44 protein-coding genes (1 of these 44 only partly in view) are annotated in these 40,848 nt (G+C 75.4%); 17 read left to right on the top strand and 27 right to left on the bottom strand.

The genetic code is table 11. The annotated features are described in order from the left end of the window. Positions 1 to 92 precede the first annotated feature (92 nt). A complete protein-coding gene (locus tag ACIOHG_RS19820) occupies positions 93 to 686 on the bottom strand; it encodes an Lrp/AsnC family transcriptional regulator (protein ID WP_400952190.1) in 594 nt (197 codons plus the stop codon). A 9-nt stretch (positions 687 to 695) separates the two neighbouring features. Between ACIOHG_RS19820 and ACIOHG_RS19815 the strand changes: the two genes are divergently transcribed. The 3 genes from ACIOHG_RS19815 (at position 696) to ACIOHG_RS19805 (ending at position 3,126) form a co-directional block, all read left to right on the top strand. After that, entirely contained in the window at positions 696 to 2,015 is a 1,320-nt protein-coding gene (locus ACIOHG_RS19815; protein ID WP_400952186.1) for an amino acid permease, read from the top strand. Between the two features lie 473 nt (positions 2,016 to 2,488). Beyond that, complete coding sequence (locus ACIOHG_RS19810) at positions 2,489 to 2,743, top strand: hypothetical protein (protein ID WP_400952184.1); 255 nt, start codon at positions 2,489 to 2,491, stop codon at positions 2,741 to 2,743. Continuing rightward, the gene (locus ACIOHG_RS19805) at positions 2,740 to 3,126 is read left to right on the top strand and encodes a hypothetical protein (protein ID WP_400952181.1); all 387 of its coding nucleotides are present in this window, start codon (positions 2,740 to 2,742) and stop codon (positions 3,124 to 3,126) included. Before ACIOHG_RS19810 ends, ACIOHG_RS19805 begins: the two co-directional genes overlap by 4 nt. A gap of 90 nt (positions 3,127 to 3,216) precedes the next feature. On the opposite strand, the gene ACIOHG_RS19800 is transcribed toward ACIOHG_RS19805, so the two are convergent. The 3 genes from ACIOHG_RS19800 to ACIOHG_RS19790 all read right to left on the bottom strand — a co-directional run bounded on the left by ACIOHG_RS19800 (position 3,217) and on the right by ACIOHG_RS19790 (position 8,053). Next, complete coding sequence (locus tag ACIOHG_RS19800; protein ID WP_400952178.1) at positions 3,217 to 4,671, bottom strand: glycoside hydrolase family 6 protein; 1,455 nt, start codon at positions 4,669 to 4,671, stop codon at positions 3,217 to 3,219. 478 nt (positions 4,672 to 5,149) lie between these two features. Next, the gene (locus ACIOHG_RS19795; RefSeq protein ID WP_400952175.1) at positions 5,150 to 6,361 is read right to left on the bottom strand and encodes a hypothetical protein; all 1,212 of its coding nucleotides are present in this window, start codon (positions 6,359 to 6,361) and stop codon (positions 5,150 to 5,152) included. Positions 6,362 to 6,649: 288 nt separating this feature from the next. Beyond that, positions 6,650 to 8,053, bottom strand: coding sequence for a ParB/Srx family N-terminal domain-containing protein (locus tag ACIOHG_RS19790; protein ID WP_400952172.1), 1,404 nt, complete (start codon positions 8,051 to 8,053; stop codon positions 6,650 to 6,652). Between the two features lie 172 nt (positions 8,054 to 8,225). Here ACIOHG_RS19790 and ACIOHG_RS19785 point away from each other — a divergent pair, with 172 nt between their 5' ends. Further along, a complete protein-coding gene (locus ACIOHG_RS19785; RefSeq protein WP_400952169.1) occupies positions 8,226 to 8,954 on the top strand; it encodes a DUF6193 family natural product biosynthesis protein in 729 nt (242 codons plus the stop codon). 172 nt (positions 8,955 to 9,126) lie between these two features. Here ACIOHG_RS19785 and ACIOHG_RS19780 read toward each other — a convergent pair whose 3' ends face one another. Continuing rightward, entirely contained in the window at positions 9,127 to 11,109 is a 1,983-nt protein-coding gene (locus ACIOHG_RS19780) for an SUKH-4 family immunity protein (RefSeq protein ID WP_400952167.1), read from the bottom strand. A gap of 476 nt (positions 11,110 to 11,585) precedes the next feature. After that, positions 11,586 to 11,885, bottom strand: a complete 300-nt coding sequence (locus ACIOHG_RS19775) for a hypothetical protein (RefSeq protein WP_400952165.1) — start codon at positions 11,883 to 11,885, stop codon at positions 11,586 to 11,588. 169 nt (positions 11,886 to 12,054) lie between these two features. Between ACIOHG_RS19775 and ACIOHG_RS19770 the strand changes: the two genes are divergently transcribed. The 3 genes from ACIOHG_RS19770 (at position 12,055) to ACIOHG_RS19760 (ending at position 14,749) form a co-directional block, all read left to right on the top strand. Then, complete coding sequence (locus tag ACIOHG_RS19770) at positions 12,055 to 12,819, top strand: DUF6193 family natural product biosynthesis protein (RefSeq protein ID WP_400952163.1); 765 nt, start codon at positions 12,055 to 12,057, stop codon at positions 12,817 to 12,819. A 192-nt stretch (positions 12,820 to 13,011) separates the two neighbouring features. Next, on the top strand, positions 13,012 to 13,779 hold the full coding sequence (locus ACIOHG_RS19765; protein ID WP_400952161.1) for a methyltransferase domain-containing protein: 768 nt from the start codon (positions 13,012 to 13,014) through the stop codon (positions 13,777 to 13,779). Positions 13,780 to 13,858: 79 nt separating this feature from the next. Then, a complete protein-coding gene (locus tag ACIOHG_RS19760; protein WP_400952158.1) occupies positions 13,859 to 14,749 on the top strand; it encodes a hypothetical protein in 891 nt (296 codons plus the stop codon). Positions 14,750 to 14,852: 103 nt separating this feature from the next. Here the strand turns inward: ACIOHG_RS19760 and ACIOHG_RS19755 are convergent, their stop codons facing one another. Beyond that, the gene (locus ACIOHG_RS19755; RefSeq protein WP_400952155.1) at positions 14,853 to 15,803 is read right to left on the bottom strand and encodes a hypothetical protein; all 951 of its coding nucleotides are present in this window, start codon (positions 15,801 to 15,803) and stop codon (positions 14,853 to 14,855) included. A 41-nt stretch (positions 15,804 to 15,844) separates the two neighbouring features. Next, a complete protein-coding gene (locus ACIOHG_RS19750; protein ID WP_400952217.1) occupies positions 15,845 to 16,582 on the bottom strand; it encodes an ATP-grasp domain-containing protein in 738 nt (245 codons plus the stop codon). Positions 16,583 to 16,937: 355 nt separating this feature from the next. Here ACIOHG_RS19750 and ACIOHG_RS19745 point away from each other — a divergent pair, with 355 nt between their 5' ends. After that, complete coding sequence (locus ACIOHG_RS19745) at positions 16,938 to 18,191, top strand: serine hydrolase domain-containing protein (protein WP_400952152.1); 1,254 nt, start codon at positions 16,938 to 16,940, stop codon at positions 18,189 to 18,191. Between the two features lie 223 nt (positions 18,192 to 18,414). On the opposite strand, the gene ACIOHG_RS19740 is transcribed toward ACIOHG_RS19745, so the two are convergent. From ACIOHG_RS19740 to ACIOHG_RS19725, 4 genes are all read right to left on the bottom strand, one after another. Further along, positions 18,415 to 18,651 (bottom strand): hypothetical protein, encoded by a 237-nt coding sequence (locus ACIOHG_RS19740; protein WP_400952150.1) that lies wholly within the window; start codon positions 18,649 to 18,651, stop codon positions 18,415 to 18,417. A gap of 92 nt (positions 18,652 to 18,743) precedes the next feature. Continuing rightward, complete coding sequence (locus ACIOHG_RS19735; protein WP_400952149.1) at positions 18,744 to 18,995, bottom strand: hypothetical protein; 252 nt, start codon at positions 18,993 to 18,995, stop codon at positions 18,744 to 18,746. Continuing rightward, complete coding sequence (locus ACIOHG_RS19730) at positions 18,992 to 19,234, bottom strand: hypothetical protein (protein ID WP_400952146.1); 243 nt, start codon at positions 19,232 to 19,234, stop codon at positions 18,992 to 18,994. Before ACIOHG_RS19730 ends, ACIOHG_RS19735 begins: the two co-directional genes overlap by 4 nt. Before the next feature lie 230 nt (positions 19,235 to 19,464). After that, entirely contained in the window at positions 19,465 to 20,256 is a 792-nt protein-coding gene (locus tag ACIOHG_RS19725; protein ID WP_400952144.1) for an SDR family NAD(P)-dependent oxidoreductase, read from the bottom strand. 111 nt (positions 20,257 to 20,367) lie between these two features. Between ACIOHG_RS19725 and ACIOHG_RS19720 the strand changes: the two genes are divergently transcribed. Continuing rightward, positions 20,368 to 20,850 (top strand): MarR family winged helix-turn-helix transcriptional regulator, encoded by a 483-nt coding sequence (locus tag ACIOHG_RS19720; RefSeq protein ID WP_400952142.1) that lies wholly within the window; start codon positions 20,368 to 20,370, stop codon positions 20,848 to 20,850. Between the two features lie 11 nt (positions 20,851 to 20,861). Here the strand turns inward: ACIOHG_RS19720 and ACIOHG_RS19715 are convergent, their stop codons facing one another. The 8 genes from ACIOHG_RS19715 to ACIOHG_RS19680 form a co-directional block, all read right to left on the bottom strand. Further along, a complete protein-coding gene (locus ACIOHG_RS19715; protein ID WP_400952140.1) occupies positions 20,862 to 21,353 on the bottom strand; it encodes a YfbM family protein in 492 nt (163 codons plus the stop codon). 77 nt (positions 21,354 to 21,430) lie between these two features. Beyond that, the gene (locus tag ACIOHG_RS19710; RefSeq protein ID WP_400952138.1) at positions 21,431 to 22,690 is read right to left on the bottom strand and encodes a beta-ketoacyl-[acyl-carrier-protein] synthase family protein; all 1,260 of its coding nucleotides are present in this window, start codon (positions 22,688 to 22,690) and stop codon (positions 21,431 to 21,433) included. Then, complete coding sequence (locus tag ACIOHG_RS19705; RefSeq protein ID WP_400952135.1) at positions 22,683 to 22,934, bottom strand: acyl carrier protein; 252 nt, start codon at positions 22,932 to 22,934, stop codon at positions 22,683 to 22,685. Before ACIOHG_RS19705 ends, ACIOHG_RS19710 begins: the two co-directional genes overlap by 8 nt. Positions 22,935 to 22,973: 39 nt before the next feature. Then, positions 22,974 to 24,116 carry a beta-ketoacyl-ACP synthase 3 gene (locus tag ACIOHG_RS19700; protein WP_400952133.1) on the bottom strand — a complete coding sequence of 381 codons (1,143 nt, stop codon included), beginning with the start codon at positions 24,114 to 24,116 and terminating at the stop codon, positions 22,974 to 22,976. 11 nt (positions 24,117 to 24,127) lie between these two features. Next, positions 24,128 to 24,982, bottom strand: coding sequence for an SDR family NAD(P)-dependent oxidoreductase (locus ACIOHG_RS19695; protein WP_400952130.1), 855 nt, complete (start codon positions 24,980 to 24,982; stop codon positions 24,128 to 24,130). Then, on the bottom strand, positions 24,979 to 26,007 hold the full coding sequence (locus ACIOHG_RS19690; RefSeq protein ID WP_400952216.1) for a 3-oxoacyl-ACP synthase III family protein: 1,029 nt from the start codon (positions 26,005 to 26,007) through the stop codon (positions 24,979 to 24,981). Before ACIOHG_RS19690 ends, ACIOHG_RS19695 begins: the two co-directional genes overlap by 4 nt. A 65-nt stretch (positions 26,008 to 26,072) precedes the next feature. Further along, positions 26,073 to 27,881 carry a hypothetical protein gene (locus ACIOHG_RS19685; RefSeq protein ID WP_400952127.1) on the bottom strand — a complete coding sequence of 603 codons (1,809 nt, stop codon included), beginning with the start codon at positions 27,879 to 27,881 and terminating at the stop codon, positions 26,073 to 26,075. Further along, the gene (locus ACIOHG_RS19680) at positions 27,878 to 28,975 is read right to left on the bottom strand and encodes an acyltransferase domain-containing protein (protein ID WP_400952124.1); all 1,098 of its coding nucleotides are present in this window, start codon (positions 28,973 to 28,975) and stop codon (positions 27,878 to 27,880) included. The genes ACIOHG_RS19685 and ACIOHG_RS19680 overlap by 4 nt, the downstream gene beginning before the upstream one ends. A 289-nt stretch (positions 28,976 to 29,264) precedes the next feature. Here ACIOHG_RS19680 and ACIOHG_RS19675 point away from each other — a divergent pair, with 289 nt between their 5' ends. The 4 genes from ACIOHG_RS19675 (at position 29,265) to ACIOHG_RS19660 (ending at position 32,161) form a co-directional block, all read left to right on the top strand. Continuing rightward, positions 29,265 to 29,909, top strand: coding sequence for a hypothetical protein (locus tag ACIOHG_RS19675; RefSeq protein ID WP_400952122.1), 645 nt, complete (start codon positions 29,265 to 29,267; stop codon positions 29,907 to 29,909). 77 nt (positions 29,910 to 29,986) lie between these two features. After that, positions 29,987 to 30,403 carry a hypothetical protein gene (locus tag ACIOHG_RS19670; RefSeq protein WP_400952119.1) on the top strand — a complete coding sequence of 139 codons (417 nt, stop codon included), beginning with the start codon at positions 29,987 to 29,989 and terminating at the stop codon, positions 30,401 to 30,403. A gap of 97 nt (positions 30,404 to 30,500) precedes the next feature. Continuing rightward, a complete protein-coding gene (locus tag ACIOHG_RS19665) occupies positions 30,501 to 31,133 on the top strand; it encodes a hypothetical protein (RefSeq protein ID WP_400952117.1) in 633 nt (210 codons plus the stop codon). A gap of 98 nt (positions 31,134 to 31,231) precedes the next feature. Beyond that, positions 31,232 to 32,161, top strand: coding sequence for a GNAT family N-acetyltransferase (locus ACIOHG_RS19660; RefSeq protein WP_400952115.1), 930 nt, complete (start codon positions 31,232 to 31,234; stop codon positions 32,159 to 32,161). 463 nt (positions 32,162 to 32,624) lie between these two features. Here the strand turns inward: ACIOHG_RS19660 and ACIOHG_RS19655 are convergent, their stop codons facing one another. Together ACIOHG_RS19655 and ACIOHG_RS19650 are read right to left on the bottom strand one after the other, a co-directional pair. Continuing rightward, positions 32,625 to 33,431, bottom strand: a complete 807-nt coding sequence (locus ACIOHG_RS19655; RefSeq protein WP_400952214.1) for a class I SAM-dependent methyltransferase — start codon at positions 33,429 to 33,431, stop codon at positions 32,625 to 32,627. A gap of 189 nt (positions 33,432 to 33,620) precedes the next feature. Beyond that, positions 33,621 to 34,118 carry an FBP domain-containing protein gene (locus ACIOHG_RS19650; protein ID WP_400952112.1) on the bottom strand — a complete coding sequence of 166 codons (498 nt, stop codon included), beginning with the start codon at positions 34,116 to 34,118 and terminating at the stop codon, positions 33,621 to 33,623. Between the two features lie 113 nt (positions 34,119 to 34,231). Here ACIOHG_RS19650 and ACIOHG_RS19645 point away from each other — a divergent pair, with 113 nt between their 5' ends. Next, positions 34,232 to 34,801 (top strand): TetR/AcrR family transcriptional regulator, encoded by a 570-nt coding sequence (locus ACIOHG_RS19645; protein ID WP_400952110.1) that lies wholly within the window; start codon positions 34,232 to 34,234, stop codon positions 34,799 to 34,801. A 161-nt stretch (positions 34,802 to 34,962) separates the two neighbouring features. Here ACIOHG_RS19645 and msrA read toward each other — a convergent pair whose 3' ends face one another. Further along, a complete protein-coding gene (gene msrA, locus ACIOHG_RS19640; RefSeq protein ID WP_400952108.1) occupies positions 34,963 to 35,469 on the bottom strand; it encodes a peptide-methionine (S)-S-oxide reductase MsrA in 507 nt (168 codons plus the stop codon). Between the two features lie 155 nt (positions 35,470 to 35,624). Then, positions 35,625 to 36,188: a YbaK/EbsC family protein gene (locus ACIOHG_RS19635; RefSeq protein WP_400952105.1), complete on the bottom strand. Its 564-nt coding sequence runs from the start codon at positions 36,186 to 36,188 to the stop codon at positions 35,625 to 35,627. Positions 36,189 to 36,340: 152 nt separating this feature from the next. On the opposite strand from ACIOHG_RS19635, the gene ACIOHG_RS19630 reads away from it, so the two are divergent. Further along, entirely contained in the window at positions 36,341 to 37,621 is a 1,281-nt protein-coding gene (locus tag ACIOHG_RS19630; RefSeq protein WP_400952103.1) for a YhgE/Pip domain-containing protein, read from the top strand. 37 nt (positions 37,622 to 37,658) lie between these two features. Here ACIOHG_RS19630 and ACIOHG_RS19625 read toward each other — a convergent pair whose 3' ends face one another. Next, positions 37,659 to 38,099: a hypothetical protein gene (locus ACIOHG_RS19625; RefSeq protein ID WP_400952100.1), complete on the bottom strand. Its 441-nt coding sequence runs from the start codon at positions 38,097 to 38,099 to the stop codon at positions 37,659 to 37,661. Positions 38,100 to 38,160: 61 nt separating this feature from the next. On the opposite strand from ACIOHG_RS19625, the gene ACIOHG_RS19620 reads away from it, so the two are divergent. Further along, on the top strand, positions 38,161 to 38,892 hold the full coding sequence (locus ACIOHG_RS19620; RefSeq protein WP_400952098.1) for a class I SAM-dependent methyltransferase: 732 nt from the start codon (positions 38,161 to 38,163) through the stop codon (positions 38,890 to 38,892). 26 nt (positions 38,893 to 38,918) lie between these two features. On the opposite strand, the gene ACIOHG_RS19615 is transcribed toward ACIOHG_RS19620, so the two are convergent. Further along, a complete protein-coding gene (locus ACIOHG_RS19615; RefSeq protein WP_400952095.1) occupies positions 38,919 to 39,542 on the bottom strand; it encodes a hypothetical protein in 624 nt (207 codons plus the stop codon). 424 nt (positions 39,543 to 39,966) lie between these two features. On the opposite strand from ACIOHG_RS19615, the gene ACIOHG_RS19610 reads away from it, so the two are divergent. Further along, the gene (locus ACIOHG_RS19610) at positions 39,967 to 40,554 is read left to right on the top strand and encodes a suppressor of fused domain protein (protein ID WP_400952093.1); all 588 of its coding nucleotides are present in this window, start codon (positions 39,967 to 39,969) and stop codon (positions 40,552 to 40,554) included. A gap of 85 nt (positions 40,555 to 40,639) precedes the next feature. On the opposite strand, the gene ACIOHG_RS19605 is transcribed toward ACIOHG_RS19610, so the two are convergent. Continuing rightward, positions 40,640 to 40,848 carry the 3' end of an EF-hand domain-containing protein gene (locus tag ACIOHG_RS19605; protein ID WP_400952091.1) on the bottom strand. It continues 361 nt past the right edge of the window, so only the last 209 of its 570 coding nucleotides appear in the window; the start codon falls outside the window, past its right edge — the gene reads right to left on this strand; it ends in the stop codon at positions 40,640 to 40,642.

Genomic DNA, 40,848 nt, shown 5'->3' with positions numbered 1-40,848 from the left:
TCAGTTGCACTCGCGTCACACAACAGGATCTACCGGACGAGGCGCGACCACGAGAGTGAAACCCGCAAATTGATCACAACCGAATACGTGCCCTAACGGCTCCGGCCGGTGACGGGCCAGCGGTCGAGCGGCAGCGGGCCCCGGGAGCGGATGGTGCGGATGGCGAAGGTGGAGCGGGCGTCGCGGACCGGGCCGATGGCGAGGATGTCGTCCAGCAGGACCTGCTCGTAGGCGGCGAGATCGGGCACGGCGACCTCGACCAGGAAGTCGGCCTCGCCGGAGACCACGTGACAGGCGACCACGGCGGGGATCGCGCACAGTTTCTGCTCGATCTGCCGCGAAGTCTCCCGGGAGTGCTGCTCGACCCGCAGCGCGATGAACACCGTCAGGCCCAACCCGACGGCTTCCCGGTCGAGTTCGGCCCGGTAGCCGCTGATCACGCCGTCCGCCTCCAGCGCCTTCGTCCGCCGCAGGCAGGAGGACGGCGAGAGCCGGACGGCCTCGGCGAGGTCGACGTTGGCGGTGCGGCCGTGGCGCTGGAGGTGCTCCAGGATGGCACGATCGATGCGGTCGTACGGAGTGCTCGGCATGCTGTGCACCATAGCGGCCGGATCCTGGTGGAAGATGCCGTTCCGGGCCGCGTTCGGGGCGTAAATCGCCAGCGCGTGCCGCGCGTTCGGGGCCATGATCACCTCATGACCGACACCGCGGCACCGTCCCGCCCCCGTCCCGGCTCCGCCGCCGACCCGTCCGGCGCCCACCTGTCCACCGCCGGGGCCTCCGCCCTCTACATCGGGGCCCTGCTCGGCCCCAGCCTGCTGCTGCTCCCGGGGCTGGCCGCCCGGGCCGCCGGGCCGGCCTCGCTGCTCGCCTGGCTGGCGCTGCTCGGCCTCTCCGGCCTGATCGCCGCGGTGTTCTGCGCGCTCGGTACCCGGCTCGGCTCGACCGGCGGCGTCGCCGGGTACACCGCCGCCGGCCTCGGCACCCGGGCCGGCCGCGCCGCCGGCTGGTGCTTCCTGGCGGGCGTGGTGGCGGGCGCGCCGGTGGTCTGCCTGATCGGCGGCAGCTACGCGGCGGCGGCCCTCGGCGCGGACGAGGCGACGGCGGTGCGGGCCGCGCTGGTGCTGCTGGCCCTGGTGCTGGCGGTCCGGCTGCTGGGGGTGCGCACCGGCGCGGGCCTCCAACTCGCCCTGGTCTCCGCCCTGGTGGCGCTGGTGCTGTTCGCGGTGCTGGGTTCGGCCCCGTCCGCGCGGGCCGCGCACTGGACGCCGTTCCTGCCGCACGGCTGGACGGGCGTCGCGCAGGCGGCCCCGCCGCTGATGTTCGCCTTCGTCGGCTGGGAGGCCGCCGCCTCGCTCACCACCCGGCTGCGCGACCCGCGCCGCCAGCTCCGCCGGGTGGTGCTGATCGCCTTCGCCGTCACCTCGCTGCTCTGCCTGGCGCTGGCCGCCGCCACCGTCGCCGTGCTCGGCCCCGGCGCGGGCGGCTCCGTCCCGCTCGCCGACCTGATGCGGGCCGCGGTCGGCGCGCCCGGGGCACTGCTGGCGGCGGGCGCGGCGCTGGTGCTGACGCTGGCCGCCACCAACACCTACCTGACGGGCGCGGCCGCCCTGCTGGACGCCCTGCTCCCCTCGGGTGCGGCCGCCGGCCGGCGCGGCTCGTTCGCCGTCGTCGGCGCCACCGCGCTGACCGGCGTCCCGCTGGTCGCCCTGGTCGGCACCGGCGTCCTGACCACCTCCCAGCTGGTGTCCGTCCCGACCGCGCTGTTCCTCTCCGTCTACCTCGGCTGCGTCACCTCGGCGGTCCGAGTCCTGGACGGGGCGGCGCGGCTGGCCGCGATCGTCTGCGCCCCCGCCGTCCTGGCCCTGCTGCTGGGCACCGGCTGGCCGGTGCTGGCCGCCGCCGCGGTCGCCCTGCTCGCCGCCCGCACCGGGGGCGCCGGACCCACGACGCCCCCGCCGCCCACCGCGCCCGCGACGCCCACCGCGCCCGCTCGGCCCGACTCGGCGAACTGACGCCCGATCACCGACCGGACGTTCCACCGTGCCCCGAATCGGTTCACCACCCCGTGCGGTTTCGGCGCGGACTGCTCACGAACGACTTCCGACCGCCGCCCGGGCGGTCGGATGATCGGGCAATGGACCATGCCCCCAGCACATTCCCGCCCCCGTTCCCCCGGTGGGCACCGCACCCCCACCCGCACCCACCGCATCACCACCACCCACCGTGGCACTGCCCGGACCCGAGCCCGAGCCCGAGCCCCGCTCCGACACCCTCACCCACCCCGACCACCAGCCCCTCGCCCTCCCCCTCCTCCTCCCCCTCCCCCTCGCCCTCTCCTGCTCCCGCTCCGTCCCCGTCGCCGTCCGCCGTCCCGACTCCGGCCGCCCCACCGCCCCACACCGCCACGCCGCCGTCGAAACCACCCCCGGCCCCGGCCGCCGCCTCGTATCCGACGGTGCGTCAGAGTCCGTCCCCGGCAACGGTCGTGAGCGCACCGCCCCCGCCGCCTTCGCCCGTCCCCACTCCCACGCCGTCCGCCTCGCCAGCGGCGCCGGTCTCGCCGTCCGCCGCCACGGCGGCCGTGGTCGCCGCCCCACCGCCACCGCCGGACGGTCCGGCCGCGCCCGGCACGATCGAGCCGTCGGTCTGGGCCACCGTCATGATCGTCACCGTCCTGCTGCCGGCCGCGCTCGCCGCGCTGGCGGGGCAGCACTTCGCGTTCTCCAGGAGGAGCCGATGAATCCCGTTCCGCTGCTCGGCGCCCTCGCCGCAATGGCCCTGGCCGTCGGCTCGCTCGCGGTGGCGGACCGGCTGCGCCCGGAGGTCCCGGCGGGCGAGCCGTACCCGGAGCCGCATCCGACGCTCGGCGCGATCGGTTCGGGGCTGCTCTCCGGCTTCACCCTGCTGACGGGGTTCCTGATCGCCACGGGGTGGGCGGCCCACAGCACCGGGATCGTCCCGCCGGACGGGCTCTACCTCGCCGACGTGGCCGCCGGCGGCGCCGTCCTGCTCTACCCGGCGCTGGCGGGGCTGCCGTTCACGCCGCGCTACGTCACGGCGGTCTGCCTGTTCGGCCTGCTGGTCGGGTACGTGATGGTGACGGCCGTTCAACTCCGGCCCTGAGAACACCCGTTGACGCCTCGACCGGCCCCGGACCGGAAGGTGCCCCGCCGACCCACGGGTGGGGGTGGCCGACGGGGCGGGGAGGGCGGCTCAGGCGGTGGTGCAGGCGCTGCCGTTGACGGTGAAGGCGGTGGGCGCGGTGTTGTTGGAGCCGTAGGTCGCCTGCAGGCCGAAGTTGGTGGCGGCACCGGGCGCGAGCGCGCCGTTGTAGCCGAGGTCGCTCGCGGTCACGGCGGCCCCGCTCTGCACCACCTTGGCGTTCCAGGCGCTGGTGATCTTCTGGTCGCCGGGGTAGGTCCAGCCGACCGTCCAGCCGGCGAGCGCCGCGCCGCCGGTGTTCTTCACCGTGACGTCGGCGGTGAAGCCCCCGGCCCAGGAGTTCGCCCGGTACGCCACCGAGCAGGCCGCGTTCCCGCCGGGCGGCTGGCTGGTCGGCGGCTGCGAGGTCGGGGGCTGGCTGGTCGGGGGCTGCGACGTGGGCGGCTGGGTCGTGGGCGTCGGGGTGGGCGTCGACGGGGGCGCCGTCGGGTCGGCCGCGTTGACGGCCAACTGGTAGGCGATGTCCGGCACGAAGGTGCCCGCGGCGGCGGCGCAGCCGTCGGCCTCGCCCGGGAGCTTGATCCACAGGTAGGCGTCGATCGCGCTGTCGCCGGTCGCGGCGGTGGGGTAGTTGCCGATCTTCCGGCCGGACGGGTCGCACCAGGTGCTGCCCGCGGGGCCGTTGCCGTTGCGGCTGGTGTCGACGACGGCGTGCAGGTTGCCGGGGTTGCCGAGCGCGTTCAGCACGTTGTGGGCGAAGGAGGTCTCGTTGGCCGTGGTGTTGAAGTTGGAGACGTTGGTGAAGAAGCCGTCCGCGTTGAGCACGCCCGCGCCGCGCAGCCGGTTGGCCTGCTCGGTGGCGGAGTTCCAGGCCGAGTGCCCGCCGTCGAGGTAGACCTTGGCGTTCGGGTTGGCGGCGTGAATGGTGCCGACGGCCCGGGACAGCGAGGCGAAGCGGTCGCTCTGCTGCTGGGCGCTCAGGCAGGTGGTGAGCGCGATCGAGTCCGGCTCCAGGACCACGACGGTCCGCGAACTGCCCAGCCCGGCGGCGAACTTGCCCACCCAGGCGTCGTACGAGGCGAGGTCCGGCGCGCCGCCGGCGGAGGCGCCGCCGCAGTCCCGGTTCGGGATCATGTAGGCCACCACGACCGGCACCCGGCCGGACTGCGCGGCCGCCGAGGTGATCGTCCGGACGTCCGAAGTGACGCTGTCGGGGCGGTAGTTGGCGAACCAGACGGCCTGCGGCTGGCTGGCGATCCGCTTGGAGATCACCGGGGTGCGGGAGTCCCCGGGGTTGGCGGCGACCCACTTGGCGACCTGCGAGGCCGGGTCCTGGTAGAACGGGGTGTCGGCGGGCAAGCTGCCCTGTACCGCCGCTCCGGCGCCGCCCTGGGCGGCCACGACCAGGGCGACGGCGGCGAGCGCGGCGGAGACGGCGAGCGCGGTGGCGCGCCGGCCGGGCCGGGCGGCCCCGGCGGCGGGCCGGTGGGGGTCGGGGGTGTGCACGGTGTCCTCCGTGGGGTTGCTCTCGGGTGGGAGAGACGGACGGCCGCCTGGTGGCAGCGGCCTGACCGGGAACGTTGCGAGAACCAGAGCGTGGGAGCGCTCCCGCAGCGCACCGCGGCCGATGCTAGCGCCCCGACCCACCCCGGCGGCAGCCTCCGCACAGCCCCGACTCCCCGCACCCCCGAGCCTTCCCCCCGCCCGTCCCCCGCCCCACCAGCACCCGCACCCCTCCTCCGCACCCCACCCGCCCCCCGCCCGCACGGTGCCCCGCCCCACCCCCGACCCGCGAAACTTTCACACCCCCGCGACCGGGACGGCCCCCTCAGCCTCACCCCACCGTTCCCGCTTCGACTCCCGCCCGCTCGCGCGCATCGCCCTGCCTGCGCCGCGTCCACCGCAGCCGAATGGCTGCGCCCGCCACGGCGCCCCACCCTCAGCGGAGTTGGGCGCCGCGGCCGGGTCTTCCGGCGCAGCCGGGCTAGGAACGCCAGCGGTACGGCTCGGGCCCCTTGCAGGTGTAGGTCCGTCCGTTGGCCTTGCCGATGCCCGTGGCGCCGGGGGTCGAGCAGAACGCGCCCGGGGTGACGCCCCCGGCGCTGCCACCGCCGCCGGTGTCCGAACCTCCGCCGGTGGTCGACGTCCCTCCGCCGCTGGAGCCACCGCTCGACGAACCGCCAACGGTCGATCCCCCACTGCTGGAGCCCTCACTGCTGGAGCCCCCGCTCGCTGAACCACCGTTCGTCGAACCACCGGTGGCCGAACCGCCACTCGTCGAACCGCCGCTGCTGGAGCTGCCATTGGAGGTGCCGCCGGAGGTGGTGGTGCCGTTCTCCGCGGGCGGGGGCGTCGTGGCCGGGGGTGCGGAGGTCGGGGGTGCGGGCGGCGGGGGGAGTGCGGTGTTCTCGTTCGCCGGGCAGGGCGTGCCGGGGGCGGTGAGGGCGAGGCGGGCGGCCGTGGTCTTCGGGTCCGGGATCGTCCGGCCCTCCTTCGGGTCCTGGAAGCAGACCGTCCAGTCGTCCACGGCGGCGGGGAGGGTGACGTTCGTGTAGGCGCCGGTGGGTTTGACCGATTGGAGGGAGAGCGGGGCGAGTGCCTCGGCGGCCTTGGCGAAGGGTTGACCGACGAGCTGGGGCATCTTCAGCTCGCGGACCGCCTCGTTGTCGGCGGCGGGGCAGGGCGTCCCGTTCCGGACCACCCCGAAGTCGAGCACGGGCTTCGAGCCGGTCTTCTTCGCCGTCAGGCTCTGGAAGCACACCGTCCAGTTGCCGTCGGCCCACTGCCCGGCGTCCTTCTCGGTGGCGTCGTGCGAGACCGAGTCGTAACCGGCCTTCTGCGCACCGGACTTGGCGTCCTTGAGGTTCTGCCCCAGGAAGCTCGGCGGCTGCGCCGTCCCACCTGCGGCGACGGGCACCGGGTCCTTCGGCGGGGTTCCCATGAACGGGGCGAAGAACCACAGCGTGGAGAGGACGGTGGCGATCACCTTCGCGGCCCGGTTCCACCGGCCCAGCCAGGTGAGGGCGATACCGCCGGGCGGGAACAGGACGAGCGCCCCCACGGCGAGCGCCGGGTGCTGCCACCACTTCCGCCCCGCCCCGGGCGGCACCGGCGGGTACGGCGGGGGCTGCGGGGGCGGCCAGCCGCCGTACTGCGGTATCGGCTGCGAAGGGTACTGGGGCGGCGGTTGGGTCACGGGGGTGTCTCCACGGTCGACGAACGGACGGCGCGCCACGCGCACACGGCATCCGCACTTCTACACCATTCCGCCACCCGCCCGCCGAACGTTCCACCGTCGAACCGTCAACTGTGCTCCGAAGCAAGGGAATCCGCCTCTCCAGCGCCACTGACAACAGGAAACCCCGTCGCACTGCTCCGGACCGGGGAAGGCGGCGGCCCCGCCCCCGGACCGGTGCGGTCGGTCAGGGACGGGGCCGGGCTCGGGGCGTGGGCCGACAGGCCGTCAGGGTCTTGTGACAGGGCGTCAGCCGACGGGGTTGCCGACCAGCTGCTGGGGGCCGGTGAAGCGGTCGGGGGTGCAGCCGGGGCCCGTGAGGGTGAGGCGGTCACGGGTGTTGACGATGCTGAGCGGGCCGGTCCAGACCGCACCGCAGATCTGCACGGTGCCCGCGCCGACGGCCTGCAGCGGGCCGTTCACGTCGGAGCCCCTGACCACCAGGTTCGCGCCCGCGCGGACCACGATCGGGCCGTTCTGCCGGGCGTTCAGCAGGCAGGTGGTGCCGGTGGCGACAGTGAGCGGGCCGTTGTGGGCGCCGGTCACGGTGGTGGTGCAGGCCGGGGTGGCGGGGAGCTTGGCGCGGAAGTCCAGCGCGTAGGCGAGCTTGCCGGGCTTGGCCTCGGTGATCGGGGCACTGAGCTTGCCGAACTCGCCGCCGGTGGGCTTCTTCCCGGCGTTCCAGGGGGTGAGCCGGCCGAGCTGGTCGGCGGTCGCGCCGCCGGAGATCACGGTGTCGCCGGGGATGGCGGACATCGCCTGCGAGGCGGTGCGCACCGCGCCGAGGTAAGAGGCGAGGTCCTTGTTGTCGTAGGAGCCGGGCAGCGCGATGCCCTGGGCGCGCAGCCAGTCGCCCCACTGGAACTCGAGGAACTCGGCGGCAGCGTCGGGCACCGTGTAGCCGATGTCGCGGGTGAAGTAGACCAGGCTGCGGTACGGGTCGTCGTGGAAGTTGGCCAGGCCGAGGCGGGTGGGCAACTGGTCGACGGTGATGGGGGCGCTGTTCTCGTTGACCAGGCGCACCCACTTGTGCTCCTGCATGGCCTGCCAGAACTCGGCCTTGGCGAGCTTGCTGTAGTTCGCCTTGACGATCAGCCGGATGTGCAGCTTCGGCCCGCCGTCGGCGGTCTCCAGCAGGGAGGTCAGGGTGTGGTGACCGTCGGTCAGGTAGAGCTCGCCGCCGGGGCCGACCACGGCGGTCTTCATCTCGGCGCGGCTGGCCTCGGTCTCCTGCCCGACCGCGAGGGTGCAGGTGAAGCTGTTCGGGTCGGCGAGGGTGGCGCCGGCGGGGGCGGCGGCGACGGTGCCCTGGCCGTTGGTGGAGCACCAGTCGTCGAAGCGCTTGTTGATGTTGCCGTTCAGCTGGTCCTTGTTCGAGGCGTACCGGCCGAGCTTGTAGTAGACCTCGTCGTAGCCGATCGCGCTCTGGGTCGGGTGCAGCTGATCGAGCGTCACGTCCAGCAGGTCGCCGGGCCGGGCGGCGAGCGCGGCGGCCCGGTCGCCGGCCTGTCCCGCGACGACCGGCGCGGCGGTGGCGGGCGCGGCGACGGCGGTGAGGCCGCCGAGGGCGAGCGCGGACGCGGCGGCGAGCGCGGCCCGGCGGCTCGGGTGGCGGTGGCGCGACGGGGCTGCGGACACGGTGCCGGTCATCATCTGCTCTCCTGCTGGTCGGATCGACGGATTTCCGCCGCACCCATCCAGCCATCCGCACCCGCTCCGCACGCGTCCGCCGGAAGTCCGCAAGGTGACGCCGAAGTGAACCGTCCGGGCGCCGGGACGTACTCCGCCCCTCACCCGGGGAGGTGCCCGAACTACACTCCGCGGCATGAGTGCTCCCAGGTACGAGACCCAGGCCGAACGCGATGCGGCCGCAGCCGAGTTGGGGGCCGAACTGGCCCGCCTCGCCGCCGCGGCCGGCGTCGCCCTGCCCGCGCCGAGCGAGCTGGCCTGGTGCTGGGCGAAGTTCGAGTCGGACGCGACCGAGACGGGCAGCCGGGCGCGCCTCCACTGGCTTCGGGACGACTCCGCCCCGCACCTGACGCTGAGCCGCGGCCGGGCGGTGCTGGCCCAGGGCGGCGCGCCGGACCTGACCGCCGCCGTCCGCGCCGTCTCCACCTGGCTCGCGGGGGCCGACCTGGCGGCGATCCGGCGCACGGCCCCGTTCCTGCACGTCGAGGACTGGGCCTTCGTCCACGAGCGCACACCGCTCGACCGGGTCGAACTGGAGTGGCGCTCACGCCTGCAGCGCTTCGAGCACAGCGTCTTCCCATGGCCGGACTTCATGAAACCGCTGTGGGAGGCGGCCTTCGCCGAGCCCCGGCTGCGCCGCCTGTACCCGGTCACCAGCCACTACACGCTGTGGTTCGCCAGCAACACCGCCTTTCCCTTCGAACGGGTGGGCGCGGCGATCCAGCCCCTCTTCGACGGCACCTTCCTGGTCCGGGGCAGGTCGGCCGAACCGGCCGCCGGGACGACTGTGGCGAGCGTCGCGGAGGCCGTCGCCCTGGCGGTGGCCGCGCTCCCGCCCGAGCAGGACCGACCCGGGCAGCGCTGACCCGGGCCGGGCCGACCCAGGCCGCCGGTCATCCCCAGGGGTCGGAGCCGAGGACGTGCTGCCAGGAGTCGGTGGCGACGGCCTCGGGGTCGATCCCGGGGAGCCGGAGCGCGAGTTCGGCCGCGAGTTCGTCCCGGTCGAGCGCGCCGGAGGTCCGGTCCAGGGCCCGGTACTACTCCTGGAGGGCGACGGCGGTCAGGAAGCGGGGCAGGGTGGTACCGATCAGCGGCTCGTGCGGGACGGAGTCGGCGGGCCAGTGCGCGGGGATCATCCGCAGCACCCGGCCGTCGCCGCCGTCCAGCATCAGGTAGGCGCCGAGCCAGCCGCCGATCAGGTGGAACGGGCCTGCGCCGGGCGGGAGTTCGGCCCCGGGCCGGGGCGCCCAGGGCTGGGCGGGCAGGCCGTCCTCGGGGGTGAGCCAGTAGCCGGCGCCGCTCTCGAAGGACGGCAGGCCGACGGTGGTGAGCAGGTCCCGGGCCACCGGGTCGGTGACGGTGTCCGGCGCCGGGTCGAAGCGGTGCAGCCGGTCCGGACCGAAGACCCGGGCGAGCAGCGCGGGCAGCGGCGGCAGGTCGGCGGGGTCGTGGCGGCGCGGGGCGAGCCGGAGGTGCCGGCCGACCCGGCTGCCGGACGGGCGGGGACGCGGGTCGAGCAGGTCGGGGTCGACCCGGACGGCGCAGGCGCCGCGCTCGTCGGCGAGCACCAGCAACTCGCCCACGGCGCCGGAGGTTTCGGCGTCGGGGTGGTGGAAGGTGCGCGGGGCGCCGGAGCGGTCGGGGAGTTCGGTGGACCGGCCGCGCGGGCGGACCGCCGGGTCGGGCCCGGGGGTGCGCCGCAGGTCGGCGGGGTCCGCGTCGAGCGGTCCGGCCAGCAGGGCGCCGGTGGCGGCGCAGCGGACGAACCGGACGTCGTCCTCGTCCTCGGTGAGGACGGCGGGGGCGCCCCGGTACTCGACGGCGGCGACGGTGTGGATCTCGGCGGTGTGCCAGGGGTCGGCGAGCGGCTCGGAGTCGCCGTTGGGGCGCCAGTGCGCCCAGAGGGTGCGGAACGGCAGCGGCTCGGGACAGGCGGCGGCGAGCGCCTCGGCGCGCGCGAACTGCCCCCGCAGGTGGGCGTCGTGGGCGAGCCGGGCGACCCACTCGCCGTGCGGCGCGTCGTCCAGGGCGAGGCCGGCCAGGTAGGCGAGCGCGGCGGCGTGGGTGCCGTGGGCGGCGGCGCGGTCCGCGTACGCGGTGCGGAGCGCGTCGATCAGGGCGTCCTGCGGGACGTGGGCCAAGGCCCGGGCGTCGTCCAGCAGTTGGTCGAAGCGCCCGGCGGCCAGCGCGTGGCCGGGCAGCGAGCGGGCGGCCCAGCCGGTCACGGGGCCGGGGGCGGCGAGCAGCAGGTCGGTCGTCCGGGCGTGGATCGTGGCGGCGGACGGGCCGGGCCCCTGCCGCAACTCCTCGGCGGGGGCCCGGCCGTGCAGGGCGAAGCCGTCCGGGTGGCGCAGCACCCAGCGGGAGTCGGCGGCGGCCTTCCGGTCGGCGGGGTCGACGCCGGCGGCCCGGCAGAGCGCGTCCCAGCCCTCGGCGGGGAGGCGGCGCAGCCGGGCGTGGGCGAGCGCCCGCAGCGCGGCGACCGCCCCGGCGGGCAGTTCCCACTCCAACTCGCTTACCTGGAAACCACCCTGATGATCCGTCAACTCCAGTACGTCCACCCAGGCGCCGGAGCGGGGCGGGGCGGGCGGCGCGGGGAGGGGTTCCCGTTCGACGACCAGGCGCAGCCGGCGCTGCCGGGAGGCGGCGGCCGCGCCGTCGAGCAGCGCCCGCAGCCGGGCGGGGTCGCGGCCGTCGACGAACGGGCCGGCCGAGTGGGGGTTGGCCACCAGGACGGTGCGGAACCGTCCGGCGCGCGGGGGCTGCCCGGCGCGGCGGTCCGGGCATCCGCCGAACAGGCCGGTGCGTTCGGTGAGTTCGCCCACCACCGAGGCGAGGCTCCGCCCGGCGGCGTCGACCAGGACGGCCTCCGGATCGGCGGCGGCGATCCCGGCCAGGACAGCGCTGCGCCCGCTGCCCGCCGGCCCGCAGACGTACAGCACCCCGCGCCCGGCCTCCCGCAGCCGGGCCGCACCGGCCTCGACCGCCGCCCGCACCGCGTCCCCGTCCGTCGTACCCACTGCCCCGCCCCCGTGCCTCGTTCCTACCCGCACGATACCGCCGGGCGGCGGGGCCCGCGGACGGCGGTCGGGCGCGGTGCTGCGGGCGCGGTGCTGCGGGCGGGGCTCAGGCGCGGGGTTCGCGCGGGTCGGCGCGGTGGCGGCCGCGGCGGGCGGGGGTGCGGGTCGCGGTGACGGCCGCGGCGAGGACGAGGGGGGTGAGCAGCAGAAGCATGGTCAGTTGCATGCGGTGCCTCCGGTGGTCCGGTTCCTGCTGGTGCGCGTTCCCACAAGGGGCCCGGTCATGTGGGCGGACCGCCCGGATCACCCGCCCGGACCGCCGCGCGGCCGGGGTTCCGCCCGATCGGTCGTCCACCATCGGTGGATCTTCCCGGGCTGACGATCCGTCAATCTGCCTCCTCGGGGGCGCGCGAACGACACGGTCGGCGCGCCCCCGCACGGACGCGCCGCCCCCTGCCCGCGCGGCTCCGGCGCGGTCAGAGTTCCCCGGCCAGCACCGCGAGTTCGCGCAGCCGGCTGAAGTAGTCGGCGGCCCCGGGGTCGTCGGCCAGCTCGGGAAGTATCCGGTGGACGGTGGCGATGCCGCTGCGCAGCGCCGCCCGCCGACGCTCGTCGAGCGCACCGGCCAGGGCGGCCGAGACGCACCCCGCCAGGTGGCTGTCGAGCAGGACCAGGTCCTCCCCGGCGGGAGACCTGCGGTAGCAGCTCTGCGGGAACGGCAGGGCGAGGAAGTCCTGCCAGAGATGGGCCAGTCGGCCGTCGTGCGCGTCGCTCATGACGCCGATGATGCCGGACCCCGCCCGACCCCCCGCACCCGCCCCGGACCGCACACACCCCGCCCCCGCCCGCCACAGAGCCCGGAGGCCCGGCGCCCGACCGACTGTGCGGTACGGCGCCGCCGGCCGGTCGCTTCCCCCGGTGGCGCGGCTGCGGGAGGATGGGCGGATGTATGAACGTTGCGGTACGGCGCATCCGGAGCTCTACCCCGATCTGGTGGCGGCGGGAAGTCTGGGCAGTGCCCTGGTCCGGGAGAGTGCCCTGCTCGATCGGCGCCTGGGCACCCTGGAGCCCGTCGACGGGTTCGACGCGGCGGTCACCGCGTGCTGTGCCCGCGGTAAGGCGCGGTTCAAGGTGTTTGCGACCAACCAGGAGGAACGCGAGTTCCGCTTCGAGATATCCACCGACAACGGCTGGCCCTGGGGTGCGTTCGGCAGTACCCCTGACCTCGCCGTGGTGGCGGCGATCCTGCACGCGTGGTGCGGGGGCGCGTCTGTCAGCTCCCTCATGGCGGACTGGCCGTTCCTCGCGAGCCTGCCGCTGGATGCCGCGCCTGCCGGCCGGGTCGTGTCCACCGCGTGGCGGCTGACCTTGGAACGCAACCCCGTGATCCGCCTCGGCGATCCCGAGATCGCCGAGGCCCTGCACTCCCACCCGGAGCTACGCGTCTTCTTCCCGTTCCCCTCACACGGCGAGTTCAGTCTCCTCAGCAGCACAGCGGTCGAGTTCCACGAGGTCGTGCCACGAGTGGCTCCGGCGGGAGCGGGGTCGTGGCGGGTCGTGACACCCTCCTCGTCGGGGGTGGAGCGAGAACTCGGCACCGGGCTCAGCGCGTACGAGGCCGCGGCCCTCGTCGCTGCGAACGTCCCCGAGGACGCGGGTCCCGCCATTGAGGGCGGGTGGCCGCCGCCGACGCAGGGGGCACCGCGCTGAGAGGGCGAACGCACGGGCGACAGCGGCGTGAACAGGCTCCTCCGCATCGGCGCGACTGGAGTCGGCACCTCCAGATCGCCTCGGATCCTGCGGTGTCGGCCGGCTCACCGGCAGTGTCCGGTCCGGCCGCGCCGACCCGCCGGGGCGTCAATTCGTTCGTCCGGACGGCCTCCCGGTGCTTGGATGCCGGTCATGGACCGATCATTCGATTCCCTGGTCGCGGCGGCCGAGGCCGCTTCCGTCGACGGCTGGGACTTCTCGGCGTTGGAGGGGCGGGCCACCGAGCAGCGGCCGTCCTGGGGGTACCAGCGGCTGCTGGGCGAGCGGCTGGCGGGGGCCTCGGCGGCGTTGGACGTGCAGACCGGGGGCGGGGAGGTGCTGGCGGGCGCGGGGGCGGAGAACTTCCCGCGCACCATGGTGGCCACCGAGGGCTGGCCGCCGAACGCCGCGCGGGCGACCCGGCTGCTGCACCCGCTGGGGGCCGCCCTGGTGGCAGTGCCGGAGGACGTGCCGCTGCCGTTCGCGGACGGCGCCTTCGACCTGGTGACGAGCCGTCACCCGGCCCGGGTGGACTTCCCGGAGATCGCCCGGGTGCTCGCCCCGGGCGGCACGTACTTCGCCCAGCACGTGGGCGGCCGGACGAACGTCGAGCTGAGCGCGTTCTTCCTCGGGCCGTTCGAGGTGCCGACCGTCCGCGACCCCGAGGTGGAGGCGGAGCGGGCCCGGGCCGCCGGGCTGGAGGTGGTGCAGTGCCGCAACGAGCGGCTGCGGCTGGAGTTCTTCGACGTCGGCGCGGTGGTCTGGTTCCTGCGCAAGGTGATCTGGACGGTCCCGGACTTCTCCGTCGAGCGCTACCGGGAGCGGCTGCGCGACCTGCACGAGCTGATCGAGCGCGAAGGCGTCTTCGTCTCCACCATGTCCCGCACCCTGTTCGAGGCCCGCCGCCCCACCGCCGCCTGACGGGTCGTCACCCCGCCACCCGGCGCAACCCGTTCACCCGTGACGGCGAACCACCCGCACCCGCCCGCCCCGGGCGGCTATGCATCCCGCACCGGGCAACGAGGAACGGGCGGTCGAAGTGGCGGACGGCGGGGCGGACGGAACCGAACAGGGGCAGGGACAGGGGCAGGGACAGGAGCAGGGGCAGGGACAGGAGCAGGGGCAGCGGGCCGAGCTGGACCGCAAGGGCGGGCCGGGGCACACCGTGCTGCTGGCGCTGGTCGCGGCGGTGCCGCTGGTCAAGGTCGCCTGGACGGTGGGCGGCGGCTCGCACACCCGCGAGGTGGTCACCACCATGGGGGTGCCCAACCTCGGCGAGGTGCTGGTCGGCATGCTGACGACCCGTCCGCTGCTGGGCTGCCTGGTCGCGGTGATCACCTCCCGGGTGGTGTTCGCAGTGTTCGCGGCGCGCGGCGCGGTGCCGCGCGGCCGCTCGGCGGAGGCGGTGGCCCGGACGGTGGCGCTCCTCCTGGTCAACCCGATCGCCATGGGCGTGCTGTGCTGGGTGTTCTACGGGCCCTGGTGGGGGCTGACGGTGGTGCTGGCCTCGCTGGGGCTGCGTCAGGGGATCATCTACGAGTACCGGGCGGGCCGCCGTCGGCACCACCACCGGACGGCCGCGCGGCCGGTCACCCTCAAGCCCTGGCAGGTGCGGTTCGTCGCGGTCGAGCAGGGGGCGGCGCTCGCGCTGACGGTGCTGGTCCTGCCGCTGGTGGCGTTCGGCACCGCGCTGGACGGGCGGGCCTGGGACACCGTGCTGCGCTGCGAGGTGCAGGCGGGGACGCACACCGAGCAGGCCCGGCTGATCGAGCTCGACCGCAAGGGCAACGGCGTGGTCGGCTGGGACCTGCACGCCGAGGAGATCGTCAACGGGCTGGGCTGCGTCAAGGAGGAGTCGCTGCGGGTCCGCCCGGCCTGGTGGAACTCCTGACCCGCCGTCGACCGGACCACCCGGGCCCTCACCGCCCGGGCCCTCACCGCCCGGTCCCTCACCGTCCGGGCCCTCACCGCCCGGTCCGCTACCTCCCGGTCCCTCACCTCCCGGCCCGCCACCGCACGGGGTGCTCGGTGCCGCGGTCGGTCAGCCAGCTGCCGTCGCCGAGCGGTGACAGGTCGTAGCAGTCCTCGGCGTGCGCGTCGAACGGCCCGAGGACCCGGCCGGTGTGCGCGTCGACCCGGTAGGTCCGCAGCCACTCCGCGCCGTCCTCGTCCTCGCCGTACAGGACGACGGCCAGGGTGTCGGCGTCGAGGTGGCCGCCGCTCCACTCGATCACGGCTTCGTGCTCGACGGCCTCGGGGCCGAACTCCTCGACGGTGACGGTGAACCGGGCCCCGCCGCCGGGGTGGTCGTGCACGGTGAGGTCGGCCTGGCCGTGGTCGACCGTCAGGAAGCGCCCGCCGTCCGGGGAGCGGTCGATCAGGCAGCGGTCGTCCCAGGGGTACTCGGTCAGCTCCAGCCCGCCGTCGCGCAGCACACCCCGGTACACCACGGTGCCGTCCTGGCCCTCCCCGACGTTCAGCAGCATGCTGCCGTCGGTCGGGTGCGGCAGCAGCACGGCCCCGTGGCCGACGGTGGCCAGTTCGACGTCGGCCAGCGGCGCGCCGGTCGCCGCGTCCAGCACCGTCCAGCGGTCCGGACCGCGCCCGGCCATCGCGTCGGGGCGGTAGACCCAGAGGGCGGCCCCGTCCGCCGAGAGCGCGCACTCGGGCCGGTGGCCGTGCTGGTGCGTCCACTCGGGTTCGAACGCGGCGCGCCACCGCACCGTGCCGTCCGCCGCGAGGCACGCCACCCCGTCCAGGGTGGTGAACCAGGCCCGGGTGAAGTCCGCCGCCACCGCGCAGGAACTCGCCTCCTCGCCTGCGGGCAGCCCGAACTCCGCGACGGGCACCAGTTCCCCGCCCATCTCCCCCGCCGGGTCGTAGGCCCGGATCGTCCCGTCCTTCGCCCGCGCCACCACCGGCCGCCACCGCACCCGCTCGTCCATGCCCGGACCCTACCCGGCACCTCGGACGACCGGACCCCGGGTCAGCGCCGTTCGAACGCCGCGTCCCGGGGTCGCACGTCCTCACGCGGGCCCGCCGACCGCAGGACCACGTCCAGCACCCGGGCCGGGTCGGCCGCGTAGGCGTGCGAGAACCAGGCCATGTTGGCCTCCACCACGGCCCAGCGGTGGCCGGGGCGGTACGGGTCGAGCAGCTGCCCGACGTCCACGACGACGGCGCTCGGCAGGGTGGGCCCGGCGGCGACGGCCAGCCGGTCGGCGAACTCCGCGAGCTGGGCAGTGGTCTCCCGGTCCGTCCGGTCCGCGCCGAGCGGTCGGGGGTCGAGCCGGCCGAAGACCGCGTAGCGGCTGGCGGTGGCGATCCGGCCGTCCAGCAGGAACAGCCGGTACTCGGCGGCGAAGGTCACCACCTCGGACAGCAGGACGGGGGTCGCCGGGTCGAGGTCGGCGGGCAGCCGGGAGCCGTCGGCGTGCACCTCGGCGGGGAAGGACTTGTCGCGCGGCGGCTTGACGAAGGTCGGCCGGTCGATCGCCCACGCGTCCGCGAGCGTCCCGGCCCGGACCTGACGCCCCGTGAACTCCTCGGGCAGCTCGGCGAGCCAGCCGTCCGTCGGTTCGAGCAGCGCGAACCCGAGCCGCTGCGCCAACCGCGCCCCCGCGACCGGCCCGCCGTACCAGTACGCGGGGCCCACCAGCCCCGGCTCCTCCGCCGCCCGGACCGCCATCCCCCGCCCCGCTGCCTCGGCGGCCAGCAGCTCCATCGTCGACGTCCGCCGCCCGGGCATGACCAGCACCGCGATCCCCTCCCCGTATCCGCAGGACCGCCATGCCAGGGCCTGCCGTCGAACCCCCGCCCGCCCCGGCACGGGCCGGGTACTCGAACGGACAGGCCCCGGCGCCGCGGTGCAGCCCGCCGTACCTGACGGAGGATCATGACGGCCGGGTGGGCGGCAATCCGCCGATGGTCGGGGCGGGGCCGCCGTGGCTTCCTCCCCGGGGACGATCCGTGTCCTATCTTTCTCCTCCCGGCGAGCGATGCCGGGGCGCGGCCGCAGCGGTGAGGCTGGGCGGCGACGAACCCCGGCTGTCCAGCTCTTCCTAGCGATGGAGATTCGTGTGAAGCAGTACCGAACGGGCGCCCTGCGACTGGCCGCCGCGCTACTCGCGGGCGCGTCGGTGTTCGTCCTCGCCCCGACCGCCGGAGCCACCGGGGCCGCCGGACCCGCCGACGCCACCGGAACCGCCGACGCCGACGGGTCCGCCGGGGCCGCCCGGTCCGGGGGCTCCTCCTGGCCGGGGGCGAAGGTGCGGCCGGAGCAGCTCCAGCAGGGGTTGGACGCGCTGACCGGCAAGGCCGGTGCCAGTGGGGCGACCGGCGAACTGCGGCAGGACGGCCGGGTGGTGTGGCGGGGGACCTCCGGCGTCGGCGACCTGTCCACCGGCGCACCCGCGCCGGTGGACGGCACGTTCCGGGCCGGCAGCGTCACCAAGCCGTTCCTGGCGACGGTGGTCCTGCAGCTGGTCGGCGAGGGCCGGGTCGGGCTGGACCAGCCGATCGAGCACTACCTGCCGGGCGTGGTCCCGAACGGTTCGGCGATCACGGTCCGGCAGGTCATGAACCACACCGCCGGGCTCTACGACTTCACCGAGGACCCGCGGTTCGCCTACGACACCGAGGCGGACCAGCGCCGCCTGCTCGACCAGGACCGCTGGCGGACCTGGTCGGCGTCCGAGCTGATCGCCATCGGCGTCTCGCACCCGCCGTACTTCCCGCCCGGCCAGGGCTGGCACTACTCGAACACCGACTACCTGCTGCTCGGCGAGCTGGTGAACAAGGTCACCGGGCACGACTGGCGCAGCGAGGTCCGCCACCGGGTGATCCTGCCGCTCGGCCTGTGGCACACCTCGCTGCCGGGCACCGCCACCGGCGTCCCGGGCCCGCACAGCCACGGCTACCTGCAGCTCTCCGACGGGCCGGCGGACGTCACGGACTTCAACCCCTCGGTGGCGGGCGCGGCCGGCGAGCTGATCTCCAGCAACGACGACCTGGCCCGGTTCGACGCGGCGCTGCTCGGCGGCCGCCTGCTCGCCCCGGCGCAGCTGGCCGAGATGACCAGCACGGTGCCGGGCGACGTGCAGCCGCCGACCAACTACGGGCTGGGCCTGATGGAGCTGAAGCTGTCCTGCGGCAGCGTCTGGGGCCACCCGGGCGGGATCTACGGCTACCTGACCTACATGTTCGGCGACCGGGCGGGCCGCCGGCAGATCTCGGTCTCGGTGAACCCGTACGACCAGTCGAAGGGCGCCGCACTGACGCCCACCGCGGTCGCCCTGGTGGACCTGGCCTTCTGCGGCCCGACCAAGCCCTGAACCACTGGTTCGGCCATGCCCTGCGCCACCGGCCCGGCGGCCTCGGCCTGACGTTCAACCGTTCACGGCGGTTCGTCGGGGTCTGCCGCCCCCCTTGTGGTGGGCGGGCCGGGGCGTCACTGCGGCCTTCGCGTCAAGTCCTGTTTCTCGCAGTCGAGTTCAGGATCGCGCGAAGGCCGCGCCGTCGTCCGGGAAATCCCCGTGCGGGTGCCCCGCCCGCGCGTCAGAACCGCGAGCCGCTGCGGCTGCAGCGAACGCCCCATTGGCCGGTCGGGGAGAAGGTACCGCCGCCGGCTCGTGTCACTGTGAGGATCATCTTCATTCCGTCGAACAGGATCCGGTCGCCCGGCGCGAGGAACAGCGGCCGGTCCGGCTCGCAGTAGTAGCCGTCGTCCTTCCCGAGGTCGTCGACCATCACAAGCCGCGGGACCGGGGTGACTCCGTCAGTGACCAGATGCATGCCCTGGATCGTTCCACGGAGGCGACCGCCACCGCGACCGGTTTCGCAGCAGCGGCCTCGTGGTCGAACGACAAGCCGGGTGCCGCCCCGCCTCAGTGCGTGAGGACGGCGAACACCCAGAGCCGCCGGGCCGGGTGCACGATCGCGTAGTGCGCGACGGCGTCGGCGGTGGTGACGACCCGGACGGTCTCGTCGAGGTCGTAGCGGTCGGCCTGCGGCCAGGCGTACGGGTCCCGGGCGGCGCGCAGCAGGGCGGCCCGCAGTTCGGCGCGGGCGGCGGCGGGGAGTTCGCGGACGGCGTCGGCGACGGGTTTGGCTATCCGGACGTGGTAGGGGTCGGTCACGGGCCGAAGACCTCGTCCAGTTCGAGGCCGTCCTCGGTGGGACGGCCGTCGGCGGCCCACTGCAGGTAGGCGGGCGCGGCGAGCCGGGCGGCCCGCTCGGCGGCGCTGGCCAGCCGGTCGGCCTCGACCAGCGCGGCCAGGTACTGGGCGGTACTCAGCCCGGCCTTGGCCGCGGTGGCCTCCGCCCAGGCCGCGAGGTCGGCTTCCATGAGCACCGGCTCCAGCTGACGCACTGTCATGCGGCGGAGTGTACCCAGCCCCGCCCACCCCCGAACCCACCCCCTGGCGCACACCCCCACCCCGCGCGCCCCGGCCCCGCGCACCCCCAGTGTCCCGGAGCCCGGTGCCTCCGAACAGCCCGACGGCGCTCCGGGCCGGCCCTGGGGCCGTCGGGGCCGTCGGGGTCGACAGAGGGTCGGCGGGAGCCCGGCACAGGTCAGGGCGTCGTCCGGATGCCCGGTGGCCGTTCCTAGACCATTGCCGTCAGCACGCCCCCGTCGGCGCGGACCGCCGCCCCGTTGGTGGCCGACGCGAGCGGGCTGGCCAGGTAGAGCGCGAGTTGGGCGATCTCGCCGGGCTCGATGAACCGCTGCAGCAGCGTGGTCGGGTTGGCGCCGATGATCGCGGCTTTCATCTCGTCCGCCGTCATGGACCGGTCCTGGGCGACCCGGGCGACGGCGTCCGCCACACCGTCGGAGTACGTGGGTCCGCCGAGGATCGTGTTGACGGTGACGCCGGTGCCCCGCGTGAGCTTGGCCAGGCCGTTGCCGAGGGCGAGCATCGCCGCCTTCGTCACCCCGTAGTGCACCATGTCACCGGGGATGTTCACGCCGGACTCGCTCCCGACGAAGATGACGCGGCCCCAGTTCCGGTCGAGCATGCCGCCGAGCACGTGGCGCGAGAGCCGGACGCCGCTCATGACGTTGACGTCGAAGTAGCGCTGCCACTGGTCGTCGGAGACGTCCTCGAAGCGTGCGAGGCCGAAGAGGCCGACGTTGTTCACGAGGATGTCGAGGTCGCCCAGGGCTCCGAGGAGGTCCTGCACCTGCGCGGGATCGTCGAAGTCGGCGACCAGCCCGGAGACCTCCGCGTCCGGGAACTCGGAGCGGAGCCGTCGCAGGGCTTCCTGGACACCGGCGTCGCTCCGCCCGTTGACGGTGACCGCGACGCCCTCGCCGAGCAGGGCGCGCGCGATGGCGAAGCCGATGCCCCGCGTCGAACCGCTGACGAAAGCGGTCTTGCCGTTCAGTCGCAGATCCATGAGTCCTTCTCGTCCCTGTGGTGCGGTTCCGGCAGAATTTCACTTGCCCGGGAAAGTGAAGAGTAGGGATGATCACTTTCTTGGTCAAGCGAAAGACGCTAGTCTGCCGTCATGTCACGACTCAGCGACGACGATCTGGAAACCTGGTCGGCCCTGGCCACGGTCCTGGAGTGGCTCCCGGCCGCCCTCGACGCGCAACTGCAGCGCGACGCCGAGCTGACGCACTTCGAGTACGGCGTGATGTTCGCGCTCGCCCATGCCGACGACCGGACACTGCGGATGAGCACCTTGGCCGGCTACTCGAACAGTTCCCTGTCCCGCCTGTCGCGCGCGGTGGCCCGTCTGGAGAAGAAGGACTGGGTGCGGCGCGCACCGGACCCGGCCGACGGGCGCTACACCCTCGCCACGTTGACCGACGCCGGCGAGCTGAAGGTCGATCGAGCCGCGCCGGGCCACGTGGACACCGTCAACCGGCTGGTCTTCGATTCCCTGACCCGCACCCAGGCCCGGCAGTTGGGCGAGATCAGTCGGCGCATCATGAAGGCGGTCCGGGCCGAGGAAGGCTGGACACCGCCGTCGAGCGCCGATCGCTGACCCGGCCCGCGCTACTGGTCGACGGTGAAGACCACGGCCCGGCCCTCGGCGGCGGCCCGGCGGTAGAACGCGTGCAGGTCGGGCAGGAAGGCCGCGGTGTACTGGAGGTCGCTCTCGCCGTGTTCTCCGTCGTAGTCGGGGAAGTCGAAGCCGAAGTAGCGGCGGCGCAGCCAGGGTTCGTCCACGGCGGCCAGGGCTTCGGCGACCGCCCGGACCTGTTCGGCGGTGACGTGGCAGACCAGCCAGTCCTCGCCCCCGGTCAGCGGGCGGCCGCCGAGGATCACGTGCGAGAGCGGGAACCCGCCGTTGTCGAAGGCGAGTTCGCCGTCGGTCAGGCAGCGGTGCAGGGCGTCCCAGGACTTGTCGAGTTCGCAGACCCGGCCCTCGGCCCAGGCTTCCTCGATCTCCGCGACCAGGGCCGTCACCTCCTCGTCGCCGGCCGCGGCCAGCAGCGCGGCGGACTCCTCGTCCGTCAGCGCGAACAGCACTCCTCGACACGCCATCGGGGCGCCTCCTTCCGGGTCCGCCCCGATCCAAGCGGGTACCACCGACAACGGGGGCCACCGACAACGGGAGCGGCTCAGCGGCGCAGCACCAGGACGGTGTTGTGGCCGCCGAAGCCGAGCGAGTGGCTGAGTGCGAGGCGCGGCGCGTCGGCCCGGGGGTGGCCGGTGACCAGGTCGATTCCGGCGGTGTCGGGGCCGGAACGGTGGTGGTTGGCCGTCGGCGGGACGGTGCCGGTGAGCAGGGTGCGGACGGTGAGGGCGGCCTCGATCGCGCCGGCGGCGCCCATGGTGTGGCCGAGGACGCCCTTGGCGGAGGTGACGCTCGGCGGGGTGCGGGCGAACAGGTCGCGGATCGCGGCGGCCTCGACCCGGTCGTTCAGCGGGGTGCCGGTGCCGTGCGCGTTGACGTGCCCGACCTCGTCGGGGCTCGCGTCGGCGGCGCGCAGCGCGAGGGTGATCGCCGTGCGCAGACCGCGGCCGCCGGGGTCGGGCGCGGCGGGGTGGTGGGCGTCGGAGGTGGTGGCGTGTCCGGCGAGTTCGGCCAGCACGGGGACACCGCGGGCGGCGGCGTGCGAGGCGCGTTCCAGTACCAGCACGCCGGCGCCCTCGGCGAGCACGAAGCCGTCCCGGTCCCGGTCGAACGGCCGTGAGGCGGTGGCGGGTTCGGCGGTCCGCCGGGACAGCGCGCCCATCCGGGCGAAGGCGGCCGAGCAGAGCGCTGTGGCCATCGCGTCGGTGCCGCCGGCCACCGCGAGGTCGCAGGCGCCGGTGGCGAGCAGCAGGGCGGCGTGCACGACGGCGCTGGCACCGGAGGCACAGGCGGTGGAGGTGTGCAGGGCGGGGCCGGTGCTGCCGAGCGCGAGGGAGAGGTGCCCGGCGGCGGACAGGTTGGGCAGGTGGCCGGTGAGGGTGAGCGGGGAGAGGGCCTGCGGTCCGCGCTCCAGCAGGCGGCGGTGCGCGGCCTCCAGGACGGAGATCCCGCCGGCGGCCGAGCCGATCACCACCGCGACCCGGGCCGGGTCCCAGCCGGGCGGCCGGCTGCCGAACGCCTCGATCCGGGCCTCCAGCAGCGCTTCGCGGGCGGCGGTCAGCACGTACCGGGTGGAGCGGTCCAGCCGCCAGCCCTGCCGGACGGGGGCGTCCGCCGAGGGGGGCCGGCAGCTGATCGGCACGGGGCTGTCGGCGAGTTCGGGGTCGGCGGCGGCCGTGCCCCGGCCCGCCCGGACGGCCCGCCAGGTCGCCTCGACGCCGATCCCGCCGGCGGTGACCAGCCCGGTGCCGGTGACCACCACGGGGTCGGCGGCGAGGCGTGCCCCCGACGGGGTGTCAGCCATCGCTGCGGTGCCCGTCGAGCAGTTCCCGGCAGTGCGCGACGAGCTGCCCGACGGTGGTGTCGGGCGTGGCGGCCTCGGTGTCGAGCGGGAGGTCCCACTCCTCCTGGAGGGTGACGTACAGCTCGACGGTGGAGAGCGAGTCCAGGTCGAGGTCCTGGAAGCTGGCCTCGGCGGTGATCAGCTCGGCGGGGACGTCGAACTTGTCGGTGAGCAGGGCGGTGATGCGTTCGGTGACGTGGTCCACGGAAGGTCTCCTCCTGACAGTGCGTCAGTCGACGGCGCGTCAGTCGACGGCGCGTCGGTCGACGGCAGGTCGGTCGACAACGGGTCGGTCGACGGTGTGGCGGACGGGGTGCGCGGCGGGCCAGGTCAGGGCGACGGACGCCCAGGTCAGGCCGCCGCCGAAGGCGGTGAGCAGGGTGGGGGTGCCGGGGGCGAGGGCGCGTTGCGGGCCGTCGTCGGCGAGCACCAGCGGGATCGACGCGGCGGCGGTGTTGCCGAGCTCGCGCAGGTTGCCGAAGCAGGCGGCGGCGGGCAGGGCGAGCCGTTCGGCGACCGAGTCGAGGATGCGCTGGTTGGCCTGGTGGGCGACGAACGCGCCCAGGTCGGCGGGTTTCCAGCCGGCCCGGTCGAGGGCGCGGCCGGCGGAGGCGGTCAGCTGCCGGACGGCCTGGCCGTAGACGGCGCGGCCCTGCATCCGGAACCAGTGCGCGCCGGGGTCGAGGCGCTGCCGGTCGGGGTGGCGCGAGCCCCCGGCGGCGATGGTGATCAGCGCGGCCCCGGCGCCGTCGCTGCCGAGGTCGGCGGCGCGCAGTTCGCCGGGGGTGCCGGGGTCGGCGGCGGCGAGCAGCACGGCCCCGGCGCCGTCGCCGAAGATCGCGGCGGTGTCCCGGTCGGTGGGGTCGACGATGGTGGAGTAGGTGTCGGCGCCGATCACCAGCGGGCGGCGGCAGGCGCCGGACCGGATCAGGGCGTCGGCGGTGGCGAGGGCGTAGAGGAAGCCCGAGCAGACCGCGGAGACGTCGAAGGCGGGGACGCCGTGCAGGCCGAGCCGGTGGGCGACGGCGGGCGCGGTGGCGGGGCAGGGGTGGTCGGGCGTCGTGGTGGCCAGCAGCACGAAGTCCGGTTCGGCGCAGTGGAGTTGACCCTCCCCCGGACCGCCGTCGGCCGAAGTCCTCGCGGACTCGATCGCGGCCGCGGCCGCCCGGACCGCGAGGTCCCCGGTGGAGATGCCGGGGGCGGCCCGCCGCCGGCGGTGGATGCCGGTGCGGCGGCGGATCCACTCGTCGCTGCTGTCGAGGCCGCCCGCGGCGATCACCTCGGTGTTGTCGACGCTCCGGGCGGGCAGGCAGGAGCCGATCCCGACCACCGCGCCGACCGTTGCGCGCTGCGGGGCCGACGCCCCGTCACCCGTCCGCTGCGGCACGGCGCACCGGCCTAGGCGGCGAACGGGGAGGGCGGCTTGGGGATGCCCGCCAGTCCGCCGTCGGGGACGCTCAGGCCGCCGTCCAGGACCAGGGTCTGCGCGGTGACCAGGGCGGCGGCGGGCGAGGCCAGGAACAGCACCGCGCCCGCGACGTCCTCGGGCGTGCCCCAGCGGCCCTGCGGGACGTGGCTCATCAGCCAGTCCGAGACCGGGCCGGTCTCGACCGCGAAACTGGTCATGTCGGTGGTGATCCAGCCGGGGCTGACGGCGTTCACCCGGATGCCCTCGCGGGCCCAGCCGACGCCGAGGCTGCGGGCCAGCGAGATCTGGGCGGCCTTGGAGGCCGCGTACGCCTCCATCATGGGGGTGGCGACCAGTCCGGCCACCGAGGACATCAGGATCAGCGAGGCCCGGTCGGAGGCGGCCAGGAACGGGTGCGCGGCACGGCAGAGTTCGGCGGTCACGTTCAGGTTGACGGAGATCACCCGTTCCCAGTCGGGCTGGGCGGAGAGCTGGAAGGGCACCAGCAGGGGGGTGCCGTCCTCGGCGGTGGGCAGCACCCCGGCGTTGTGCACCAGCACGTCGAGGGCGCCGAACTCCTCGGCGGCGCGCCGGACCACGGCCGTCGGCGCGCCGGGCTCGGCGAGGTCGGCGGCCAGCGCCCGGGCCCGGACGCCGTGCGCCTCGGCCTCCTTGACGGCCTGCTGCAGCGCCGACTCGGTGCGGGCGGTCAGCACCAGGTCGCAGCCGGCCGCGGCCAGCGCCAGCGCGCAGGCCCGGCCGATGCCGCGGGACGCGCCGGTGACCAGGGCGCGGGCCCCGTCCAGCCGGAACGCGGCGGGCAGCGAGGGGGTGGGGTGGGTCATGACGATCGCTCCTTCCCGAGCGGGTGGTGGTCGCCGGACCAGCGCAGCAGGGCGCTGCCCCAGGTCATGCCGGCGCCGAAGACGGTCAGCAGGATCAGGTCGCCGGGGTGCAGCCGCCCCTCGGCGTGCGCGGTGGCCAGCGCGTACGGGGCGCTGGCGGCACCGATGTTGCCCACCCCGTCGCCGACCACGGTCATCCGGTCGGCGAGGCCGGACTCCTCGGCGAGCCGGTGCAGCAGCACCGGGTTGGGCTGGTGGGTGATCACGTGGTCGAGGTCGGCGACGGTGAGGCCGTGGGCGCCCAGCGTCTCGTGCAGCATCCGCGGGAACGCCTCCCGGATGAACCGGCTGACGAAGCGTCCGTCCATCCGGATGCGGTGCTCGCCCGCGGCCAGGGTCTTGGCGTCGGCCGGGAGGCGGCTGCCGCCGGCGGGGATCAGCACCCGGTCGGCGAGCGTCCCGTCGGAGCCGAGCCGGAACCCGCCGAGGCCGCCGGGCGGGTCGACCGGTCCGAGCACGGTCGCGGCGGCGCCGTCGGCGAACAGCACGGCGGTGGCGCGGTCGGTCGGGTCGACGAACTTCGAGTACGCCTCGACCCCGACCACGACGGCGAGCATCGGGCCGTCGGCGTCCCGCAGCCAGTCGTGCGCGACCTTCGTCCCGAACAGCCAGCCCGAGCAGGCCGCCGAGACGTCCAGCGCGACCGCCCGCACCGCCCCGACCAGGGCCTGCACCCGGCAGGCCGTGGCCGGTCCCAGCTCGTCGGGCGTGGAGGTCGCGCAGACCAGCAGCCCGATCCGGTCGGCCGGCACGCCCGCCGAGTCCAGCGCCCGGCGGACGGCGACCGCCGCGAGGTCCGAGGCGGCCTGCCCGTCCGCGGCGACGTGCCGCTGCCGCACGCCGGTCCGCTCGGCGATCCACTCGGGTGTCACCCCGACCGTGCCCGCGACCTCGGCGTTCTCCCGTACCCGTTCCGGGACGTACCGTCCCGTTCCCCACACTCCGACCGCGTTCACCGCACGTATGTCCCTTCCTGTCCTGGTTCTCGGTGGTGGTTCTCCCGCCGGGCCGCTGTCGGCCCCGCAGGCCGTCACTGGGCTTCGAAGAGCTCCTCGACCAGGTCGAGGTGCGGCAGCAGCCGGTCGTAGGCGCGTTCGAGCGCGTGGTCCAGGCCCGCGAGGTCGCCCGGGGCCAGCGTCCGGTGCCGCAGCAGCGGCCCGGCGGCGCGTTCGGCGGCGCGCAGTCCGGCCAGCGCGGCCAGCGCCGTCAGCGGCTCGTGGTACGGGCCGCCGGGGGCGAGGGCGGCGAGCGCCCGCGGGACGTCCTGCGCCGCCAGCCGCGCCGCGTAGGTCGCGCCGAGTTCCGCGGCCTGGTCCAGCAGTGGGTTCCAGACCTCGAACGGGGTGGCGCCGCCGCCTGCCCGCTCGGCCCGGGCGCGGCGCAGCCGGGCGGTGAGGGTGTGCTGATGGCGGGTCAGGACGGCGGGCCACCAGCCGGGGTCGGCGAGGTCGGCGGGGACCGCAGGCAGCTCCCGGGCCGGGGGGCGGCCGCCGGGAGGCCGACCTCCGGGGGGTCCGCCGCCGGGGGATTCGCCTCCGGGGGATTCTTCGAGCAGCGCGCGGCCGAGGTCGTAGCGGATCAGCCGGCTGTCGCCGCCGGCCGGGTCGAAGGCCCGGGCGAAGCCGTGGTAGCCGGGGAACCGGTTGGCGTCGGCGAGTCCGGCGTGGCCGCAGCGGCGCTGGCAGTCGGCGACGATGCGTTCGGCCTCGTCGGCGCAGTGCGCCTTGTACGCGGAGAGCGGGCGGCTGACGGCGGACCAGGGCGCGAACCCGGCGGCGGCCCCCGGGGCGTCCGACTCCCGTGCGGCGAGCAGGAGTTCGCGGGCCCGCGCGGCGGCACAGCTGAGCGCGAAGGCATCGGCGAGGGCGCCGAGCAGGGCGCGCTGCTGGCTGCGGTGGGCGAGCAGCGGAGTGCCGGGGGCGAGGGCGGCCCGGGTCGCGCGGTGGCGGGAGTGCCGGACGGCGAGCACAGCGGAGCGCCGGGCGAGCGCGGCGAGCACGGTGGGCAGCACGCCCCACAGCTCCTGGCCGACGGACAGGGTGCGGCGCAGCCGGTCGTCGGCGCTGCGCGGGTCGTGCAGGCGGCCCCGCCCGTCCAGGCGGGCGCCGTCGCGCAGCCAGTGCGCCTCGGGGACGCGCAGGCCGTCGAACCGCACCCGGTGGTAGTTGAGCGGCAGGGCGCTCAGCGCGACGGACGGGCCGAGCACGACGCCGGGTCGCGGCCCGGCCCGGTCGGCGAGCGTGGCCAGGAACCCGAACACGCCGCCGGCCCGGCCCTCGGCGTCCACCGCCCGGGCGACGACGACGGCGCCGCGCGGCCCGGGGAACCGGGCCACCCCGCCGAACTTCCGGTCCGCCGCTTCCCGGGTCCGCAGGACGAACTCCCTGGTGGTGGCGTCGAATTCGGCCACCGTTCCGGCTTCGAGGTGGCTGCTGGCCCGGCCCACCTCGGTGACCAGGTAGCCGATCCGCAGCTCGCCGGTGTCGACGGCGTCCAGCGCCTCCCGGACGTCCTCGGGCGAACCGGCCAGCCGCAGCAGGGAGCCCTGGCCGAGCACCAGTTGGGTGACGAGCGCCATCCCGAGCCGGGGGTCGGCGAGCGCGGCCTCGGCCAGCACGGCGGCCAACTCCTCCGGATCGGCGTGCAGTTCGGCAGCCGACGGGGTGGCGGCCAGCAGCGCCCGCAACCGCCGGTACAGGTACGGTTCGCGCGCGGCGGCGGACTCGGCGACCCGGTAGGGGTATCGGTCCAGCGTCCGGCGCAGCCGCTCGGCCAGCGGGTGGCCGCCCAGCAGCCGCGCCAACTCCTCGTCCCGGAGGGCGGGTTCCACGGTGTTCATCGGTGCGCTCCCTTCGGGGGGTGGCCGCCGGGACTTCCGGCGGCATCGACATCGAGGCGGGCAAGGGCATCAATACGGGCGGGGGCATCGAGGCGGACATCGGCGCCGAGGCGGGTGGAGGTGTCCGTACCGGTCAGGTGTCCGGCGACGTGGGCGCCGGTGCCGCGCAGGCAGTCGGCGGCGTTGCGGCCGAGGGCGGTGCCGGGCCCGGCCTCCCGGTAGTGGGTGTGGCCGTGGGCGTCGAGCAGGGCGAGCACCCGGGGCAGGTGGGCGGGCCGGACCAGGCAGTCGGCAGCCCGGGCCAACAGGTCGTCCTGCCCGGTGTAGCAGCGCCCCGCGACGGCGGAGTAGACCGGCAGCACCGGCCGCCCGGGGTGCGGTCCGGCCCGCAGCGCCGCTTCGAACTCGGCGCGCTGCCGGAACAGTTCGGGGTGGTGGGAGCCGAACGGCAGCCGCAGCCGGACGGCCTGCGCACCCTCCTCGGCGGCCAGCCGTTCGACGGCGGCGAGCTCCTCGACCGGCCCGCCGAGCACGCACTCCACCGGGCTGTTGACGCACCCGACCACCACCCGCCCGGTCCCGGCCCGGGCGATCAGCGCGGCCGCGGCCGCCTCGCCCCGGTCGAGCAGGGTGAGCCCGTCGGGCGCCCGCTCCCCCGATGCCCGGTCCGGCATCAGCACCCGGGCGAGTCCGAGCGCGGCCCGCGCCCCGGCGCCGACCGTCCACGCCCCGGCGGCGGTCAGCGCGGCGAGTTCACCGAAGCTGACGGCCAGCAGCGCGTCCGGCGGGCCGTGCCGCTCGACCAGCGTCCGGTGCCAGCCGACCGCCGCCCCGTAGTGCGCGAGCTGCTGGACGCCGACCGCGGCCTGCGCCAACTCCCTTCCCCCGGGCGGGTTTTCGCCGAGTAGCCAGCCGGCCAGCCCGGCCGCCCCGCTCTTGTCCCCGGTCTCTCCGATCTCTCCGATCTCGTCGTCGATCTCCCGGTACACCGCCCGCAGGTGGCGGCGCAGCGCGCCGTCCTCGGCGGCGGCCCGGTAGAGGGTCTGGACGGGGAAGTCCCCCTGACCTGGAAACATGTGCACCGACACGGGCATGGCGGGACGCTCCGCTGCTGCGAGAAGGCCGATCCGGCACGGGCCGCGGCTCCCCCGGCCCGCGCCCGCTCCCCTCGGCGCACCGGGTTTCCGACCCGACACCAACCGTGCCCGAACCACCCGCCCGCCCACCAGGCGTACCGGCGGTGGACGCGTTGAAAGTCCGCCCCGGCTGAATCCCCCGAATCCCCGAGCGACCGGCCCGGCCCCGGCGGGCACCGTCTCCGGCCCCGGGCACCGTCTCCGGCCCGCCGCAACGGCCTTGTCCGGCCTTGTTACGCTCGCCCGCATGACTTCCTCCTCCCCAGGCCCGGTCACCGCCGACGACGTCACCCGCGCCGTCCGGGCCGCGATCACCACCCTGCGCGCCGCCGAGGACGCCGACTGGGGTGTCAACGCCGGCTCGCTGGAGTGGAGTTGCTGGGAGACCGGCGAGCACCTGGCCGACGACCTGTTCTCGTACGCCGCGCAGCTCGCCCCGGCCGACCCGCCGCAGGACACCCACGTGCCGTTCGGCTGGGCCCGCAAGCGGCCTGGCGGGCCGGCGAACGCGGTGTCCGCCGACCCGGCGGGCGGGGTCGCGGGGCTGCTCCAGGTGCTCGACGCCTGCGGCGCGCTGCTGGCCGCGATCGTCCGGACCGCGCCGCCGACCGTCCGGGCGCACCACATCTTCGGAGTCTCCGACCCGGAGGGCTTCGCCGCGATGGGCGTGGTCGAGACCCTGGTGCACACCCACGACCTGGCCACCGGCCTCGGCCTGCCCTGGTCCCCGCCCACCGACCTGTGCGCCCGCGCCCTGCACCGGCTCTTCCCGGACGCCCCCGCCGACACCGACCCGTGGACGGCGCTGCTGCACTCCACCGGCCGCGCCGACCTCCCCGGCCGCCCCCGCCCGACCACGTGGCGCTGGTACGGCACGCCCCGTCCGGCCTGACCGCCGCCCCGACCGCTGCCCCGGTCTCCCGTCCACCCGCCCGCCCGCCCCGGCCGCCGCACCGGTACTCTCCCGCCGTGAACGACATTCAGCGGTACGCGGAGTACCACGCGGACTCCGAGGTCCTGGCCGCCATCGGTGCGCGGATCGAGGCGCAGCAGCCCGTCGTGACGGTGCGGCTGCCCAAGGAGCTCGCGGAGACGGCCGTCGCCGCCTGGGAGCGCGACGACGAGGACGAGCTGCCGCAGGAGGACCGGCTGCAGCAGGACCTCCGCGACCGCGCCGCGTACCTCGCCCTGATCGGCCTGGTGATCCAGCAGGACGGCCGCCCGGACGGCGACGAGGTCGTGGTGGACCTGCCGGTCTCCTACGCCGGCGTGGCCGCCCGGGCCACCTCGGAACCGCTCCCGCGCTGGGACGGCCCGAGCACCGGCAGCTGCCCGGACACCGGCGACTGCCCGGGCTGCGCGGCCGAACCGGACCCCCTGGACTGAGTACGGGTACTCTGGCGCGCGATCCGTCGCACACGGAAGGATGGGCGGACCGACGGGCCGACCGGGTCCGTCCCGCCGCGTCCGGAGTGCCCCTCCCGTGTCCCGTCCCGTGTCCCGCACCGCGCCTCGTCCCGTCCTCGCCGCGGCCGTCGCCGTGCTCGCCGCCACCGCCCTGTTGACCGGCTGCGGCAGCAGGGCCGCCACCGACTCCCCGGGGCGCTCCGACGCGACCCCGCGCCCGACGGCCGGCTCGGACACCGCCGCGCAGGCCCGGCAGGAGCTGGCGCAGCGGGTCGCCGAGCACGACCGGGCCTATCCCGAGGTCGCCAGCAGTTGCGCGGGCCGGCCGACCGAGCTGCCGAAGGCCACCGCGACGGCCGGGGGCGGCCCCGCCCCCGAGAACCCCAAGTACCAGGAGAACCACGCCTTCCAGCAGACCGTCCCGCTGAACCCGATGCAGCAGTGCCGGGGTGAGGCGCACGCCGCCCGCCTCACCGCCGCCCTCGCCAAGGCCGAACGCCCCACCGGCCCGCAGTCCGCCGAGGCACTGCTGCGCCGACTCGGCTACCAGGACGCCAAGGTGACCGAGTACCCCACCGCCCTGCACTTCACGCTCACCGTCCCGGGCCTCGGCCCCTGCCTGACCGGCACCCTCAGCACCCCGCCGCAGATCGAGGTGCACGGCCCGTACCAGGAGGGCGGCTGCGAGTTCCCGCGCGGCGGCCACTGACCCGGCAAGTTCCCGCGCGGCGGCCACTGACCCGGCGTCCGGTGCGGCCCGACGAAATCCCGGTGCACCCCGACGACCGCCCCGGGCAGAATGCCCCGATGACGAACGACCTCCTCCACCGGGCTCAGCACCTCTGGACGGGCCTGGCCGGCGTATCCGGCGCCGCCTTCCCGTCCCCGGGGACCGCCACCGTCCTCGTCAGCCCCGATTCGGGTCTCTGCCCGCCCGGTTGGGTCGGCCTGATCACCCTGGACGGCGCGACCCTGGCCACCGCCCCGGACGAACGCCGCGCCGCACTCGTCCGCGCCGCCCTCCGCACCGCCCCCGACGCGGCGAGCGACCCCGCCCACCTGCGCGCCGCCCTGCCCACCACCCGCCTCCTCGGCCCGGCCACCCTCGCCTACCTCGCCCCGGACGCCCTCACCCCGGCCGGGACCACGGCCCCCGCCGGGCGACTCCACCAACTCCCGCCCCACACCTTGAACTTGCAGCAGCCCGGCGAGCCCGCCCCACGGGCGCACCGACTTCCGCCCGAAGAAACGGCGTTGCCGCAGCCCACCCCACGACTGCACCAACTCCCGCTCGACCACCCGGCCTTGCGGCAGTTCACCGACCGGGTTCCGGCCGCGCCCACGGCTGCCGCTTCCGCTCCGCTGCAGCTGCGCCAACTCCCGCCCGACCACCCGGCGTTGCGACGGTTCGCGGACCTGGTCCCGTCGGCGGACCGCGACGAAGCGGGCCTGGACGAGATCACCTCACCGGCGTTCGCCGTGACCGAGGGCTCCACCGTGCTCGCCGCCTGCGGCTACCGCACCTGGCCGTTCGCCACGGCCCAGTTCGGCGTCCTCACCGCCCCGCCCCACCGGGGCCGGGGGCTGGCCGCCACCGCCGCAACCGCCGCCGCCCGCCACGCCCTCGCCGCCGGCCTCCTCCCCCAGTGGCGCGCCCGCCCGGCCGCCTCCCGCCGCGTCGCCCGACGGATCGGCTTCCAGGAACTCGGCACCCAGCTCTCGATCGAAGTCCCCTGACCCCAGCCGAACACCGGCACCCCGGAGAGGGCCGACACCCACCACACGCCGACACCCCGCACGCGGTGGCGCCAACCGGCCCGGCCCTCCCCACCGGCAGGCCCTCAGCACCGACCGAACACCAACAGCACGGCGTACGCCCCCCGGCCCGCCCGACCCCGGCCCCACACCGGCAACCCGCGCGGGGCAGCAACCGTCCCCACCCCGGCCTTCCCCCATCCCTCCCGGAAGCCCCGCTCTCCCTGCCGGCAGGCACTCAACCCCTACTGCCTCCGCCGCCGGCCCCTCTCAGTCCCCCCGGAAGCCCCGCCGACAGGCGCTCAGCACCGACCGAACACCAACAGCACGGCGTACGCCCCCCGGCCCGCCCGACCCCGACCCCACACCGGCAACCCGCGCGGGGCAGCAACCGTCCCCACCCCGGCCTTCCCCCATCCCTCCCGGAAGCCCCGCCGGCAGGCGCTCAGCGCTGGCCGGACACCAGCAGCGCCGCATGCGGCAGCGCCAACAGCCCGTCCGGCTGCCGGAACTCCTCCGCGAGCCGTTCGAAGTGCTGCTTGACCGAGGCCCGGATCTCCGGCGTCTGGTGGTGCAGCAGTTCGCCGATGAAGGCGACCCGGCCGGCGGGGCCGGCCCACCAGTCCTCGGGGGTGGTGCGGTGGTCCCAGCGCAGGACACTGACGTCGACGTCGTGCAGGCCCGCGTCGGTGAGCAGCGCGGCCAGCCCCTCGGGGGTGCTCGCGGCCTGGAGCTCGGTGGGCGCGGGCGGCAGGTGCGCGGGGCGGGGCGTACCGGCGGCCTCGACGGCGCGGCCGAGCAGGGTCTGCCCGGGCAGCGCCGGCTGGGCCCAGACGGTGAGCGCGAGCCGGCCGCCGGGGCGCAGCACCCGGCGCAGTTCGGTGAGCGCGGCGGGCTGCCGCCCCACGTGGTTGAGCACGAAGTTGCCCACCACCGCATCGAACTCGCCGTCCTCGAAGGGGAGTTCGGGGAGCGTCGCGGCACGCACCACGGCCCCGGGGGCGTTCCGCCGGGCGGCCGTCAGCATGCTGGGTTCGGCGTCGACGGCCGTCACCCGGGCTCCGCGGGCACCGGCGGCGGCCGCGGCGGCGCCCGTCCCGGTACCGACGTCCAGCACCGCGACGCCGGGGCCGACCCCGGCCGCGTCGAGCAGCGCGGGGACGGGGTGCGCGCAGAGCCGGGCGAAGCTCGCGGCGTAGGCGTCGGCGCGCCCGTCCCAGATCCGGCGCTCCAGCGCGTCGTACGCGTCCAGCGCCTCGGACGCCGCGGAGCCGTCCAGTGTCCCGGCCGTCCCGGTCGCCGTACCTGCCGCGTCCCTCGTGAAAGCCGTCATCCGCTTCCTCCCCTTGCCCCACTCGTACCGCACGGAACCGCCGGGGTGCGATCGTTCGCACACCGGCTGCTCCGACACCCTACCGAAGGGGGCCGGCGGGGCGGTCGGTCAGCCCACGGGGGTGCCGGCCCGGACCTTCGCCAGGAAGGCGGCCAGATTGTCGCGCGTCCGGTCGATCCGCTGCTGCTGCGTCAGCGATTCGTGCATCTTGGTGCCGGTCTCGCGCAGGCCCCGGACGTACAGCGAGCAGGCGAGGTCGCTGCACATGTACGCCCCGACCGAGTTGCCCTGCCGCCCGGCGGGGCCGGCCAGCGGGGCGACCAGCAGGGAGACGCCGCCGGTGTGCGTGGTGACGCAGAGCGAGCAGATGCTCCGCCGGGCCTGCCAGCTGCCGGAGGAGCTGCGCAGCACCACGGCCTGCGGGCCCTCGCCCAGATCGGTCACCAGGTAGGCGCGGTCGGGGGCCTGCGGGTCGCGCCAGCCCAGGAAGTCCAGCTCGCCCCAGGGCTGTTCGGCCAGCTCACGGGGCAGGTTCAGTCGCTTCGCCTCGCCCTTGGAACAGTTCAGGAACGCGGCACGGATCTCGGGTTCGGTCAGCTCTCTCACGAAACACCACGCTAATTTGCCTAAGTCGTTTAGGCAAACGGATAATCTCCTCAGGAAGCAGGACCGGCCCCACCGGGGGCCGGACGGGCAGCAGAACGAGGAGACCGCGACCGGTGGCACGCGCAGGACTGACCCCCGAGGTACTGGCCCTGGCCGGGGCGGAGCTCGCCGACGAGGTGGGCTTCGACCGGGTGACGGTCACCGAGCTGGCCCGCCGCTTCGACGTGAAGGTCGCCAGCCTCTATTCACACGTCAAGAGCTCCCAGGACCTCAAGGTCCGGATCGCGCTGCTCGCCCTCGCCGAGCTCGCCGACCGCGCCGCCGACGCGGTCGCCGGCCGGGCCGGCCGCGACGCGCTGGCCGCCTTCGCCGAGGCGTACCGCAGCTACGCCCGCGAGCACCCGGGCCGCTACGACGCCGCCCGGCTGCGCCTGGACGCGGAGACCGCCGCGGCCAGCGCCGCGCCCCGGCACGCCCAGCTGCTCCGGGCGATCCTGCGCGGCTACCACCTCCCGGAGCCGGACCAGACCCACGCCGTCCGCCTGCTCGGCGGCACCGTCCACGGCTACCTCGCCCTGGAGGCCGCGGGCGGCTTCGCGCACACCCCCGTCGATGCCCAGCTCTCCTGGGACTGGATCGTCGACTCCCTCGACGCCCTGCTGCGCGCCCGCGCAACCGGCTGACGCCCACCGCAGGACCACCGGCCTCCACACGACCACCGGCCTCCGCACGACCGCTCGCCGAGGAGCCCTCGCCCCCGGAACGGCCGGGAGCCGGCCGCGGGCTCCCCGCCCACGACCGGCTCCCTCACCGCACCTTCCGGACCTTCCGGACCTTCCGGCTCTCAGGCCCCGTCACGCACCGGCAGCTTCCAACCCGGCCGCGGGAAGTGGCAGGTGTAGCCGTTCGGGATCCGCTGGAGGTAGTCCTGGTGCTCGGGCTCGGCCTCCCAGAACTCGCCGAGCGGGGTGACCTCGGTGACCACCTTGCCCGGCCAGAGGCCGCTCGCGTCGACGTCCGCGATGGTGTCGAGCGCGGTGGCGCGCTGCTGCTCGTCCGCGTAGAAGATCGCGGAGCGGTAGCTGCTGCCGATGTCGTTGCCCTGCCGGTCGACGGTGCTCGGGTCGTGGATCTGGAAGAAGAACTCCAGCAGCGCCCGGTAGCTGGTCTGCTCCGGGTCGTAGACGATCTCCAGCGCCTCGGCGTGGCCGGGGTGGTTGCGGTAGGTGGCGTGCGCGTTCTCGCCGCCCGTGTAGCCGGTGCGGGTCGACCGGACGCCGGGGAGCTTGCGGATCAGCTCCTGCATTCCCCAGAAGCAACCGCCGGCCAGGACGGCACGGTCCGTGGTCATCTCGTTCTCACTCCTCGCGTGTGGCATCGGCTCACCCCGCCCGGAGCGCCGGCTCGGGAACGGGGACCACCCGGTCCAACCGCCCCGACGCCCACCGTGTTCCCCGCCGCCGCAGGGTGTCCGCTCAATCCACCGACCCACCGGGCCGCCGGGCCTCAGCCCGCCAGCCCGTCCAGCACCTGCGCGCCGGGCAGTGCCGCGACCGCCGCCCCGGGCAGCAGCAGCTTGCCGCGCCGCCGCCCGCTGCCGACCAGCACCCAGGGGGTCGCGGCCACGGCGGCGTCGACCAGCAGCGGCCACTGCGCGGGGAGGCCGACGGGGGTGATGCCGCCGTACTCCATGCCGCTCCCGCCGACGGCGGCGTCCATCGGCGCGAAGGAGGCCTTGCGGGCGCCGAGGTGGCCGCGGACGGCCTTGTTGACGTCGAGTCGGGTGGTGGCGAGGACCAGCCCCGCGGCCAGCGTGGTCTCGCCGCCGCGCTTGGCCGCGACCACCACGCAGTTCGCCGAGACCTCGACGGGCACCTCGTACGCGGCGCAGAACACGGCGGTGTCGGCGAGGTCGGGGTCGGTGTCCACGTAGAGGACCGACCGCGCCAGGTCGGCGTCCCAGTTCTTGAGCGCTTCCGCCACGGGGGCGGCCAGTTCGGCGACGGCGTCCACCGCGCGCCGGGCGTCGGGGAAGTTCCCGAACGGCGTCTTCACCTGCTCGTCGTTCATGCCCGCGACTCTAGCGAACGCCCGGTACTGGCCCGTTGGGGTGAGCCGGGCCGGTGTCGCGCCGGAGCGGGCGGGGGCGGGCCGGGCGCGGACCTATCGTCGCCTCCAGGCACCCGACCGGGGGTCCGGAGGCGACGAGTCGGTGGAGTGGCATGGCGACCGGGATTCCCCCGCAGGTGCACGGGCCGCAGGCCAGGGCCGGGCGGGTGCTGCGCCGTTGGAAGCTGTGGCTGGTGCCGGGGGTGCTGAGCGCCCTGGTCGCGCTGGTGCTGTCGCTGCTGTACATGGGCGGCATCCTGACGCCGCAGGACGACCTGCACCGGCTGCCGATCGCGCTGGTGGACGCCGACACCGGGCCGGCCCTGCCGGGCCACGCGGCGCCGCTGGGCGCCGAGTTGGCGGACGGGATCGCGGCGGGCACCCCGCCGGGGCAGGTGCAGTGGCAGCGGGTGTCGATGGCCGAGGCGCAGGAGAAGCTGTCCTCCGGCAAGGTGTACGGGGCGCTGGTGGTGCCGGAGGACTTCAGCCGCAGCGTGGCCGCGCTGACCACCGGACGGGCGACGGCGCGGCCGGTGCTGCTGTCGCTGACCAACCCGGGCACGGGGTCGCTGGGCTCCTCGCTGGCGGGCCAGATCACCCAGGCCGCGGCGCGGCAGTCCTCGGCGGCGCTGGGCAAGCAGCTGGTGGCGGCCGCGCCGGACGCCCCGGCGACGGCGCAGCTGCTGCTGGCGGACCCGGTGGACGTGCAGGTGAAGCCGGGCCACCAGATCGGGCGGCACACGGGGCTGGGACTGAGCGCCTTCTACTACACGCTGCTGCTGGTGCTGGCCGGGTTCCTGAGCGCGAACCTGGTGCACAACGGGGTGGACACGGCGCTCGGCTACGCGGACAGCGAGATCGGGCCGTGGCACAGCCGCCGGCCGACGCTGCCGATCAGCCGGACCCAGACCCTGGTGGTGAAGATGGCGATGACGGCGGGGCTGTCGGCCGTCACCACCACGATGATCATGCTGGCGACGATCAGCATCCTCGGGATGGACGCCCCGCACCCGGGGCTGCTCTGGGTCTTCTCGTTCTGCGCCTGCATGTCGGTCGGCCTCGGCGTGCAGGCGATCAACGCCGCCTTCGGCACCCTCGGCCAGCTGGTCGCCATGTTCGTGTTCATCGCACTGGCGCTGCCGTCCTCGGGCGCGACCGTGCCGCTCCAGGCGACCCCGGCCTTCTACCACTTCCTCGGCGCGTTCGAGCCGATGCGCCAGGTCGCGGGCGGCGTCCGGGCCATCCTGTACTTCGACGCGCAGGCCGACGCGGGCCTGACCCGGGCCTGGCTGATGATCCTGCTCGGCCTGGTGGTCAGCCTGGTCTTCGGCTTCGCCATGACGCGCTACTACGACCGCAAGGGCCTGCACCGGATGGTCCCCGTCCCGTCCTGAGGCGTCGTCACCACCCTCCTCCCGCCACCGGGCCGGCTCACTCCGGCAGCGCGGCCCGCCACACCCAGGAGGTGCGGCGGGGCAGGCCGGGGAGCGCGGTCCGGCCGGTGCACCAGAGCAGGACGGCGGCCGGGTCGGCCCCGGTGCCGGTCGGCGCGTCGGGGAACAGCCGGGCCAGCACGGCGGCGGACGGGCCGGCGGGTGGCGTCCAGTCGAGGCCGAGGCCGGTGGCGATGTCGTGGGTGTGCAGCAGGATCTCGGCGACCCCCATCGCGGCGAACCCGGTCGGATCGGTCGGCCCCCAGTGCCAGGCCCGCAGCCCGGGCCCGGGCTGCACCGCCAGGTCGAACGGCAGGTACCGGTCGCCGCGCCCGCCGCGCTCGGTGTTGGTCTCGTCGGGCCGCTTTTCCCCGCACCTCCCCTGCCTGCCCTCCTCGGCGCGCCACCTTCCCCTTGCTTCCCCTTGTTTCCCACCCACATCAGGGCGTATGCGAAAAATCGGATGCGACTGACGCGCCGTCAGCCATAACCTCCGCACCATGGCTGACGAGTGCTTCACCCATCCCCGGCTCGCCGCGATCTACGACGCCCTCGACCCGGAGCGCCCCGATCTGCCGCCCTACCTCGCGCTGGTGCGCGCTCTCGGTGCGCGCCGGGTGCTCGACCTGGGCTGCGGCACCGGCGTGTTCGCGCTGCTGCTGGCGGCGGAGCAGGAGATCACCGAGGTGATCGGGGTGGACCCGGCGGCGGCCTCGGTCGAGGTGGCGCGCGCGAAACCGGGCGCCGAGCGGGTCCGGTGGATCACCGGTGACGCCACGGCGCTGCCGCCGCTCGGGGTCGACCTGGTCACCATGACGGCCAACGCGGCGCAGGAGATCACCGAGGACGGTCCGTGGCTCGCCGCTCTCGTCGGCGTGCACGGGGCGTTGCGCCCGGGCGGGCACTTCGTGTTCGAGTCCCGGGTGCCGGCCCGCCGGGCCTGGGAGGGGTGGACGCGTGAGGCGTCCGACCGGGTCTCCGAACTGCCGGGCGTCGGCGCGGTGGAGAACTGGGTGGAGCTGGTCGAGGTGGCCGGGCCGCTGGTGACGTTCCGCTGGAACTACGTCTTCGCCTCCGACGGCGCGCACCTCACCTCGGAGTCCACCTTGCGCTTCCGCGAACGCGAGGAGGTAGCCGCCGACCTGCGGGCCACGGGGTTCGACCTGGCCGAGGTCCGCGAGGCCCCGGACCGTCCGGGCAAGGAGCACGTCTTCCTCGCCCGCCGCCCGTGAAGCTCCGGACCACCCCTGCCGAGCCGTCAGAATCCGCCGCGCTCGACGAGGTGCCCGTAGCCGCCTGCGCCCCAGACCTCGGCCCGGAACTCCTGGAGCGTCATCGCGCGCGCCGTCCCGCCCGCCGGGGGGCGGAAGTGCACGGAGCCGCAGCGCTCGCAGTACCAACCCTGGGCCCAGAGCCGTTCCGCCTCCGGCCGCCCGGCCAGCAGGCGTCGCCGCGTGGCCCGTCCCCGCCGGAGGAGGACGAACAGCGTGACGGCCCCCAGCAGGGCGAACGCGGAGATCCACCCGAGGAAGGCCAGGTCCGGGTGGTGCGCGGGCCCGGCGGACAGCGAGGAGTGGTAGGGGTCGTAGCCCCACGGCCGACCGGCCTCGGGAGCGGGGTCGGGGGCGGGGTCGTCGGCGAACCAGTGACCGCCGGCCGCACCACCGACGAAGGTGCCGATCGACACCATCACCAGCAGGACGCCCAGAGCGACGTGGCCCAGGCCGGACAGCGGCAGCACGGGGGCGGGTCGCAGGGCGTGCGCCAGCGAAGAAGTGAAGCTTCGCGTCTCGGTCCCGGAGGGATTCCCCTCGGTCCGGGACAGCCCGGTGACGGTCACCTGGTCACGCCCCCGGTGGTACGCGGCCGGAACCCCGAGCACCCGGTCACTCCGCCCACAGCTCGGACACGGCTCCAGCGCCGACGGCCCGGCATCCGCGATCTCCGCCATCCCCCGCCCCTCTCCCCCACGAGACCCGCTGCTACGACGCGCCCATGCTGGCAGAGACCCACCCTCCGCACCCGAAGCCTGAGCAGATCTTGAGGCTTCCACCTGCCCCCCCCGGGTCCTCCAACACCGGTATGCACGGCGAGAGTTCGGGCTCCACCCCTTCCGCTACCCGCCCTCGCACCGGCCGATGCACCCGCAGCCCGTCGCTCCACTCCCCCCGGGGTTCTGCTCCTCCGCCAGGTCGCCGACCTCGGCCGTCGCGGTCGCCCGGACCGTCACCCACCCGTGGTACTCGAACATGCCGGTGACCCCACCCGCCGCAGCGCAGCGATCCTTCACATCGGATCATGGTCGGATGAACGGCTCCCCGGCGCACGCCGCCCTCCTCGCCCACCTCCGCCGCACCCTTCCGGGGCGTCGGATCGACGAGTTGCCGGGGGTGCCGGGGCCGATCGAGGAGCGCGTCCCGGGGTTCCGCGTCCTGCGGGTGCACCCGGCGGGGCCGGGCGACTGGTGGCTGTACGTCAGCTCGGGCTGCTGGGCGGCCGTGCAGGAGGGCGGGCACGGGACGGAGTTCTTCCTCGCGGCGCCGGTCGACGACCCGGTCAACCTGGAGAGCGTCACCATGAACGCCTACTACCACTGTGGGCCCGCCACCCAGCGGCTCGACGTCGGGCACACCGTGCCGATCGGCCGACCCTGGCTGGGCGACTCGGCGTGCGACCACTACCTGGTGAGCCTGCCCTACCCGTTCGGGCCCGACTTCGAGGTCTGCCGCTGGGACGGCGGGTCGCACGCCCGGATCCTCTGGCTGCTGCCGATCACCGAGGCCGAGAAGACCTTCCGGCACCGGGCCGGACTGGAGGCCCTGGAGAGCCGCTTCGACGAGCACGCCATCGACCCGGTCGACCTGCACCGCCCCTCCGTCGTCCAGCCGGACTGACGGCCCGTCACCCCGCTCCCTCCGACCCGCGCCACCGCCCGCCACCGCCCGCCACCGACGGCGGCGGCGGCGGCGGTCCTCCGGGTCAGGCGGAGTGGGTGCGGGCCGGGTCGCCCACCCACCAGTTGCCGGGGGCCTGCGGGTCACGGCTGGTCCAGTACTCGACGACGGCTTCGACGAACTCCTCCTCGGACAGCGTGCCGTTCCCGTCCCGGTCCAGGTGCCGGAACGCGGCGTCGGCGTCGGCGCGTTCGATGCCGGGGAAGTGGCCGCGCTGGAAGACGAAGAACTCCT

It is taken from the genome of Kitasatospora sp. NPDC088134, assembly GCF_044741705.1.
Lineage (GTDB): Bacteria > Actinomycetota > Actinomycetes > Streptomycetales > Streptomycetaceae > Kitasatospora.
Note: the sequence above shows the minus strand (reverse complement) of the source record. Positions and strands in the feature narration are given on the sequence as shown.

Coding starts and splice junctions, on each gene's coding strand:
- ACIOHG_RS19820 (WP_400952190.1), bottom strand. CDS start 686: ATGGCCCCGAACGCGCGGCACGCGCTGGCGATTTACGCCCCGAACGCG.
- ACIOHG_RS19815 (WP_400952186.1), top strand. CDS start 696: ATGACCGACACCGCGGCACCGTCCCGCCCCCGTCCCGGCTCCGCCGCC.
- ACIOHG_RS19805 (WP_400952181.1), top strand. CDS start 2,740: ATGAATCCCGTTCCGCTGCTCGGCGCCCTCGCCGCAATGGCCCTGGCC.
- ACIOHG_RS19790 (WP_400952172.1), bottom strand. CDS start 8,053: ATGATGACCGGCACCGTGTCCGCAGCCCCGTCGCGCCACCGCCACCCG.
- ACIOHG_RS19785 (WP_400952169.1), top strand. CDS start 8,226: ATGAGTGCTCCCAGGTACGAGACCCAGGCCGAACGCGATGCGGCCGCA.
- ACIOHG_RS19775 (WP_400952165.1), bottom strand. CDS start 11,885: ATGAGCGACGCGCACGACGGCCGACTGGCCCATCTCTGGCAGGACTTC.
- ACIOHG_RS19770 (WP_400952163.1), top strand. CDS start 12,055: ATGTATGAACGTTGCGGTACGGCGCATCCGGAGCTCTACCCCGATCTG.
- ACIOHG_RS19765 (WP_400952161.1), top strand. CDS start 13,012: ATGGACCGATCATTCGATTCCCTGGTCGCGGCGGCCGAGGCCGCTTCC.
- ACIOHG_RS19760 (WP_400952158.1), top strand. CDS start 13,859: ATGCATCCCGCACCGGGCAACGAGGAACGGGCGGTCGAAGTGGCGGAC.
- ACIOHG_RS19755 (WP_400952155.1), bottom strand. CDS start 15,803: ATGGACGAGCGGGTGCGGTGGCGGCCGGTGGTGGCGCGGGCGAAGGAC.
- ACIOHG_RS19750 (WP_400952217.1), bottom strand. CDS start 16,582: ATGGAGCTGCTGGCCGCCGAGGCAGCGGGGCGGGGGATGGCGGTCCGG.
- ACIOHG_RS19740 (WP_400952150.1), bottom strand. CDS start 18,651: ATGCATCTGGTCACTGACGGAGTCACCCCGGTCCCGCGGCTTGTGATG.
- ACIOHG_RS19730 (WP_400952146.1), bottom strand. CDS start 19,234: ATGACAGTGCGTCAGCTGGAGCCGGTGCTCATGGAAGCCGACCTCGCG.
- ACIOHG_RS19725 (WP_400952144.1), bottom strand. CDS start 20,256: ATGGATCTGCGACTGAACGGCAAGACCGCTTTCGTCAGCGGTTCGACG.
- ACIOHG_RS19720 (WP_400952142.1), top strand. CDS start 20,368: ATGTCACGACTCAGCGACGACGATCTGGAAACCTGGTCGGCCCTGGCC.
- ACIOHG_RS19715 (WP_400952140.1), bottom strand. CDS start 21,353: ATGGCGTGTCGAGGAGTGCTGTTCGCGCTGACGGACGAGGAGTCCGCC.
- ACIOHG_RS19710 (WP_400952138.1), bottom strand. CDS start 22,690: ATGGCTGACACCCCGTCGGGGGCACGCCTCGCCGCCGACCCCGTGGTG.
- ACIOHG_RS19695 (WP_400952130.1), bottom strand. CDS start 24,982: ATGACCCACCCCACCCCCTCGCTGCCCGCCGCGTTCCGGCTGGACGGG.
- ACIOHG_RS19685 (WP_400952127.1), bottom strand. CDS start 27,881: ATGAACACCGTGGAACCCGCCCTCCGGGACGAGGAGTTGGCGCGGCTG.
- ACIOHG_RS19680 (WP_400952124.1), bottom strand. CDS start 28,975: ATGCCCGTGTCGGTGCACATGTTTCCAGGTCAGGGGGACTTCCCCGTC.
- ACIOHG_RS19675 (WP_400952122.1), top strand. CDS start 29,265: ATGACTTCCTCCTCCCCAGGCCCGGTCACCGCCGACGACGTCACCCGC.
- ACIOHG_RS19660 (WP_400952115.1), top strand. CDS start 31,232: ATGACGAACGACCTCCTCCACCGGGCTCAGCACCTCTGGACGGGCCTG.
- msrA (WP_400952108.1), bottom strand. CDS start 35,469: ATGACCACGGACCGTGCCGTCCTGGCCGGCGGTTGCTTCTGGGGAATG.
- ACIOHG_RS19635 (WP_400952105.1), bottom strand. CDS start 36,188: ATGAACGACGAGCAGGTGAAGACGCCGTTCGGGAACTTCCCCGACGCC.
- ACIOHG_RS19630 (WP_400952103.1), top strand. CDS start 36,341: ATGGCGACCGGGATTCCCCCGCAGGTGCACGGGCCGCAGGCCAGGGCC.
- ACIOHG_RS19620 (WP_400952098.1), top strand. CDS start 38,161: ATGGCTGACGAGTGCTTCACCCATCCCCGGCTCGCCGCGATCTACGAC.
- ACIOHG_RS19610 (WP_400952093.1), top strand. CDS start 39,967: ATGAACGGCTCCCCGGCGCACGCCGCCCTCCTCGCCCACCTCCGCCGC.